This is a genomic window from Prauserella rugosa (assembly GCF_000719975.1).
Taxonomy (GTDB): Bacteria; Actinomycetota; Actinomycetes; order Mycobacteriales; family Pseudonocardiaceae; genus Prauserella; species Prauserella rugosa.
Map to the genome: position 1 here is coordinate 170,383 of NZ_JOIJ01000007.1, position 56,152 is coordinate 226,534.

Below are 56,152 nucleotides of genomic sequence, written 5' to 3' on the forward strand. Positions count from 1 at the left end.
GCTGGCTCGCCGAACCGCTCAAGGAGTTCACCCGCCACACGGTGCGGGACCGCGCGACTCTCGAATCGCAGCTCGACGAGATTCGCGAGGAGGGATACACGGTCAGCGACGAGGACTATCTCAACGGAGTCGGAGCCGTCGCCGCCCCCGTTTTCGGGCGGACGGGCACGCTCGAGGCGACCGTGAGCCTCGGCGGGCCCGCGGGCCATTTCCGCGGCAGCCGGTTGGTCAGCATCATCAGCGCCGTCCGGGAGGCGGCGGCCACGGTCTCGGCCCGATTGGGTTCCCCGGACGAAGCGGCGTGATGGCACGTTCCGGTGTGGCGCATGTCTAGTCCTCGGCTCAGCGGTGCCGACTACGGTGTGCCCATGCCGATGTTCGCGTTCGAAGGTAAGCGTCCGTCCGTGCACCCCGAGGCGTGGATCGCGCCGACGGCCACGTTGATCGGCGACGTCGTCGTCGAGAAGGGCGCGTCGATCTGGTACGGCGTCGTGGTCCGCGCGGACTTCGGGCGCATCGTCATCCGCGAAGGCGCCAACGTGCAGGACAACTCGGTGCTGCACGTCAACGACGGGGTGTGCGAGGTCGGCCGCAACGCCACCGTCGGGCACTCCTGCATCGTCCACGACTGCACCGTCGGCGAGCAGGCCCTCATCGGCAACGCCGCGACCGTCCTCGACCAGTCGACGATCGGCGCGCGCACCCTCGTCGCCGCGGGCGCCACCGTCACGCCCGGTACCGAGGTGCCGTCCGAGGTGGTCGCGATGGGCAGCCCGGCGAAGAAGTTCGTCCCGCTCACCGATTCGGCGCGCGCGTGGGTCGACCACAACGCCGCGATCTACCAGGAGCTCGCGCGCAGGCACGCCGACGCGATCGAGCCGATCGACGAGCCCGACCGGCCGGAGTAGCCCGCCGCCGTTCCCGCACTGTTCACCCGGCGCGGGAACACTCGGCTCCGTGCACCCGACCGCCACGGACTGGACCGCCTACGTCGACGGCTACTGCGAACGGCTCGCTCCCGGACTGTTCGGCGAGCCGCTCAACACCGTCAGCAACCTGGGATTCCTGATCGCCGCCGTCGCGATCTGGCGGCAGGCCCGCGGTGAGACCGGGCCCCGGCTGCTCGCCGTGGGACTCGCGCTCATCTTCGCCGCGAGCACCGCCTTCCACATGCTCGCCACCCGCTGGGCCGGCTCGGCCGACTCGGCGGCGATCGCACTGTTCGTCCTCGCCTACGCCGTCGTGTTCGCCCACGTCTTCCTGCGTGCGCCGTGGCGGTGGGCATGGCTCGCGGTGCCCGCGTTCGCCGCGCTCGCCGTCCCCGTCGTCGCGGGCGCGAGTGCACTGGGCGTTCCCGGCGGCGCCTACGCCGCCCCGCTCGTGGCGTTGTTCGTCCTCGCCGTGCTGACCGCACGCGACGGCGCGTGGCCCCTCTTCGTCGTCGCGGGCGGGCTGTTCGGCGTCTCGCTCACGTTCCGGTCCGTCGACCACACCGTCTGCGGTTCGTTTCCGCCCGGCACGCACTTCCTGTGGCATCTGCTGAACGCCACCGTGCTGTACCTGGTGTCGCGAACGGCCGTGCGCCGCTGGGTACGCTCACCCGAACAGGCGACCGCGGCGCCGTAGGAGCCGCGAGCCCGGCAGGCGCAGTACGACCGAAACGAGCACACCAGCGTGAGCACCACCGCATGACCGCCGCGACGAACCCGGTCCGCAGGGCTTTTCCGCCGTCGGCGGTCGCCGCGGGACTGATCTCGGTGCTCGTCGCGGTGACGAGCACCGCCGCCATCGTGTTCTCGGCCGCCACGGCCGCAGGCGCCACGCCCGCCGAGGTGACGTCGTGGATGCTCGCCGTATGCGTCGGCATGGGCGTCACGTCGATCGGCCTGTCGCTGCGCTACCGCGCGCCGATCGTCACCGCATGGTCGACCCCGGGTGCCGCGTTGTTGGCCGCGAGCCTCAACGGCGTGTCGATGGCGCAGGCCGTCGGAGCCTTCGTCGTCTCGGCGGCACTGATCACGCTGACCGGGCTGACCGGCTGGTTCGAACGTCTCATGGACCGCATCCCGGTGCCGCTCGCCTCGGGCCTGCTCGCCGGCGTGCTCGTGCACTTCGGCATCGACCTGTTCGGCGAGCTCGAAACCAGCTTCGCCGTCGTTTTCCCGATGCTGCTGGCCTATCTGCTCGCACGGCGGTGGCTGGCGCGCTACGCGGTGCTGGTCGCACTCGCCGCCGGGGTCCTCGCGACGGCCGTCACTGGCACGCTGCGCCTCGACCGCGTCGACCTCGCCTTCGGCACCCCCGTGTTCACGATGCCGGAGTTCGACTGGCAGGTGATCATCAGCGTCGCGCTGCCGCTCTACATCGTCACCATGGCATCGCAGAACCTGCCGGGCGTGGCCGTGCTGCGCGGCGACGGCTACACCGACGTGCCGCTCTCGCCCGTCATCGGCACGACCGGGGTGGCGAACCTCGTGCTCGCCCCGTTCGGCTGCTTCGGTCTGAACCTCGCGGCCATCACGGCCGCCATCTGCACCGGTCCGCAGGCGCTCGAGGACCGCAGCAGGCGCTACCTCGCCGCGGTGTGGGCGGGCGTGTTCTACCTCGTCGTCGCCGTCTTCGCCGGCACGGTCGGCTCACTGCTCGGTGCGCTGCCGGAGGCGCTGATCATCGGCATCAGCGGACTCGGCCTGCTCGCCACGATCAGCGGCTCGCTCACCTCAGCGCTCGCCGACGAGCGGTGGCGCGAATCGGCCGTCGTCACGTTCCTGGCGACGGCCTCGGGGGTGTCGCTGCTCGGCATCGGCTCGGCCTTCTGGGGCCTGCTCGCAGGCGTGCTCACCGCGCTGATCACCCGGCGCAGGAAAGCCGCGGCCTGAACCGGTCCGCACGGAAAGCTGTCCGCAGGAAAACGGGGACCCCGCCACGCGGCGGAATCCCCGTCCAAGAAAACGCAGAAGAAGCGTCAGTGCTTGCCGGCGTCGGCGGCTTCCTTCTCCAGGCGCTCGCGCTCGCGCTCCAGCGAACGCTCGATCTCGGCCTCGGCCTCCATGCGGCCGACCCAGGACGAGCCCTCGACGCTCTTGGCGGGCTCGAGGTCCTTGTAGACCTGGAAGAAGTGCTCGATCTCGAGCTTGTGGAACTCGTTCAGGTGGTGGATGTCGCGCAGGTGCTCGTTGCGCGGGTCGCCGGACGGGACGGCCAGCACCTTGTCGTCCGGGCCCTTCTCGTCGCGCATCCGGAACATGCCGACGGCGCGGCACTTGATCAGACAGCCGGGGAACGTCGGCTCCTGGACGAGGACGAGCACGTCGAGCGGGTCGCCGTCCTGGCCGAGGGTGTGGTCGATGAAGCCGTAGTCGGCCGGGTACTGGGTTGCCGTGAACAGCGTCCGGTCGAGCTTGATCCGGCCCGTCTCGTGGTCCACCTCGTACTTGTTGCGCTCCCCGCGGGGGATCTCGATCGTGACGTCGAACTCCACGGCGTCCTCGCTCGCTCTCGTCGGCGCCGCCTCTCACGCGGCTTTCATTGATGTCCTGACTAGCCCAGTGTGACCCACGGCTCGGTCAAACAGCAGTCAGGAGGGCACTAGTGTGATGTCTGCCCCGTTCGAGGAGCGGACAGCACGAGCACGCAGTGGGGACCTGGTGGAGGGGTACGTGGCACAGGGCGGCACCGGCGGCGAGGGCACCGACGGCGAGGGCACCGGCGGCGAGCACGCGGGCGGCGAACCGGCGTGGCCGTCGGCCGACGCCGACGCAGGCGCCCCCGACCGGGCCCCTGCCGACGGGGCAGGCACCTCGCAGTCCCCGTCGGAGCAGCCCTCGTCGGAGCAGTCCCCGTCGGACGGGCAGCCGGCGCAGCAGCCGAGCTCGGAGCAGACGACGCGGCCCACGCGGCTGCCGCAACCGCAGGCGTCCGGTGAGTCGCAGCCGGGACAGCGGCAGAACCCGGCGGAACGGACGTCGGCCGCGTCGGCACCGCATGGCCGGACCGACCGGTTCCAGCAGGGACAGGCGGGCCGGCAGTCGTACGAGGCGCAGGCATCCCGCCCCGGACCACCGCAGCAGCACCAGCCGCGGCCCCAGCAACAGCAACAGCAACAGCAACCCCAGCAACAGCAACCCCAGCGCCGGCCACAGACCGGGCCCCAGCCCGGTGCCGGAGTCCAGCCCCGGCCTGGCTCTGTGCCGCCCGCGGGGATGCAGGCACGTCCCGTGCGGATCGAACCGCAGGCCGCGGGCTCGGACGCTTCGCCCGAATCGGATGATGCGGGTGAATCCGGCGAGACGGCCTACCTCGCGGCACCGGCAGGCGCCGCGGCTCCCGAGGCGGCACAGGGACCCGGCGGACCACCGGACGGTCCCGGCAACTCGGACGCGCCGCCGCAACCGGAACCCGAACCGGAAGGCGAGGCGAAGCCCCGGCGCGGGCGCACCAAGGCGCTTCTGCTCGGTGCGACGGCGTTGGTGCTGGTCGTCGCCGTCGGGATCGTGCTGGCGCTGCCGGCGGTGTCGAACCGGCTCGGCCTGCCGTGGGCGCCGAACGCACCGCTGACCGATCCGCCCCAGCCCATTGCGGTGGCCAGCCACCTGCAAGGGGTGGGCGAGCACGGACAGGCACCGACCGCGGCCGGCGTGCAGCAGGCGCTGTCCGGCCCCGCTCGGGACGGCGCGCTGGGCACGCTCAGCGGCATGGTCGTTGATCCGCTGAGCGGCGAGACGCTGTGGTCGCAGTCGGCGGACCGGCCGGTCGCGCCCGCGTCCGCGACGAAGATCCTCACCGCCGCGGCCGCACTGCTGGAGCTCGGCCCCGACGCGCGGCTGACGACGAAGGCGGTCGAGGTCGCCCCGGGGCAGGTCGTCGTCGAGGCGGGTGGCGACGTCACGCTCTCGTCGCTGCCCGAGGGCGAGGAGTCGCTGTACCGCGGCGCCGCGCGCCTCGACGACCTCGCGGCGAAGATCGACAAGGCGACCGGCGGCGAGGTGTCGTCGATCGCGGTGGACAACAGCCTGTTCACCGGCGACAAGACGGGCAAGGGCTGGGCAGGCGAGGACGCCCCGTCGACCTACGCCGCGCCCGTGGAACCGGTGATGCTCGACGGCGGCCGCTCCGACCCGCTCGACGACGGTTCCAAGCGCACCGGCACGCCGTCGGCCGATTTCGCCAAGCGACTGGCCGCGAAGTTCCCCGGGGCGAGCGTCGACGCGCAGGGCGGGGACGCCTCCGGCGGCCGGGTGATCGCCGAGGTCGAGTCGGCGCCCGTGGAACGCCTCGTCGAGCAGATGCTGGAACTGTCGGACAACACCCTCGCCGAGGCGATCCAGCACCAGGTGGCGATCTCGACCGGCAACGAGGCCACATTCCCCGGCGGCGCCAAGGCGACGCTGGAGGTGCTGAGCAGGCACGGATTCGACGTCGAAGGCGTGACGCTCAACGACGGCAGCGGACTGTCGGTGGACAACCGCATCCCGGCACAGCTGCTCACCGAGATCATCGCCGTCGCGGCCGGTTCCGACGACGCCGGCGGCTCGCCCGGGGAACAGCCGAGCTCGCCTGCGGAGTCGTCCGAGCCGGATGCCGGGTCGGGCGCGTCCCGCACGGAGACGTTGCGGCCGATCCTGTCCGGACTTCCCGTCGCGGGCGGCACCGGCACGTTGTCTGCGCGCTACGACGACGGCGTGCCCGCCCAGGGACGTGGCTGGGTGCGGGCGAAGACGGGCACGATCCCTTCGATCGGCACCAACGCGCTCACCGGCTACGTCGTGACCGTCGAAGGGCGGGTTCTGGCGTTCTCGCTCATCACCTCGGGCGCGCGCAACACCGACGCCGCCCGCGAGGCGCTCGACACCATGACGGCGACCCTCCGCGAATGCGGCTGCCGTTAGGTCGTGTCTGACGATCCTCCGCCGTCGCGCCGTCCATCCCGCTGGGTCGTGTGGGCGATCCCGGGGACATCGCGGACGCCGCGGACTTCCTCGCCTCCCGTCAAGCCCGATGGATCACCGGGCAGGTCATCCAGGTCGCGGGCGGTCACTGGCTCTGAGCCTTCGCCCCCGGAGGGCGGGCCCGTGACGGAGCCACACGGGAGGGCGCCCGGCAGGTAGCGTCGACGGCGTGAACGCCGAGACCACCGAAACGCCGCGCACCGCGACCGCGAATCCGCTGGTCGACTGGTCGGTGGCCGCGTCGACGGGCGCCATGCTCGCGCGCGGTGGACCGTCGGTTCCGCGGCACGAGGCCGAGCTGGCCGTCGCCGAGCTGCGGGACCTGTCGGTCGACGCCGAACGCTACGTGCGCGAGCTCACCGGGCTCGGGCGGGACCTGCCCGTCAAGCAGGGCGAGGTCGTCGACCGGCCGGGGTGGGTGCGTTCGGCTGCAGCCGGCCTCGACGAGCTCACCAGCAGGGCTGTTCCGCCGGAACGCACGTCGCGGCTGGCCTCGCTCGTCGCGGGCGGGGCGGGCGTGCAGACCGGCGTCGTGCTGGCGTTCCTCGGCTCGCGTGTGCTGGGCCAGTACGACCCGTTCGGCGGCCCCGGCGCCGAGGGAAGCCTCGTGCTCGTCGCGCCCAACGTGGTGACCGCCCAGCGCGCGATGAAGGTCTCCGGCAGGGACTTCCGCATGTGGGTGTGCCTGCACGAGTGCACCCACCGGTTGCAGTTCACCGCCGTCGACTGGCTGCGCGACTACTTCGCGGGCCAGGTCGGCGAGCTCGTCGGTGGTCTGTCCGGTTCGGAGGAGACGCTGTCGGCCGCGCTGTCGCGGTTGCCCGAGAGCCTGCGTGCGCTGCGCGGATCCGACTCCCAGGACGTCATGGGGCTGGCGGAGATCCTCCAGTCGCCCGCCCAGCGGGCCGTGTTCGACCGGCTGATCGCCTTGTCGACATTGCTGGAGGGGCACGCGGACTACGTCATGGACGCCGTCGGGCCGGACGTCGTCCCGAGCGTGGCGACCATCCGCAGGCGCTTCACCGAACGGCGCAAGGGTGGCGGCGTCCTCGACCGGCTGTTGCGCACCCTGCTGGGGATCGACGCCAAGGTGCGGCAGTACGAACAGGGCGCCGCGTTCACCCGCCACGTCGTCGGCGCCGTGGGCATGGACGGGTTCAACGCGGTGTGGACCTCGCCGGAGACCCTGCCCACCCGCGCGGAGATCAAGGATCCGCAGGCATGGGTGCGGCGCGTCCACTGAGTGGATTCGCCGCGGTCGCGGCCGTGCGCGCGGCGGTGCGGGACTTCCTGCGGGCGTATCCGTCGCCGGACGGGGTGTACGTCGCCGTCTCCGGCGGAGCCGACTCCCTCGCCCTCGCCGAGGCCGCCGCTTACGCCACGAGGGACGCGGTGGAGGTGACCGCACTCGTCGTCGATCACGGTCTGCAACCCGGATCCGGAGCCGTCGCCGAGACGGCCGCCGCGACCGCACGGAAGTTGGGTGCCGCCGAGGCGAGGGTGCTGCCGGTGTCGGTCTCCGGTCCCGGCGGTCCCGAGGCGGCCGCGCGCAGGGCCCGCTACCGCGCGTTGCGCGAGGCCCTGCCCGCGGGCGCGGAGGCCACCGTCCTGCTGGGGCACACGCTCGACGACCAGGCCGAGACGGTGCTGCTCGGGCTGGGGCGAGGCTCTGGCCCGCGGTCCATCGCGGGGATGCGTCCGTTCGACCCACCGTGGGGCAGACCACTGCTCGGAATTTCGCGGGCCGTCACCCGGGCGGCCTGTGACGAACTCGGCATCGAACCGTGGCAGGACCCCCACAACTCCGACCCCCGCTACCGCAGGGTGCGCGTGCGCGACGAGGCGCTGCCGTTGCTCGACGACGTGCTCGGCGGAGGGGTCGCGGCCGCGCTCGCACGCACCGCGGCACAGCTGCGCGAGGACGTCGACACCCTCGATGACCTGGCGCAGGAGCTGCTCGACCACGCTCACGACGCCGAATCGGGCACCGTGTCGGTCGCCGTGCTCGAATCGGCCCGGCCCGCGCTGCGGAGGCGGGCGCTGCGCAGTTGGCTGCTCGCCGCGGGAGTGCGCGAGCTCACGGACGCACACCTGCGCGCCGTCGACGCACTCGTGGGTGCGTGGCGCGGTCAGGGCGGGGTCTGGCTGCCGGGCAATTTTGAGGCGAGCAGAGCACGTGGAAAGCTCAGGGTCGAACCGGGACCGTCGGGCCCCGCCACGAGTACGGACCACCGCTAGAGGGGACTGCTGCCGTGTACGAAGGCGATATCGCCTCCGTGCTCATCACCGAGCAAGAGATCAAGGACAAGATCGGCGAACTCGCCGAGAAGATCGCGGCGGACTACACCGCAGAGGGGGAGTCGGCCACCACCGACCTGGTGCTGGTCGGCGTGCTCAAGGGAGCGGTCATGTTCATGACCGACTTCGCCCGCGCGCTGCCGCTGCCCGCCCAACTGGAGTTCATGGCGGTCTCGTCCTACGGGTCGGCGACCACGTCGTCGGGTGTCGTGCGGATCCTCAAGGACCTCGACCGTGACATCGCGGGCCGCGACGTGCTGATCGTCGAGGACATCGTCGACTCGGGCCTGACGTTGTCGTGGCTGCTGAAGAACCTCGCCGCGCGCCAGCCGAAGTCGCTGAACGTGGTGTCACTGCTGCGTAAACACGAGGCGGTGCAGGTCGACGTGCCGGTGAAGTACATCGGTTTCGATATTCCGAACGAGTTCGTCGTCGGATATGGTCTGGACTACGCAGAGCGCTATCGTGACCTGCCCTACATCGGGACGCTTGACCCCAAGGTGTACTCGTCGTAGGAACCCGGTCACGAACGGTGAGCGTGCCATGGACGGGGAGTGGCCACGCGAGTGAAGGCGGAACTGAGTCTCCTTCGATCGCGTCATAGTGGCCGCAGTGGTGCGTTAACCTAAGCGAAGATCGCAGGTCGGCTGCCATAAAGCCTGCCGCCGGCTCTGAGGGGACGTAGGGAGAGTCTGGAACATGGGGAACAGCAGTCACGCGGACGCCGCGGCGTTCCGCCAGGCCGCGGTGAACGGTCAGGTCGGGATCGACCCGGACGCCGCCGAGACGGTGCTGAACAAGCTCCGCACCGGCAAGGACGCCGTCGAGGCACTGATCCGGCAGACCGAGGAGCTGGCCACCCCGCCGCAGATCGGCGCGAACCCGGTCGGCAACGCCATGGCCGCGAAGTTTTCCGACCGCGCCGGTGGCGGAGGCGAGTCCTACGCCGACGCGCTGCGCAACCTCTACACCCAGTACGACGAGGCCGAGCAGGCGATCACCACGGCGATGCGGCAGTACCGCGACATCGACGCGGACAACGCCCGCCCGTTCACGGGGCAGCTGTAGAAACAGGGGGATGTGACCAGTGAATATCGATGACTCCGGTGTGCTCGGCTCCGACCTCGGCGACTTCGGCGACCTCGGCGAGGGTCAGTTCGACGCCGCCCCGGCCACGCCCGAACCTCAGATGCAGGCGGGACCCGCTCCCGCCATGCCGTCCTACGCCCCCGGCGGCGGTGGCGGCAACGCGGTGCACATCGGCGACGACGGGGGTGTCGCCGACCTCGTGAACCGCGCGCGCGGACGTTCCGACGGCTTCCTGCTCGACGACCTGCGGGCCATCACCGACCGCCCGAACTGGCAGGCGCACGAGAGCAAGCAGCTCTACCAGTTCGCCACGGTCAACAACGTGCCCGGCAGTGCCGAGGAGCTCGGCCAGGGCTGGGGCAAGCACGGCACCCAGCTGCAGCAGATCTCCGAGGACCTCTACTCGGCCATCAGCGAGCTGAGCAACGCGTGGATCGGCCAGGCCGCCGGTGCCGCACAGGGCGCGCTCGTCGGGATCGCCAACTCCAGCTCGCAGGCCGCCGAAGCGGCCCGGGCGATGGGATCGCGGCTCTCGCAGCAGGCCTCCGCGGCCGCCGAGCTGAAGAAGATGCCGCAGCCCGAGGAGTTCGACCCGGCCCAGGAGACCGCCAACATGCTGGCCATGGGCCCTGCGGCCATGGTCAAGGACATGAAGGAGAAGTTCGACCAGGCCCGCGCGGTGAAGGCTCAGCAGGTGCAGTACCTGGAGACCTACACCGCCGCGATGTCCGAGGTCGACGGCTCCACCCCGAGCTTCGGCCCCGCCTCGCTCGGCCTGAAGCAGGTCACCAACTCGGGCGGGACGAACCTCTCGTCGGTCGGCGGCGTGGGTGGTCCCGGCGTCGCGGGCGGCGCGCAGGGACACGGCGTGGACGCGTTGGCCGGTGGCCACGGAGCGCCCGCGCACGGTGGTGCCGCACAGCACCAGCCGCAGCAGCAGGCTCCGCAGACGCCTCAGCAGCCCGCCGCGCAGGCACCCGCCGGTGGCGGAGCCTCGTCGGCCGGTGCTGCCATGCCGCAGGCTCCCGCCGCTTCCTCGAGCGGCTTCGGCGCCGGTGCGGCCGCCCTGGGCGGCGCGCTCGCGGGCGGTGGCGCCGCGGTGGCCGGTGCGCGCGCCCTGTCGAAGGGCAGCAAGACCAAGGCCACCGAGGCATCCGACGGCAACTCCACCGAGGCCGCGGCGCAGCAGACGGCGCAGCCCGCCTCCTCGGTGCAGCAGCCGCAGTCGGCCGGTATCGCCGGTGCGAACGGCGTGATCGGTGGTCGCGAGGCCGCGGGCATGGCGCCGGCAGCCACACCTATGGGTGGTGGCATGGGTGCCGCGGGTGCCGCAGCGGGTACTGGTCAGGAAGAAGAGGAACACAAGCACGCGTCGTTTCTCATCGAGGCCGACCCGGACGACGTGTTCGGCGCGAACCAGGCGACGGCGCCTCCGGTGCTCGGCGCCTGGGGCCCGGACGACGAGGAGTGATGACCCTTGGCGGAGCGGCTCACCCCACTGGAGTTCGATTTCCTGTGGGAGTCGTTCGGCGCCGGTGAGGTGCCCTATCCGCTCGAGGTGTGCTCGCACGGGGAAACGCTCGAACAACGCGCCGCTCTGCGGGCCCGGACACTTCCGCAGCTCGCCGAACGCGGCCTCGTCGACGACGACGGCAGGCCCGCACCGCTGATCGAGGACTGGCTCGGCTGTCTGGCGACGGCCGAGGTCAGCCTCGACTCCGTGCAGGTCGACGCGCCGGAGGTGGAACCGCGACTCGCGGTCGCCGCCGCGCTCGGCGCGCAGGGCGTACTCGTCATCTCCGATGCCGACGGTTTCGTGCTGGACCGGGTGCCCGCCGACGGCCTGGCCAGCACGATCGTGGGCCTGCTTCCCGCCGAACGCCGCGGCGAGGAGAAGTCGATCACGGTTCCGCTCGAACAGCTGCTGTCGGGGCCGGGCGTCGACTTCCTCCAGCGTCGTGGGCAGGCCCCCGACGGCAGCTACGGCCCCGACGACGACCGCAAGGCCCTCGCCAGGCTCAACGCGCAGCCGAGGCTGCGTGGCGGTCAGATCGGCGCCAACGCGCGGAACCGCGCCGGCGGACGCACCCGGATGCCGGTGCTGAGCTGGTTCGACACCGAGTCGGGTCGCTACTTCACCCAGGCGAGTCAGGGCCGCGACGGCCGCGACTGGATCACGATCGCCCCCGCGGACGCGCCGACGCTCCGGCATCGACTGTCCGAGATGCTCGCGGGCGCGGCAGGCGCCACCGCGGCACCGCTGTGAGACACAGCCGGTTGTCCCGCAACGAGGTCCACTAATGTTCACGCACCAAAGCAGCACCATCGCCAGTTCCGAACTGATCGGGAGGATCGTGCCCACGCAGGAGTTCTTCACGCCGGTCGCGTTCGACTTCCTGTGGGAGCAGCTGGGCGCGGGCGAGCCGCCGTACCCGTTGAAGGTCGTCTCCCACGGCAGGACCGAGAGCGAACGCAGGGCGTTGCGGCAGCGGGCCGAGGACGAGTTCGCCGCCCGTGGCATCGAGGGCTCGCCCGTCGAGGGCTGGCTCGACGTGCTCGGCAGGGCGAGCACGAGCGTCGACGCGCTGTTCATCCCCGAGTTCCAGCACCCGCCGGTCGGGGCCATCGCGGCCTCCGACGGCAAGCAGGCGGTGCTGGCCGTGCAGGACAGCCAGGGGGTGCGGCTCCAGCCGATCTACCCGGACGGACTGGCCTCGGCGATCGTCGACCTGCTGCCGCAGGCACAGCGGGGCATCGCCGCCTCCATCACCCTCCCGCTGAACGACGCGCTGCACGCACGCCCCGACCGCACCGGCGCGTTGGCCGGCCGGACCGGCGGGGACGCGGGCGGCCGTAAGCGCGGCAGCCTCACCGAGCGGCCCTCCGACCCGCGCGAGGCGTATTCGCAGCTCATCGCACAGCCGCGGCTGCGAGGTGGGCAGCTCGCGGCCAACAGCAGGGACGAGCTGGGTTACAAGAAGCGGTCCGTGGTGCTGGCGTGGTTCGACACCGCCACCGGCCGCTACCTGAGCACGTCCGGCTCGGGCGGCGACGGCAGCGACTGGGTGACGGTCGCCCCCGCCGACACCAAGACCCTGCGCGGCAGGCTTTCCGAACTCGTCGCGAACGTCGCGGGCTGAGGCGGCTCGGTGACCTCGGGCACGCGCCGGGAACACGACGATGCCGGGAGTCGTTGACGTGACGGTGTGCTCCTCCGGTCGGTGCTCATCCGAGGGGCTCGGGTATTCGTCTCAGGCGCCCCGGATGTGCCTTGTGACCGGGCGGTACCCTGATAGAACGCCCATGGGCCGCGGGCACCTGCCTGCACGCGGCCGTTGACAAGACCGTGACGGCGGAAGTCACCACGAACCGCCTAGCCAGGGAGGGTCGAGGCCACACCGGCCGGATCTCATGGACCGCAAGCGCCTGCTCAAGAACCCACTGCTGTGGATAGTCGCGGTTCTGCTGCTCTATTTCGCCTTCAGCATGATTTTCGACGGCGACCGTGGCTACACTCCGGTGCCCACGTCGCAGGCCGTGCAGCAGATCGAATCCGGCAACGTCACGGAAGCGAATCTGGAGGACAAGGAACAGCAGCTCAAGCTGACCCTGTCCGAAGGCATCAACGTCGACGGCGAAAACGCCAAGCAGATCATCACGAAGTTCCCCGCCGGTGCTTCCGGGCAGCTCTACAACGTGCTGCTCGACGCGCGCACGGGCGACGGGGACGGTGCCAAGGGCGTCGAATTCGACACCACCGTCACCCAGGACTCGTTCTTCACCCAGATGCTCATCTACATGATTCCGCTCGGAATCCTGTTGTTGCTGCTGATGTGGATGATGAACAACGCCCAGGGCGGCGGGAACAAGGTCCTCAACTTCGGCAAGTCCAAGGCCAAGCAGCTGAACAAGGACATGCCGACCACGACGTTCACCGACGTCGCAGGCGCCGACGAGGCCGTCGAGGAACTGCACGAGATCAAGGACTTCCTGCAGGCCCCCGGTCGCTACCAGCAGCTGGGCGCGAAGATCCCGAAGGGCGTGTTGCTCTACGGCCCGCCCGGTACCGGTAAGACGCTGCTCGCTCGGGCGGTGGCAGGCGAGGCGGGCGTGCCGTTCTACACGATCTCCGGTTCGGACTTCGTCGAGATGTTCGTCGGTGTCGGTGCCTCGCGGGTGCGCGACCTGTTCGAGCAGGCGAAGCAGAACGCGCCGTGCATCATCTTCGTCGACGAGATCGACGCCGTGGGCCGCCAGCGAGGCGCCGGTCTCGGCGGTGGGCACGACGAGCGGGAGCAGACGCTGAACCAGCTGCTCGTCGAGATGGACGGGTTCGACTCGCGCGGAGGGATCATCCTCATCGCCGCGACGAACCGTCCGGACATCCTCGACCCGGCGCTGCTGCGCCCCGGCCGGTTCGACCGCCAGATCCCCGTCGCGGCGCCCGACCTGCGCGGCCGCGAGGCGATCCTCAAGGTGCACTCCGCGGGCAAGCCGCTCGCCGACAACGTCGACATGGACGGCCTGGCCAAGCGCACGGTCGGGATGTCCGGTGCGGACCTGGCCAACGTCATCAACGAGGCGGCACTGCTGACCGCCCGCCAGCACGGCACGGTGATCACCGACGCCGCGCTGGAGGAGTCCGTCGACCGCGTGGTGGGCGGACCGGCGCGCAAGAGCCGGATCATCTCCGAGCGCGAACGCAAGATCACGGCCTACCACGAGGGCGGGCACGCGCTCGCGGCGTGGGCGATGCCGGACATCGAGCCGGTGTACAAGCTGACGATCCTGCCGCGCGGGCGTACCGGCGGGCACGCACTGATCGTGCCCGAGGACGACAAGGACTTGATGACCCGTTCGGAGATGATCGGCAGGCTGGTGTTCGCCATGGGCGGACGTACGGCCGAGGAGCTGGTCTTCCACGAGCCCACCACGGGCGCGTCCTCCGACATCGAGCAGGCCACGAAGATCGCCCGCGCGATGGTGACCGAGTACGGCATGAGCCCGCGTCTCGGCGCCGTCAAGTACGGCCAGGAGCAGGGCGACCCGTTCGTCGGCCGTGCCGCCGGCCAGCAGGCGAACTACTCCCTCGAGGTTGCACACGAGATCGACGAGGAAGTCCGCAAGCTGATCGAGACCGCGCACACCGAGGCGTGGGAGGTGCTGAACACCTACCGCGACGTGCTCGACGACCTCGTGTCCGAGGTGCTCGAGAAGGAGACCCTGCAGCGGCGCGACCTCGAGCGCATCTTCGCCACGGTGGAGAAGCGGCCGCGGATCACGGTGTTCAACGAGTTCGGCGAACGCCTGCCCTCGGACAAGCCGCCGATCAAGACGCCGCGTGAGCTGGCCGCCGAGCGCGGCGAGCCGTGGCCTCCCGAGGACCAGCGTCGCGAGCCCGAACCGGTGGCCGCGCCGACGCCGTCCGGTCCGGTGGCGGGCGAGGAGCCGCAGAGCGGGCAGCTGCCCCAGGGCGGCATGCCGCAGGGTTCCCCGCAGCCTCAGGGTGGGCAGCCCCAGGGTGGAGCGCCGCAGGGCGGGGCTCCCGAACAGCAGCCCAACCCGCAGTCGTACAACCCGTACGCACCGCCGTCCGGGTCGAACGGCTCCTACCGCAACGGTGGGCAGAACGGTGGTGGCCAGAACGGCGGCGGTCAGCAGTGGCCGCAGCAACCGTACGGCCAGCAGGGTTCGCGTCCGGCAGGGCCGCCGAACTACGGCGCGCCTCCCGGGTGGACTCCGGCGACGTCGCCCAACCCCCGGCCCACGCGGCCGTGGGCACAGCCGAATCCGAACCCGCAACCGCAGCAGCAACCACGCCCGCAGGACGAGGGCGGATCCGACGAGCAGGACGGTCACTATCGCTAGCGAGGTCTCCGGCAACGGGCACGTGGTGGTCGACGAGGACAGCGTCGACGCACCGCATGCCACGGGCCGGGTGTTCGACCAGGCTCGCGCCGAGAACGCGGTGCGCGAGCTGTTGCTGGCCTGCGGTGAGGATCCCGACCGGGACGGTCTGAAGGAGACGCCGGCGCGCGTCGCGCGGGCGTACCGCGAGATGTTCGCCGGCCTGTACAACGACCCGGACCACGTGCTGGACCGCACGTTCGACGAGAGCCACGAGGAACTCGTGCTGGTCACCGACATCCCGGTGTACAGCCAGTGCGAACACCATCTGGTGCCGTTCCACGGGGTCGCCCACGTCGGCTACATCCCGAACGCGCAGGGCAAGGTCACCGGACTGTCCAAACTGGCCAGGCTCGTCGACCTGTACGCGAAACGCCCGCAGGTGCAGGAACGGCTGACGACGCAGGTCGCCGACGCGCTGGAGCGGAGGCTGAACCCGCGCGGCGTCATCGTCGTGATCGAGGCCGAGCACCTGTGCATGGCGATGCGCGGCATCCGCAAACCCGGCGCACGCACCACCACGTCGGCCGTGCGCGGAATCATGGAACGGTCGGCGACCTCGCGCGCCGAGGCGCTGCAGTTGATCAAGGGGCGCCGGTGAGTCAGCCCGTCCCGACGTCCGACCGTTGCGTGGTGATGGGCGTCCTGAACGTCACGCCGAACTCGTTCTCGGACGGCGGCAAGCACCTGAGCAGGGAGGACGCCCTCGCGCATGCGCACGCGATGTGGCGGCGCGGAGCCGACGTCATCGACGTCGGCGGCGAGTCCACCCGGCCGGGTTCGGAGCGGGTCGACGCCGAGACGGAGCTGGCACGCGTCGTGCCGGTCGTGCGGCAGCTCGCGGCGGACGGCCTGCGGCTGTCGGTCGACACCACCCGTGCCGCGGTCGCCGAGGCGGCCGTCGAGGCCGGCGCGCACATCATCAACGACGTGTCCGGGGGACTGGCCGATCCGGACATGGCGAAGGTCGCCGCGGGCACGCGCGCACCGTTCGTGATCATGCACTGGCGCGGGCACAGCAGGGACATGAACGCGCTCGCCGAGTACACCGACGTGGTCACCGAGGTGCGGGACGAACTGCGCGCCCGCATCGACGAGGCGCTCGCGGCCGGTGTCGCCGAGGACGCGATCATCCTCGACCCGGGTCTGGGCTTCGCCAAGCGCGCCGAGCACGACTGGGCTCTGCTGCACCGGCTCGACGAGTTCATCGGCATGGGCTTTCCCGTGCTGGTCGGGGCCTCCCGCAAACGTTTCCTCGGCGCGTTGCTGGCCGACGCCGACGGCGAACCGAGGCCCGCTTCCGGTCGTGAGGTCGCGACGGCCTCGGTGTCGGCACTGTCCGCGGCCGCGGGCGCATGGGGCGTGCGGGTGCACGACGTGGGTGCCTCGCTGGATGCGGTGAAGGTGGCGGCGGCCTGGGGCAAGGGCGGACTCTGAGCCGTGAGCGCTCCGCAGGTGCACGACCGGATCACACTGACCGGCCTGAGGGTCTTCGGCAGGCACGGCGTGTTCGAGCACGAGAAACGCGACGGGCAGGAGTTCGTCGTCGACATCACGGTGTGGCTCGACCTCGCGCGCGCCGCAGAGTCCGACGACCTGACGCAGACGCTGCACTACGGCGAACTGGCGCAGGCGGCTGCGGACATCGTGGCGGGCGAGCCGTACGACCTGATCGAGAGCGTCGCCGGCCGGATCGCCGACGAGGTGATGCGCGACGACCGCGTTTCGGCCGTCGAGGCGACCGTGCACAAGCCGTCGGCGCCGATCCCGTTGACGTTCGCCGACGTCGCGGTCACCGTGAGCCGCACCCGATGAGGCGCGCGCGATGAGGTGCAGGCGATGAGCAGGGCGGTGCTGTCGCTCGGGTCGAACCTGGGCGACCGGTTGGCGTACCTGCGCGTCGCGGTCGACGGGCTGCGTGACGTGCTGGTGTCGGTGTCGAGCGTGTACGAGACCGCGCCGTGGGGCGTGACCGATCAGCCGGACTTCCTCAACGCGGTGTGCATCGTGGACGATCCGGCGCGCGACCACTGGGCGTGGCTGCGCGCCGGACAGGCCCTCGAACGCGAGGCCGAGAGGGTGCGCGAGCAACGCTGGGGCCCGCGCACCCTCGACGTCGACGTGGTGACGGTCGACGACGTGCGCTCGGCCGACCCCGAGTTGCTGTTGCCGCACCCGGGAACGGCCGAGCGGGCGACGGTGCTGATCCCGTGGCTGGAGATCGACCCGGACGCCGAGGTGCCGGGTGCAGGCCGCGCCGACGCCCTGTTGGCGGCCCTGCCCGCGGCGGACAAGAACGACGTCCGCCGCAGACCGGACCTCCCCCTGTAACCGGAGCCGTGTTGCGCCCTCAGGACCCCGTGTTGCGCCCTCGGGTCCGCGTGTTGCGCTCCCAGGGACGCGTGTTGCATCCCCAGGGACGCGTGTTGCATCCCCAGGGCCCCGTGTTGCGCTCTCGGGGTCCCGTGTTGCGCTCTCGGGGTCCCGTGTTGCGTCCTCGGGGCGCGTGACTACGCCGACGCGCGGACCGCGGCGACGATCCACTTCGTCGCATCGATCCGGCTGGGGACGGGCGGCCAGCCGTTGATGATCGCCAACAGCTGCCAGTAGCGCTCCGCACGAGCGTCGCCGCCCGCGTCGATCTGTCCCGCCAGCCACGTGCGGTACTCGGCACCGTCCACCGGCTCGCCGGGAAACCACGCGGACGTGCCGTCCCCGCCGAGCGAGGCCCGCACGATCTCGTCGGCCAGTGCCTTGCCTTTGGCCGACTCGGCCGGCAGCCCGGCGTCGACGAACCCCTGAGCCCGCGCGTGCCAGTCCTCCCAACGCTCCTTCTGCGCCCACGCGAATGCGTCGACGTCCTGACCGGCCTCACGTCGCTGGGCCTGCTGCTCGCCCATACCCCGGATCAGAGCCCGGAACTCGGCGTCGGACACGAGCTCGGCGAACTCGATCCACGCCTCCAGCTGTTCCGCGGACGGATCGTCCGGCAGCTCGGGCTTGGCCGACCGCATCCACGCGTAGAACTCCGTGTCGACGTCCAGGCCGTCGGTGACCTCGTCCCAGAACTCGTCGACGAGACGCTTGCGCTGCTCGTCCGACATCGATGCCAGCTTGCTCATCAGTTCCACCTCTTCCAACTCGGATTCACGGTTCGCGACCGCCCGCAGCACGGCCCTGCGGTGCTGCAGTTCGCGCAGCCGGTCGTCGAGCGCCGCCACGTGCGCCTTCGCCAGCTCCGCGACAGTCGACGCCCCGGCCAGCACCCGTTCGATGTCGGCGAGTCCGAGCCCGAGCTCGCGCAGTGTGCGCACGAGTTCGAGCCGGGCCATCGCGGTGACGTCGTAGAGCCGGTAGCCGGCCGCGGTGCGGTCGCTGGGAGGCACGAGACCTTCGTCGGAGTAGAACCGGATCGTCTTCACCGGCAGGCCGGTTCGCCGTGCCAGTTCGCCGATCGTGAACTTGCCCGATGGGGTCATCTCCGCCTCCACGAATCCGAGCCTCGGGGCTCCAGTCGCTGGAGAGTCAACAACAGTTCCCGCGCCGGTGCCGGGAGGACGCGTGTCACGGGAGGCGGCGGAGGGCCCAGTACGGTTGTGGCATGCACTTCACGCGACCTCGCGAGCTGATCGTCGCCGGCCTGGTGGGGCTCGTCGTGGTCTACCTCCTCTTCGAGGTCGCGTACGCGCAATTGCCGAGCCTGCCGACGTTCGCAGGCATCACCCTGGCCGTGCTCGCGGGCATCGAGGTCGTGCTGGGTTTCGTGGTGCGGAGCCGCATTCGTGAAGGCCGGGTCGTCACGGGCCTCGGCATCGCCAGGGCGGTCGCGCTCGCGAAGGCCTCGTCGTTGCTGGGCGCGCTCATGGTGGGGGCGTGGCTGGCCGGTGTGGTGTTTCTCGCGCCGCAGGCGAGCAGGCTCACCGCCGCCGCGTCCGATCTGCCTGCGGCGATCGTCGGAGCCGCGTGTGCAGGGGTTCTCGTGGCGGCCGCGTTGTGGCTCGAACACTGTTGTCGCGCACCGGATACCGGCGACCGCGACGAGTGATCACCCGCCGACCGGTTAACGATCCGAACCGGCCGCTCGAAGTACCGATGAGGTCACGATCGAGCGACTGGAAGGTACGGTAATTCGCATGACAGGCGAGACCGATGACGAGCCCGGCCATCGATCCGGCCGGGTGTGGCTGGCTGTGGGCGGGCTGCTCGCGGTCGGTGCGACCGTCGTCCTGGTTCTCGCCGAAGACCTGCGTTTCCTGCGGCTCGGCATCCTCGCCGCGCTGTGGGCGGCACTGATCGGCACGTTCGTCGCCACGCGTTACCGCAAGAAGGCCGCCGAGACCGAGGCTTCCGCCGCGAAGGCGCAGGAGATCTACGAACTCGAACTGGAACGCGAGATCGCCGCCCGGCACGAGTTCGAACTCGAGGTCGAGGCCGAGACCCGGCAGCGCGTCGAAGAGGAGTCGCGCGCCGAGCTCGAGGAGCTTCGCGCCGAGATCTCCTCGCTGAGGGAGAACCTGCAGGCGCTGTTCGGTGGCGAGGTGATGTGGGAACGCATCGCGCTCACCGCACAGTCGACGCGGATGCGGTCGTTCGCCGACGACCGCCCGATCGTCACCGCGGGAGAGGCGGCCGACAAGCCACGGCTCACCGCGGGCAGGGCCGAGAATCCCACCGAGTTCATCGGCCGGGTCGTCGACGCGGATGCGGGCGATGCCGGCGCGATCGCGAAGGCCATCGGCGGTGTCTCCCAGGAAACCCGCGCCGACGACGGAACAGGCGCCCGGGACGACGCCGACCACGGTTCGGCCAACGTGAGCCACAACGGCAGCCGCAACGGCAGTCAGAACGGCAGTCAGAACGGCGGTGCGAACGGCACCCGGAACGGGGCCGGGAGCGGCTTCGCCGTCGGCCCATCGCAACACCCCGCGCGACGACAGCCGCCCGCGCGCCAGCAGTCCGCCCGACGGCCCGCGGCGCCCCAGCCGGCCCAGTCCGCCCAGTCACAGTCGTCGAGAAGGGATGACGCGGCCGTCCAGTCGACCGCGTGGTTCCAGGCTGCCGCACCGCAGTCCGCCACGAACGGCACGAACGGCACGAACGGTGCCAACGGTTCCAACGGTTCCCGCAACGGTGCCGAGACCGGACCGGATCACGACGTCGACGATGCCGACGGGGTCGTCGAGGCCGCGCCACCCCGGCGACCGCAGCAATCCCAGCAATCCCAGCAATCCCAGCAATCGCAGTCCAGGCAGCCGCAGCAGCCACCCCGTCGCCCGCAGCAGCCGTCCGGCGCACGCCCGCTCCCCGCGCGTACCGACGACGGCCCGGCGACCCAGGTCGTGCCGCGCCCCTCCAAGGCACTCGACGACGAAAGCGACGAACCCGCCCAAGCAGCCCAAGTCGCCGAAGCCGCCCAAGGTGCGGATGCCGAAGCCGATGCCGCGGACGCCGGGCACGGCACCTCCGCGCAGACCGCCGAAGGGGAGTCCGACCCGAACGAGGACCCGACCAGGCGGGTGCGTGCCCGCGAGTCGGCCGCGAGCTCGGCGGCGAAGGAGCGCTATCGACCGGCGCAGCGGGCGGGGGCCGCGCCCCACCCGCCCGCAGGAGGCCGGGTTCCGCCGAGAGCGAACGGGTCCCGCCCAGCGCAACAGCCTGCCCAGCCCGCAGTCCAACCGTCTGCCCAAGCCCCTGATCAACCGTCTGCACAACCGCCTGCACAACCGCCGTCGCAACCCCGATTCGCCCAGGGTGGACCGGGGGTGACACGCGGGGCTCCGGCGACTGCGCAGGCCCGCGGCGGCCGTGACGTTCCCCTCACCCAGGAGGGGGAGCGTGGGTCGCGCGGCGGTTCTTCCTCGGGTGTTGTGGCGTCCTCAGGTCAGGGTACGGCGAAGTCCGGATCACAGACCGCTTACGCTCGAACACCGGAACAAGGCCCCGGAGGGTCGCGTGCCACGCGCGCCGGCGCTCCTGAGCCACCCGCTGAGCCGGCACCCGAGGCGGCTCCGGCGGCACAACCGATCGCGAAGGGACCCCTTCCACCCATGTCTTACCCCGAGCAGCCAGCCGGCGGTGCCGATCCGGCCGAGGAGGCCGGCGCCGAGGAACCCGTCGTCAATCCGACCCTGCCGCCCGAGGTGCGCGACCTGGCTCGCAGGCCGGGCGGGCGCAGGCGCCGCGCGGACGACGACGAGGCCGCCGAGCAGTCGCAGGAGTCCACCGGCAGGCGCTACCGCCCCGAGGGCGAGCCGTGGCAGGTGCCGGGCGGTGCCCAGGAGTCGACCGGTGGTCGTCGCCGCGCCCCGGACCCCGAGGACGACGAGCCGAGCGGTTCGCACTCGTCCGGCCGTTCGGTGAGCGAGCTGCTGGCCGCCTACGGCGCAGGCGACGCGACCCCGCGACGTCGTCGCCGCGCCGAGGACTGAGCCACACAACCCGTTCGCGTGCCCCAGGGCCGCCCGGTGGAGCGTTCGGCGTCTCCACAGGGCGGCCCTGCGCGTCTGCAGGCCACCCACGCGATCGGGTGGCGGCGCGCGACGTGCGGGCGTAGATCACCCTCGGCTCGGCGGGCACGACGACTACCCTGCCCGGCGTGAGCGGACCCGCGACCGTCGTGCGGCATGCGCGTAGGAACATGACTCGCCTGGTCACCGTCCTGTTGCCGGTGACGGGCATGGTCGCCGTCGCGTTGTGCGGCCTGTTGGTGTTCGGCCTGGTGACTGCGCAGGCCGGGGCGGCGGCCGTCGTCGTCGGCGTGTTCGCCGCGGTCGTGCCGGTCTCCGTCGTCACCGCGGCGCTGTTGTGGGTCGACCGCTGGGAACCCGAACCCGCCAAGTACCTGCTGTTGACGTTCCTGTGGGGTGCCTGCGTCGCGACGCTGTTGGCGCTGCTGGTCAACGACACGGCGCGCAGCGTCGGCGACTTCCTCCTGGGCTTCGAAGGCGGCAGCCGCGTCGCCACGATCATCTCCGCGCCGTTGGTGGAGGAGCTGATCAAGGCGGTGCCGATCGTCGTGGTGCTGCTGCGCAGGGCCACCGAGTTCGACGGCGTCGTCGACGGGATCGTCTACGCGGGCTTCAGCGCGGCAGGCTTCGCGTTCACCGAGAACGTCTACTACTTCGCCGACGCCTTCAACGACGCCGGGTTCGGCGACGGGATGTCGTCCGGTGTGCTCGCCGCGTTCACCCTGCGGGGCGTGCTGTCGCCGTTCGCGCACCCGCTGTTCTCGGTGATCATCGGTATCGGCCTGGCCCTGACCGTGCAGAAGCGGCACTACGGGGCGGGCCGCTACGTCCTACCCGTGGCCGCCTACGTGGGCGCGGTGTGCCTGCACGCGCTGTGGAACGCGGCCGCCACCCTCGGCGGTGCCCAGACGTTCCTCAACGTCTACTTCCTGATCATGGTCCCGCTGTTCATGGGCGTCGGCCTCATCGTGGTGTGGCAGCGCCGCCGCGAGCAGCGCATCGTCGCGGGCGCGCTGCCCGCCATGGCGCGGCACGGCTGGATCGCCCGCTCCGAGATCGAGCTCCTGTCCGATCTCGCCGCCCGCCGCGGGTGGCGCAGGCAGGCTCGCCGCGAATCCGGACGCGAAGCGGCCAGGGCCGTCGGCGACTACCAGTCGGCGGTCACGGAGCTGGCGTTCCTGCGCCGCCGGGGCGTCACGACCGCGGACGACCGGAAGCGGCACGACGACCTGCTGGCGGAGGCTCAGGAGGCGCGGGCCGACGCCGTGCGCCTCGCACACGCCGGGTGAAGCTGGTCACCTCGGCGCGTGGGCCCGTGGCGGCGGAAGCTACGCTCGCCGGGTCGTCTGGTACCCGCGACGAGGTCGGGACTGGAACGAGTTTGGAGTTCGAGCGGCAATGAGCGTCCACAGGGGCACGCGATGACACGCCCCGCCCGCCTCGCGGTGGGTGTCGTGTCGGCGGGAAGGGTCGGCAGCGTTCTCGGTGCTGCGCTCGCCCGCGCAGGCCACACCGTCGCCGCCACCAGTGCCGTGTCCGACGCGTCCGTGCGCCGTGCCGAACGGCTGCTTCCCGACGTGCCCGTCCTTCCTCCCGACGAGGTCGCGTCCCGCTCCGATCTGGTGCTGCTCGCCCTGCCCGACGACGTCCTGGGCCCCATGACCTCCGGTCTGGCCCGCGCGGGTGCGCTGCGCAGCGGGCAGATCGTCGTCCACACCTCCGGCGCGCACGGCGTGGACGTGCTCGCCGCGGCAGCCGAAGCAGGCGCGTTGCCGCTCGCACTGCATCCGGTCATGACGTTCACCGGACGCGAGGAGGACCTCGAACGGCTCACCACCGCGAGCGTCGGCGTCACCGCAGGCTCCGGGGACGAGGCGGCCTGGCACGTCGGCGAGGCGCTGACCGTCGAGATGGGAGCCGAACCCGTCCGGGTCCCCGAAGCCGCCCGGCCGCTGTACCACGCGGCGCTGGCGCACGGTGCGAATCACCTGGCCACGATCGTCGCCGACTGTGTCGATCTCCTGCGGGACGCCGGTATCGAACGCCCCGACCGGGTCGTCGCCCCGCTGCTGTCGGCCTCGCTCGACAACTCGCTGCGCCACGAGGGCCGCGCGCTCACCGGGCCGGTCGCCCGCGGGGACAGCGGCACCGTCACCGCCCACCTGCGCGTGCTGGCCGAACAGGCGCCCGACGTGCAACCGACCTACGCCGCGCTGGCCCGCCGCACCGTCGCGCGCGCGAAACTCGCCGGGTTGCTCGGCGAGGACGCGGCCCACGAACTGGAAACCCTTCTCGACAACGGACGTGACCCGCAGTGAGCATTCCGACCAACACCCCGAAGTTCACTCGCAACGAGCTGAACGTGTTCCGCCTGCCCTCCGACGTCTCGAAGGTGACCGGGGCGCTGCGGGGCGTGGGGCGCAACATCGCGCTCGTGCCCACGATGGGCGCGCTGCACGCAGGCCACAAGGAGCTCATCCGCCGCGCCAAGCGACTGCCGAACACGATCGTCGCGGTGTCGATCTTCGTGAACCCGCTGCAGTTCGGCGAGGGCGAGGACTTCGAGGCCTACCCGCGCACGCTCGACCACGATCTCGCCACCCTGCAGGAGCTGGGTGTCGAGCTGGCGTTCACGCCCGAAACCGTCGACCTGTACGGCGAATCGGGCGTTGCGGTCACCCTCGACCCCGGCCCGCTCGGTGCCGAACTCGAGGGCGAGATGCGGCCGGGCCACTTCGGCGGCATGCTCACCGTCGTGGCCAAGCTGCTGAACATCGTGCGTCCGCACTACGCCTTCTTCGGCGAGAAGGACTACCAGCAGCTCGTCCTCGTCAAGCGCATGGTCGAGGACCTGAACATGGACACGCGCATCATCGGTGTGCCGACGGTGCGCTGCGACGACGGTCTGGCCCTTTCGTCGCGGAACGCCTACCTGTCCGAAGAGGACCGCGAGCGCGCGGCCGTGCTGTCGACCGCGCTGGGCATGGGTGCGAACGCGGGTGCCCACGGTGCGGACGCCGTCCTCGAGGCAGCGCGGGCCGAACTCGCGGCCCATCCGGAGATCAAGATCGAATATTTGGAGTTGAGGGGAACCGATCTGGGGCCGGCACCCGTCGATGGGGAGGCGAGGCTGTTGATCGCAGCCCGGCTCGGCAGCACGCGGCTGATCGACAACACCCCGGTGTTGTTCGGTGCCGCGGCGCTCGGGTCGGACGGCGACGACGGCGGCGACGCAGGCCACGAGACCCACGACGACGCGACCGGCGACGGTCCGCACGCCGCCCCGACGGGTACAACTCCGTCCCAGCAGGGGTACCAGAGGGAGTCCTAGATGTACCGCACCATGCTGAAGTCGAAGATCCACAGAGCCACGGTCACGCAGGCCGACCTGCACTACGTGGGCTCGGTGACCGTCGACGAGACGTTGATGGAGGCCGCGGACCTGCTGCCCGGCGAGCTGGTGGCCATTGTGGACGTCACCAACGGTGCCCGCCTCGAGACGTACGTGATCCCGGGCGAACGTGACAGCGGAGTGCTGGGCATCAACGGTGCGGCCGCCCACCTCGTGCACCCCGGCGACATCGTCATCCTCATCGCCTACGGGCAGATGGACGACGCCGAGGCGCGCACCTATCGCCCGCGCGTGGTCTTCACCGACGCCGACAACCGGATCGTCGAACGCGGTGCCGACCCCGGACGTGCGCCGGAGGGGTCCGGCCTTGTGTCCGGTGCACTTCCCATCGACGACAGCGGCCACGAGTACATCGAGGGACAACTGCCTGCGTTCCCGGTCGCCGAGACCGCCGACGCGGCCCGCCTCGACGCGCTGCTCTACGCGGAGAGCTGACCCGGCGTGCTGCTCACCATCGACGTCGGGAACACCAACATCTCGCTCGGCCTGTATCCGGCCGACGGTTCCCGGGTCGAACTGGTGCGGGACTGGCGCATGCGCACCGACGCGCAGATGACGGCCGACGAACTGGCCTTGACCATGCGCGGGCTGCTCGGACCGTACGCCGACCGCATCACCGCGATCAGCGCCCTGTCCACCGTTCCCGCGGTGCTTCGGGAACTGCGGGTGCTGCTCGGCCGCTACTACGCCGACGTGCCGACGATCGTCGTCGAACCCGGCGTGCGTACCGGCGTGCCGCTGCACGTCGACAATCCCAAGGAGGTCGGCGCCGACCGCCTGGTCAACACGCTCGCCGCCTACCACCTGTGCGGCACCGCATGCGTGGTCGTCGACTTCGGCACGTCCACGAACGTCGACGCCATCTCGGACAAGGGGGAGTTCCTCGGCGGGGCGTTCGCGCCGGGCATCGAGATCTCCGTGGACGCGCTCGCCTCCCGCGCCGCCGCGCTGCGGAAGGTCGAGCTCACCCCGCCGCGGTCGGTGATCGGCAAGACGACGGTCGAATGCCTGCAGTCCGGCATCCTGTTCGGCTTCGCGGGCCAGGTGGACGGCCTGGTGCGGCGCATCACGAAGGAGCTCGGCGGCGGCCCGGTCGAGGTGTTCGCCACGGGCGGGCTGGCCCCGCTCGTGCTCGGCGAGTCCGAATTGATCACGCAGCACCGTCCGGACCTGACACTGCTCGGCCTGAAGCTGGTGTACGACCGCAACATCGACGCCCGGGACAGGCGGAAATAGCACGTCGCCGCGCCTGCGGCGCACCGGCAGGCCGGTTCACGTCTCGCCGCGGTCCATTCGTACGCTGGTGCGCATGAGCGATATCCCGGAACACTCCAAGAGCGACGACGACCTGCCGGAGCAGATGCGGGTGCGCCGGGACAAGCGTGACCGGCTGCTCGAGGCCGGTACCGAGCCGTACCCCGTGGAGGTGCCCCGCACGCACACGCTCGCCGAGGTGCGCGCGGCCCACCCGGACCTGCCCGTCGACACCCAGACCGGCGATGTCGTGGGCGTCACCGGCCGGGTCATGTTCATGCGGAACACGGGCAAGCTGTGCTTCGCGACCCTGCGCGAGGGGGACGGCACCGAACTGCAGGCCATGCTCAGCCTCGCCAACGTCGGCGAGGAGTCGCTGAGCGCCTGGAAGACCGACGTCGACCTCGGCGACCACGTGTTCGTGCACGGCGAGGTGATCACCTCGAAGCGGGGCGAACTGTCGGTGATGGCCGATTCGTGGCAGCTCACGGCCAAGGCCATGCGCCCGCTGCCGGTCGCGCACAAGGAAATGTCCGAGGAATCGCGGGTTCGGCAGCGCTACGTCGACCTCATCGTGCGGCCGAAGGCGCGCGAAGTGGTGCGTACTCGGGCGAACGTGCTGCGCGCTCTGCGCGACTCGTTTCACGGCCGTGGATTCACCGAGGTCGAGACGCCGATGCTGCAGACCTTGCACGGTGGTGCGTCCGCTCGGCCATTCACCACGCATTCGAACGCGTTCGACATGGAGCTCTACCTGCGCATCGCTCCTGAGCTGTACCTGAAGCGCTGTGTGGTCGGCGGCATCGAGAAGGTCTTCGAGATCAACCGCAACTTCCGGAATGAGGGCAGTGACTCCTCGCATTCCCCCGAGTTCGCGATGCTCGAATACTACGAGGCGTATGCGACGTACGACACAATCGCGGACCTGACGAAACAGCTCATCCAGGAAGCGGCCCAGGCTGCATTCGGTTCACAGATCGTCACGCTGCACGACGGAACGGAGTACGACCTCTCCGGCGAGTGGGCGGCAATCACAATGTACGAGTCGCTGTCCGAGGCGCTCGGTGAGGAAGTCACTCCCGAAACGACGGCCGAGAAACTGCACGCCGTGGCCGAGGCCCGTGGTATCGAGGTCGACCCCAAGCTCACCCACGGCAAGCTCGTCGAAGAACTGTGGGAGCAGCTCGTCGGCGACCATCTGTATGCGCCGACTTTCGTGCGGGACTTCCCCGAGGAAACCTCGCCGCTCACGCGTGCGCACCGCACCAAGCCGGGCATCGCGGAGAAGTGGGACCTCTACGTGCGCGGATTCGAGCTGGCCACCGGCTACTCCGAACTCGTGGACCCAGTGGTGGAACGCCAGCGCCTGACGGCCCAGTCCAAGTTGGCCGCGGGCGGCGACGACGAAGCCATGCAGCTCGACGAGGATTTCCTGAGGGCGCTCGAGTACGGAATGCCCCCCACGGGTGGTGCCGGAATGGGAGTGGATCGGCTGCTGATGGCGCTGACCGGTCTCGGTATCCGGGAAACCATCCTGTTTCCGCTGGTCCGGCCCGAATAGTTTCACGTCGCCGTTGTCGTTCGGTGCCGAACGGCCTCGACAACGTTGCCGGTCCGGCGTGGAAACCCGACAAAACACGAAGCGCTTGATTTGCTTTTGTCGGGGTGTGCGAGTATTACTGTGAGCAGTTAGAGACTTAGCCTGAAGCGAAGGTCGCCGGCCGTATGGCCGCGGGGTTCGATCAGGCCCGGAACACTGATACCGGCATCGATAGAGCTCGGCAGCGCGATCGGTCTATCGCAGGTTTCACAGGAGGAAAACAAGGATGGCGCAGAAGGTTCTCGTCTCCCTCGTCGACGACCTTGATGGTTCGGAGGCGGAGGAGACCGTCGAGTTCGGTCTCGATGGCGTGACCTACGAGATCGACCTGTCGGCGGAAAACGCCGAGGAATTGCGGGACGCGCTCGCCCAGTACGTCGAGCACGCCCGTCGCGCCGGTGGCCGGAAGCGCACGACCCGTGCGTCGGCCGCGAAGCCTGCAGGCCGTACCGCGGCGGTCGACCGTGAGCAGAACCAGGCCATTCGTGCCTGGGCGCGGAAGAACGGTTTCGACGTTTCCGACCGTGGTCGTATCCCGTCGGAAGTTGTCGACGCCTACCACCGCAAGAACTGACGCGGTGCCCGCAAGCGCGGGTCGAACGCATCTTCGAACGGCCTCCCGGTGTCCACGCCGGGAGGCCGTTCTCTGTTCGGTGGGACGTTCGTGCTGGAAACGAGCGTGCCCGCGGTGTTGGATCGGGGCATGACCGATAACGCTGTCGTCGCCGCGGCCGTTCCGACCGCCGCCGGTGAACTCGTCGACGTGCTCGGCCGCGTCACCGCCGCCGACCGGCCACGACCGACGCCGTGCACGGACTTCTCCGTCGCGGACCTCCTCGAGCACCTGCACATCTGGACCCCCCGGCTGGTGGACGCCTCGGGCACGCGCACTTCGGGTGCCGCCGACCTGGCCGCCGAGGTCGCCGTCCTGGGCCAGGCGTGGAGCGATCCGGCCACGTGGGAGGGCTCCGGGTCGGTCGCCGGTTCCGAGCTGCCGAGGTCCGTGGTCGGCCGGATGGTCCTGGTGGAGCTGGTCATGCACGGGTGGGACCTGTCGGCCGCCCTGTCCGGCGACGGCACGACGTGGACGTCGTCGGTCGCCGACGTCGCCGCGGACGTGCTCGCCGGGATGGCCGAGCAGGGCAGGCGCATGGGGGCGTTCGGGCCCGAGGTCGAGGTGTCGCCGTCGGCGCCGATCATGCACCGGGCCCTCGCGCTCGCGGGCCGCGATCCGGCGTGGCGCCCCTGACCGGTTCCATGCCGATGGCCAAATCTATGCGGTTCGCATAGATTGGCGCCCATGGACAGACTTCACGAGGTCGTCGCGGACTGGCACGACCGCGTCAACGGCGGTGATCGCACGCGTGCGGCCGCCGTGGTCGGCGACCGGGTGGTGGTGCTGGGGCCGAAGGGATCGGGTGCCATCACGCAGGAACAGTTCGCCGACTGGGTCCGCCGTTCGGGCATCACGCTGATCCCACGGGGATGGCACCCGGTGGACGACTCGTTGGTCGTGGTCGAACAGGACGCGACCTGGCCCGGCAGTGCCGAGCCGCAGCGGGTCGCGACGGTGTTCCGGGTGGCGAACGGAAAGGTCACCGCCGTCCTCCGGCGCCCCGATCTGCCTTCGGCCATGGAACTGGCCACGATCTGCCGGGACATGGCGGCAACGGCGTGAGCGAGCGGGAAGGCGACCGGGCGAGTGGCCGGGAACCCGACGACCGCGGACCCGGCGAGACCCTGTTCGCCTTCGTCCGGCACTGGGCGCGCGTGTCGTGGGCGAGCGGGCCGGAAGCGTCCGCACGCGGGCGGATGGTGCTGGTCACCGAGGCCGTTCACGCGTTGGAGGCGCGGGGGATCGATCCGACCGTCAACGCCGTGGCGGCGGAGATCGGCGTCGATCAGAGCGGAGCGTCCCGCATGGTGAAGACGGCCGTCGACGCCGGCTACCTCGTCATGCGGCCGGCGGAGTCGGATCGTCGCAGAAGGCAGGCGTCGATCACCCGCGCCGGCCGCGTGCTGCTCGACCAGGCCCACGACTGGCAGGAGCGGGTGTTCGACCGGCTCGCCGACGGTTGGAGCGAGGGGCGGCGCCAGGAGTTCCGGCTCGCGATGTCGGAGCTGATGCAGCGGTCCGACGAGGTGGACGTGCGCCGCGCCTGAGACGTCAGCCGGCGCGGCGCCTGCGCGGACAGCCCGCGCACTCCTCGCGTTCCGGCAACAGATACGTGAAGCAGCAACTCTGCCGATCCCGCTGCCACCCCTCGTCGGTGGCGTGCACGGTCGACGGCGAGGTCAGCGGCGCGAAGGCCGATTCGAGTACGAGCGTCGCATCGGCGACGCCGGCTCCTTCGTCCCCGCAGTCGCGACCTGCCCACCAGAGGCAGTCGTCGAGTGCGTCGGTGGCAGCCGCCCACAACGTGCGTGTGCCGAGCGGGCCGATCGACCGGTAGGCACGGACGAACCGGGCGGCGTGCGCGGTGTAGCGCGCCCGCAACACGCCTGCCAACGCGCGTTCGTCGTCGGCCACCGTGGCCTGCGGTTGGGTACGCAGCGGGTCGAGCGGCAGGCAGGCGATGTCGTCCCCGAGAACGGCGATCGCCTGCGGGTTCGGCCTGCCTTGGGAGGGCAGGCGGACGGCGAGGTCCTCGGGGTGCAGCGACGGCACTCGGCGTTCGTGGAACAGCATCGCCGCGCCCACGTACGCCGGGATCCGCAGGTACCACGACATGACGTAGGCGATCGCGGTCCGCCGGGGCGCCTCGCCGTAGGTGCCGGCCAACCACTCCGCCGCCGACGTCCACCAGCTCGCAAACGTATGCGGCCTCGTGAGTAGCTCGGAGCATCGGATCCATCCCGTGGCGTCCGGCTCGGTCGTGAGGTGCACCCGGCCCTGGGCGGCGTCGACCCGGGCGACGGACGCGGCGAGTGAGGACGCTGACGACGCCGGCGAGCCCGTCCCGGCAGCCGTCGGCGCACCGTTGTGTCCAGTGTCACGGACGAATCGGTCGACGGTCACGGCGTGCTCCAACGGTGTGACGCGGAAGGTTCGTAGCCCACACCTGCGGTTGTAAGGCGTGCCTAACCTAAACTGTCGGTGCACGATTGCGCCAACCGGGGGACACGATGGTGGGAACTGGGCGTCCCGACGTCTGGGAAACGGCCGATGAACGGGGTCGCGGCGCGTGTTCGCCCGCAGCGGACACGCCCGGTGACACGGAATCCCGTCCCCGCCCGTGTCGTTGGACCAAGCGCCGTAGCCAGCAACAATGCGAAAAAGTCGCCGATCGACTCCGTTGGCGGCGGACCCGCCGGTTTCACGTGAGTGGTAGGCCACCGGACACGCATGGCTACTAGAGTGGTCTCACGGTGCCGAACTCATCACGAGGAACCGATGGGTCGGGCCGCCGGCGCAGCAGTCGAGGGAGTGGGAATGTTCGAGAGGTTCACCGACCGCGCGAGGCGGGTGGTCGTCCTGGCCCAGGAAGAGGCCCGGATGCTCAACCACAACTACATCGGCACCGAGCACATCCTCCTGGGTCTGATCCACGAGGGTGAAGGTGTCGCCGCCAAGGCGCTCGAGTCGTTGGGTATCGCGCTGGAGGGCGTCCGCCAGCAGGTCGAGGAGATCATCGGCCAGGGGCAGCAGGCCCCGAGCGGGCACATCCCCTTCACGCCGCGTGCCAAGAAGGTGCTGGAGCTGTCGCTGCGCGAAGCGCTGCAGCTCGGCCACAACTACATCGGTACGGAGCACATCCTGCTCGGCCTCATCCGCGAGGGTGAGGGCGTCGCGGCCCAGGTGCTGGTCAAGCTCGGCGCGGACCTGAACCGCGTCCGCCAGCAGGTGCTGCAGCTCCTGTCCGGCTACCAGGGCAAGGAGCCGCAGGAGGCAGGCGGTGGCCGTGGTGAGGGCACGCCGTCCTCGTCGCTCGTGCTCGACCAGTTCGGCCGCAACCTGACGCAGGCCGCACGCGACGGCGGTCTCGACCCGGTCATCGGCCGGAACCAGGAGATCGAGCGCGTCATGCAGGTGCTGTCGCGCCGCACCAAGAACAACCCGGTCCTGATCGGCGAGCCCGGTGTCGGTAAGACGGCCGTCGTCGAGGGACTGGCGCAGAACATCGTCAAGGGCGAGGTGCCCGAGACGCTCAAGGAGAAGCAGCTCTACACGCTGGACCTCGGCTCGCTGGTCGCGGGCTCGCGGTACCGCGGTGACTTCGAAGAGCGGCTGAAGAAGGTCCTCAAGGAGATCAAGACCCGCGGCGACATCATCCTGTTCATCGACGAGCTCCACACGCTCGTCGGCGCGGGTGCCGCCGAGGGTGCGATCGACGCGGCTAGCATCCTCAAGCCGATGCTGGCCCGTGGTGAGCTGCAGACGATCGGTGCGACCACGCTCGAGGAGTACCGCAAGTACATCGAGAAGGACGCCGCGCTGGAGCGCCGCTTCCAGCCGATCCAGGTGGGCGAGCCGTCGCTCGAGCACACCATCGAGATCCTCAAGGGTCTGCGGGACCGCTACGAGGCGCACCACCGGGTGTCGATCACCGACTCGGCACTGGTCGCCTCCGCGACCCTGGCCGACCGGTACATCAACGACCGGTACCTGCCGGACAAGGCGATCGACCTGATCGACGAGGCAGGCGCGCGCATGCGCATCCGCCGGATGACCGCTCCGCCGGACCTGCGCGAGTTCGACGAGAAGATCGCCGACGTCCGCAGGGACAAGGAGTCGGCCATCGACGGCCAGGACTTCGAGCGGGCCGCGGCCCTGCGCGACGAGGAGAAACAGCTCCTGTCGCAGAAGTCCGAGCGCGAGAAGCAGTGGAAGGACGGCGACCTGGACGTCGTCGCCGAGGTCGACGACGAGCAGATCGCCGAGGTCCTCGCCAACTGGACCGGTATCCCGGTGTTCAAGCTCACCGAGGAGGAGACGACGCGTCTGCTCCGCATGGAGGACGAGCTGCACAAGCGGATCATCGGCCAGGAGGACGCGGTCAAGGCCGTGTCGCAGGCGATCCGCCGTACCCGCGCCGGCCTGAAGGACCCGAAGCGCCCGTCCGGTTCGTTCATCTTCGCCGGTCCGTCCGGTGTCGGTAAGACCGAGCTGTCCAAGGCGCTGGCGAACTTCCTGTTCGGTGAGGACGACGCGCTCATCCAGATCGACATGGGCGAGTTCCACGACCGCTACACCGCCTCGCGGCTGTTCGGTGCCCCTCCGGGCTACGTCGGCTACGAGGAGGGCGGTCAGCTCACCGAGAAGGTCCGCCGCAAGCCGTTCTCAGTGGTCCTGTTCGACGAGATCGAGAAGGCCCACCAGGAGATCTACAACACGCTGCTGCAGGTTCTCGAGGACGGCCGCCTGACCGACGGTCAGGGCCGCACGGTCGACTTCAAGAACACGGTGCTGATCTTCACCTCGAACCTGGGCACGTCGGACATCTCGAAGTCCGTCAGCCTCGGCTTCTCGTCGGGCAACGACGAGGTGACGCGCTACGAGAAGATGAAGCAGCGCGTCAACGAGGAGATGAAGAAGCACTTCCGGCCCGAGTTCCTCAACCGGATCGACGACATCATCGTCTTCCACCAGCTCACGCAGGACCAGATCATCGAGATGGTCGACTTCATGGTCCGGCGTGTGGAGGAGGCCCTGAAGGGCAAGGACATGGCCATCGAGCTGACCGACCGTGCGAAGGCGCTGCTCGCCAAGCGCGGCTTCGACCCGGTGCTCGGTGCCCGTCCGCTCCGCAGGACGATCCAGCGCGAGGTCGAGGACCAGCTGTCCGAGAAGATCCTGTTCGGCGAGGTCGAGCCGGGCCAGATCATCATCGTGGACGTCGAGGGCTGGGAAGTCGGCGACGAGAAGGACGACCAGGCCAAGTTCACCTTCCGCGGTGAGCCCAAGCCGGTCGACGTGCCGGACGCCCCGCCGGTGAGCATGGCCGCCGGCGAGGAGTCCTCGGGCTCGGGCGAGTCGGAGGAGTGATCCCGGCCGAGTAGGCAGAACCGCACGAACGGCGGGCACCGCACAGCGGTGCCCGCCGTTCGTCGTAAGCAACCGTGTCGCGGTTCTAGGGGCCCGTGTTGCGTCTTCGGGTGCCCGTGTTGCGGATGTAGGGGCGTGTGTGGCGCTTTCGGGGGCGCGTGTTGCGCTCTGGGGAGCCCGGGCTGGGCGGATCTGTCGGGGGCAGCGGGTCAGCGGAAGGCGTCGGCGTTGGCGTGGGCCCACGTGGCGAACGTTGTGGCTGGTTCGCCCGTGATCTCCTCGACGGCGCCGTTGGCCTCCATGGGGTCGGTGGCGAACAGGCCGAGCACGTTGTCGACGAACCAGTCGGCGTTCTCGCCCATGGTGGGCCGCAGCCGTTCGATGGTGTCGGCAGGCGACGCCGTGACGAACCGCAGGTCACGGTCGAGCGCGGCGGAAAGGTGGGCGAGCTGGTCGGCACGCGTCAGGGTTTCGGGCCCGGTGAGCAGATGCGCACGTCCGGGTGCCGGGTCGAGGAGCGTGGTCGCCGCGACGGCGGCGATGTCGTCCATCGCGATCGGTGAGCTCGCCGCGTCGGGGTACGGCTCGTGGACTTCGCCGGTGCGGCGGATCTGGTCGCTCCAGATGAGCGAGTTCTCCATGAAATCGCCCGGCCACAGGTGTGTCCACGGGATCCCCGAGTCCTCGACGGCGCGCGTGACGGTGCCCCACCACGAGTCGTGTTCGCCGGACAGGTCGACGACGTATTCGACTCCTGCCTCGCGGGCGATACGCAGCACGTCGGTGATCGTGTCCGGCGTCGGTGCGAGGTACATGCGCGTGACGCCTCGGAACGCGTCCGGCAGTGATTCGAGCCTGCGCAGGTAACCCTCGACGACCTCGACGTCGGCGGGCAGCGCCGCCTTGGCGGGGTCGTTGGTGAGTGCGCGGACGCCGGTGGCTCCGCGGCGCAACAGCTGGTCGACGGTCTTGCGGCCGATGTTGCCGGTGGCGCCGGTGACCAAAATGGTCATCGCGGTCTCCTCACGTCGCCGAGGGGTGGCTGCCCAAGCGTGCCCGGATGGCGGTCAGCGCGTCCAGCGCACCTCGGGCGATGGAGATGCCGCGGCCGTGGCGTACGTACGGCTCACGGGGGTTGATGCGGATGAGCGCGCCGGTCGCGGCGCTCACGAGTTCGGCCTGCCTGCGGACGGTGGGGACGGCCAGCCCTGCGCCGAGTTCGACGACGACGATGTTGCCGGCGCGCCGCCGCCATTCCTTGAGCGCGTCGAGTTGCCGTTGGGTGCGTTCACCCAGCCAGTCGAAGTCGCCGAACATGAGGATGTTGGGGCGGGCGGGTCCGCCGCATTCGTGGCATTCCGGCAGTGGTGGCAGTGCGCGCATGGTGGCTTCGTCGACGGTCACCGTGACGTCGTCGGCAGGCCAGATTCCGGCGCCGCAACCGGCGAGACACTGCAGATGGTGTATGGAGCCGTGGACCTCGGCGACGTCGCGGAAACCGGCGCGCTGGAACTGCCCGTCGACGTTGGAGGTGAACACGTGCACGCCGCCGGGTTTCGCCGAACCCCAGTCGCGCAGGATGGCGAAGCCGGCGTGGGGTGTCGTCCTGCGGTACAGCTCGAGGCGATGTCCGTAGAATCCCCAAGCCAGTTCGGGGTCCCCGGCGAAGTGCACGGGGTCGGCGACCTCGACGAAGCTCAACCCCAACCGGGCGTAGGGCGGGTAGGCGCGCCAGAAGCCCTCGTCCCCGCGGAAATCGGGCAGGCCGGAGTCGACGCCCATGCCGGCGCCCGCGCACACGAGGAGCGCATCCGCGCCGGCGATCAGGTCGGCCGCGGCGTCGAGTGCGGCAGCGTCGCGTTCGGTGCCGTCGGGTTCGGCGGCACCGCCGGCCTGCGTGCTCACTCGGACTTGTCGGGCACCGAGCTCTGCACGACCTCGAACTCCAGCAGGCTCGCGCCGCTGGAAACGGGCTTGGCGCGTTCACCCGAGTGGGCGTCCTTCGCCGGACCCTGCGCCCACGCCTGGAAGTCCTCTTCGGTCTCCCACTTCGTGTAGACGAAGTAGCGGTTGTCGCCGGAGACCGGGCGGAGCAGTTCGAAGCCGAGGAAGCCGGGCTGGTCGTCGACGGCGTGCAGTCGGGCGGCGAACCGCTTCTCGAGCTCGGGGCCGGCGCCTTCGGGGACCTCGATCGCGTTGATCTTCACAACAGCCATGCCCCGAGAGTACTGACCCTCACCGACTGTGTCGTGACGGATCGACGTCGGTGCGAGACGCCGAGCGGGTCTCCTTGTGGAGCTTGGTGAGCTGTTTGAGGATCTTCTCGTGGGGGCCGATGTCCCGACCCCTCCGGACGTTTCTGGTCCAAATCTCGTAGGCGATGAGCGCGACGGCGATCGCGGTGAGGCCGCTGCCGACCGAGAACGTGATCACCTCGGCGCTATCGCGGGCGAGGTCCGACATGCTGAGGGCGAGGATCAGCGGGCCGAAGACGAGGCAGACCAGGCAGACCAGGAGCCCTAGGCAGCCGATGGACTTCCGTGCCCAGTACCTCTTTCGGGCACGCAGATGCAGGATCCGCTCGGGATCGAGCGGGCTGTAACCGTGCTTGTTGTAGTAATCGTTGACAAGCGGAGCCAATGCGGGATTCCGGGGCATTTCGGTGAGCTCGAGGTCGCGTTCGACGGACATCCCGTCGACGATGCGCACGTAGTCGGTACGCCAGCCCGCTTCCTGGATGACGCGCCGAAACTCGTCGATACCGAGCGCTCCGTAGCGGACCGCGTTCATCTTGTAGGCGTCACCGTCGATAGCTGACAGTTCGCGAGTGAGGCGTTCGGCCGGGCCCGTGTACGGAGTGTGGGGTGAGTAGGTGAACACGAGCCACCATGCCCCGTTGCCGACGTCCTCGTGCGAATAGCGCCAGCCAGCCGGCGCGAGGACATCCTGGATGTGCTGCTTAGGGAGGTCCGCGAAGCGCATCCAGTCGATGGGTAGGGCGCTGCCCGAGTGTTTCCGCAGTAGCTCCTCGAGGGCGGCTGCCTGTTGCGGCCGCCGACGCCTCGGCCCCGAGTATCCGTTCCGGAGGCCGAGAAGGCCCGGAAATGCGCCGATGAAGATGAACATGAGTGCCAGCGGCCCGAGAATCGGGACAAGGGCTGGAGTACGTCAGCCATGGGTTCCGTCCTCGTTGGTGCGCCTGAACTGCATGAAGGTGGAACTCGTGCCACCGCCGGCATTCGGCTTCTCGAGGGTGAATCCGCGGTTCTCGGCCATGTCCTTGATCTGTTCCTCGCTCAACGGGTGGGAAGCGGGAATCGAGATCGACGCGTGAAACCCCGACTTCGTCTCGTCGAGCTCCTTGGCCACGCGGTCTCTGGCCTGCTCGAGGCTCTGGAACCGTTGCCTCACCCGGGACAGCAGCATGAGCACCGACGTCACGACCAGCACCAGAAACGCGATGTATTCCATGAGATGTCTCCTGGCAGCACACTGCCGATGTCAGTCAGAGGTGGTCGACCGTCGGTAGGCCCGGCGCATCCGTTGGAATTCCTTCATGCGGGGGCCGATCTCGCGTCGTTTGAGGATGCTGACGAAGGCGGTGCCGTCGCCAGGGTGCTGCTGGAGTGTCCTCAGACATGGGGGTTGTCCTTTGCGAAATCCAACGCGGTGTAGCCGGCGCCCTCGCCGCCTTCTCCCCGGTACGAGTAGCCCTCGCTGCGTGCCACTTCGATGATCTGAACGTCGGTCAGAGGCCATGACTCAAAGAGCCGGATCTTCGGCGTAGATCCGCCGTCGTGGAGCTTCTTACGGACGTACTCGATTCCCTGCTCGACATTCTGTAGCCGCGCCTTCACTCGACTGGAGACGATCCAGATCATGAGCAGGAGCATGGTTGCCGCGCCAATGAAGCCGATCACGACAGCACTACCCGCGTCGTCACGGCGTTCCGGTGGAGCCAGGCCGAGTTTCCTTGTGGAGCTTGGTGAGTTCCTTGAGGATCGCTCGGTGGTCGCCGATGTCCTTGCGCTCCTGCACGGTGAACCACCGTTCGTAGCCCAAGAAGGCGAGGGCGATGGCCGTCACCCCGCCACCGACGCACAACGTGATCACTTGGGCGCTGTCGCGCGCGAGGTCGGAGATGCCGAGCGCGATGATCAGCGGGCCGACGACGAGACAGACGACGACGAGCAGCGTGCCCCAGCAGCCGACGTTCTTCGTCCGCCAGTGGGCCTCACGGTCTCGCAGGCGCATCAGTCGTTCGGGGTCGAGCGGGTTGTAACCGTGCTCGTTCGCGAATTGCTGCGCTCGAGCCGTCACCGCGGGGTTGTGCGGCATTTCGGTGAGTTCGACAGCGCGCGTGATGGGCAGGGCGTCACGAAGCCACAGCCGGTTGGGGTGCCACCCGGCGTCGCTGAGGACCCGGTTGAACCCGTCTTTGCCGAGTGCGGCGTAGCGGAGTGCATTGATCGTGTACGTGTCGCCCTCTGCAGTTGCCAGTTCCCGAGTGAGCCGTTCGGCGGGGCCCTCGTACGGAGTGTTGGGCGCACGGTTGAACAACAGCCACCATTCCTTGGCCGTGAAGTCCTCGCCGGCGTAGCGCCAACCTGACTCGGCTGCGATGTCCTCGATGTGGTGCTTGTGCAGGTCCGGAAACTGCATCCAGTCGATCGGGAGCGTCGCGCCGGAGTGGCCACGCACCATCTCCCGCAGCGCCGCGTCCTGCGCCGGTCTCCTGTGGCGGGGCCCGGCATACCCGTTGCGTAGTCCGAGGAAGGCGGGAAACCCGGCGAACATGAAGACGACGAATGCCGAGATTGCCGCGACAAGTGTGGCGGTGTGCAGCGGATCACTCATTCGTCCGGTTCTCCTCGTCGGCGACGAATCGAAGGGTCAGGGAGTTCCTCGTGCCTCGGGCATCGACCCCCACGTACCGGAACCCTCGGCTCTCGGCGAGGTGCTTGATGTGCTCCTCGCTGAGTGGGTGTGCCCGCCAGATCACGACGGCCGCGCGGTCCTGGCCCAGCTGCTTCTCGAGCAGTCCCGTTGTGCGTTCGAGCGCCTTCGGCAGCCCCTGGAACCGGGCCATCAACTTCGGCACCAGCCCGATGATGGCGACCAGAAGAACGAGGAACGGGACGAGGATCGGCGACACTAGAGCCCTCCTGGCAGCACACTGCCGATGTCAGTTGGACGTCGTCGATCGTCGGTAGACCCGGCGCATCCGTTGGAGTTCCTTCATGTGGGCGCCGATCTCGCGTCGTTTGCGACTGTTGATCCAGGCGGCGAGGACGGCGCACGCGGCTCCGGCCAGCATCATCCAGGCTCCGACCTGGAAGACCTTTGAGTCGACACCGTCCTCCAGGCCGATGAGCAAGGGGAACACGCCGACGGTCCACAGGAGTCCGCACAATGCGGCGGCTGGGAGGAACCGCTTCAACCAGTAGTTCTCGCGCACCCGCATGTGCTCGAGGCGATATGGGTCGAGCGGGTCGAACCCGTGCGTCGTCTCGAAGGCCTTCGCTCGAGCGAGCATGTCGGGGTTCTGCCGGAGCTCCGCGGTGGACACTCCGCCGAGGTTGATGCTGCCCAATCCGCTCGCGACCGAGGTCCCCACCCGAGTCAGGGCGAGCATGCCGACAACGGGGCGAGGGGAGCGTTGCCACCCTGCGACCGCGATGACGCGGTCCCGTTCCTCATCGGACAGTGCCGCATACAGGGTGGGGTCGACGACGTACATACCGTCGGCGTTCAGATCGGCGTCGGCGAGCTCGGACGCCAGCCGCGCAGCCGGACCTTCGTAGGGCGTGTCGGGCTCGTAGTTGAAGTGCAGGAGCCATTGGCGCGCGGACGGTTCGTCCGATCGGAATCGCCATCCCCACACGGCGGCGAGGTCCCGGAGTGCGGGTTGGGACAGGTATTCGTAGTCCATCCAGTCGACGGTCAGCGTCGACCGCCCGGTGTGGTTGCGGAGGTGCTTCTCGAACGCCGCGGCCTGGCGCGGTGCAGCCCTGTCCCGCTTCCGGGAACTGTTGCGCAGTCCGAGCAGGCTGGGGAACAGCCCGAACGGGAGGAGGACCAGTGCGGCAACGACAAGTGCGTAGCCGATGCTGCCGGCGAGGTCGTCAGTCATGGCGGCCGGTCCCCTTCACGAAATCGAGCGCGGCGTAACCGGCACCTTCCGCTCCCACCCCCCGGTACGCGAAGCCTTCGCTCCGGGCGACCTCGATGATCTGAACATCACTCAACGGGTGCGACTCGAAGATGCGGATCTTGGCCGTCTCGCCACCGTCGAGCAGCTCCTTGCGCACCCGATCACGCGCCTTGTCGACGTCCTGTAGGCGAGCTTTCACGCGAGCGGCGGCCATCAAGACAACGAGGACGAAGATGAGCGTCCCCATGACAAGCTCAACCATCAGAGTCCTCCGTTGAGGGCGTCGCCAATATTCGGCTCCTTGGTGGACGGTCGTGTAAATGATACCGTTTGTGCAATATTATGAATAATTTGGGCAAAATCTTGCCAGTCTTCGAGGTCTGATGTTGAGAGGCCCAGAATCGCCAATTGTTCCTCGTTTGGCATCTTGAACATCACCTGTGCGCTCCGCACGGCTTTGGTGGTGCCGCGCCAGCTCGCCATGGCGTGCTGGCCGTGGACGATGGCCTGCCCCGCCGGGTAATCCCACAAGATCACCTCCGACGGGTCACCTGGCTCCCGAAGTCCTCGGGCTATCTCCGCCATAGACCGCCCGGCAAGGTTCGGGATATCACGCAGTATGACTGTGAACAGCGCTGTGACGAGCCGCGATCCGTGCTCTGAGTGGGCGACGCAGTGCGCCGCATAGATCGCTCCTGCTTTGTCGAGATCTCTGCGCAGTGCTTCCTGGCTGTAAACGAGATTGATTTGCTGCTGTGCGTCCATCCCCGGAAGCTCGCTCGTGTCGGCAAGCATTCGCTGGATTCGTGTCTCGAGCGGTTCGTCCGGGTCGATGCGGACAAATTCAGGTGGGACCGAAAGCCACAGGGGCGGGCTGGCAGAGTCCGGCGACAGGACATCGAGGATGCTCACCGGTCACCACGCCGTCAAGATCGATACTGCCGACGCGCCTGCGCCACCAACGTCGTGCGCAGTCTTCTTCTCCTCGCTGGTCACCTTGTCCAGTGTCGGGGCGGTTGTGAGAGTCGTGGCCGTGCCCTCGAAGACCTTGGCCGCTGCGCTGGCTGACTCGGTTGACAGCCCCGGCAGTGGGGACACCATCTTCGTTAGAACCTTGCTGGCTTCGCCCATGTCATCTCCCATGCCCCCGAAGAAGGCGCGAGTTTTTGAAAGGGCCCCGCTCGCGTCGCTGAAGGCGTCAACGCCCTTTGCTATAGCTTTGACACCTGGAATGACGCCCGCTACGTCTCCCGCAAATCCTGCAAGGCCGCCGAATTCATCCCATTTACCGTTGATCGTGTTGTCTGCGACCCGGGTACCGAGGGCGATGGCGCCGGATATCAACGCCACCGGTGCGGCGATCGCGTTCAAGCCTGGCACGAAGGAGAGGACTCCAGCGATCGCGGATACGATCCCGGCGATATCGTTGATCGTCTCCAACGCACCGGCGATGAAGTCGCCGATGCCTTCCCAGAAGCCGGTGCCCGGGGCGTACTCGGCAGCCGATTCGAGTTTCCTGGCGCATTGTCCGGAGAGGAGTTCCCACTCGTCTCGGAGGTTTTCGGCGGCGCGGCGCAGTTCCTCGACCGCGGCGGTGGCGTTGTTGGCCGCGTTGGTGGCCTGGTCCGCGGCTTGGCCCGAGCCTCCGCCGTCGCCGAAGTTGCTGGCTGCCTGCATCGCAGCTTGATTCGCTTGCTGGGCGGCCGCCACGGCCCGCCGCTCCTCGTCCAGCGCCTCGCGAAGGTTGCGCTCGATCTCGGCGGCGCGGTCCTTGAGCCGGCCCAGGTCTTCGGACCACTGTTCCAGCGCCTTACCGGCCTTGCGCATCGACGAGTCCGCGTCGCCGAGGTAGCCGGGAAGATCTTCGATGTTCTCGGCGAACTTGTCCGACGCTCCGCCGGTCCAGATGTCCTTGTTCTGCTTGATCGAGACGAGTGTCTCGCGTGCTTCGCCGGCATACTCGGCGGTGGCGGTCAGCTCCTTGGCGAGCTGTTCGAGCGTCGAGACGTTGCCGCGTGCCGGGTCGAAGCCGATGCACGGATACTGCTCAGCGGCCACCGCTCATCTCCTCGAGGTTGAGGCCGTCCACCCGGTCGCGCATGTCCTTGAGCGCGTCGCGGATGCCCTCTTCGGTCTTGCGGTAGCCCTTGGTTGCCTGGTTGAGGCCGTCGTCGACCATCTTCGATGGCCTCCTCGATCTTCTCGAGCCCCTCCTTCCAGGCGTCCCGGAAGTCCCCGCAGGCTTCGTCGAGCTCGTCCGATCCGATCGAGTCCGGCCGCAGCGCGTCGAGGCGTTTCGTTGCTCCGTCGACGTTCTCCTGAACCCTGGTCAGGTTCTTCTGCAGCGCTTCGAGGCCGCCGATGTCGACCGTGAAATCAGGCATTCCCTTCCCCCTCGCCCCAGTGGGTTCCACCCAACGGGCCGGGACCATAACAGGTGAACAACTCACCGAGGCCGCAACCCGCACAGATCACTAAACCGGAAGCGCAGGCCCTCGAGTGCTGGTGCGGAACTCGCGAAGGTGGGCACGGTTCTAGGCTTGGGCCCGGCGGGAGCGGGCAAAAGGGATAGGGCGCAGCGGGAACGGCCCAGCGGGGAGAGAGGACGGACGTATGCGACACGGGGACGGGGTCGTCGACTTCGGCGGCCAGGGGCCGCTGATCGTGTTGCTGCACGGACTCATGGGGCGGGCGACGACGTGGTGGCGCGTCGCGCGGCACCTGACGGCCTACGGTCACGTCGTCGGCCTCGACGCTCGCGCTCACGGCCGCTCCCCGCGACCGTCCCCGCGCGAGGTTCCCGCCCGGGTCGAGGACTTCGCAGGCGACGTCGCCGAACTCATCGAGCGACTCGACGAGGGTCCGGCCGTCGTGATCGGACACTCGATGGGCGGACTGCACGCGATCGTGCTGGCCGCCACCCGTCCCGAACTCGTCCGCGGCGTCGTCACCGAGGACATCGCGCCCGACCAGCGCGGCCGGACCGTCGACGACTGGCGCGCGCACTTCGAATCCTGGCCCGACGCGTTCACCTCACTCGCCCATGTGCGCGAGTTCTTCGGCGACACGGGCGACTACTTCGTCGAATGCGTCACCGAACACGACGACGGATACCGCCTGATCGCCGACCTCGAGGACCTGTACGTCATCGCGGCGGAGTGGGGACGTCGCGACTACTGGTCCTATGTGGACAAGCTCGCCTGTCCACTGCTTGTCATCGAGGCAGGCGACACCGCCATGCCCGAAGGCGGGCAGGCCGAACTCGCGCGGCGCGCGGGCGGAAGGCACCTCGTCGTCGAAGGTGCGGGCCACGTGGTGCACGACAGCGCCCCGGAGCAGTACCGGGGCGCTGTCGAGGCGTTCCTGTCCGAATTGTTCTCTCGCTGATCCGACCCGGTCAGCGCATGCGGGCGAGCCGGCCCTTGAGATCCGCGCGCTCGGAGCCGTCCACCAGCAGCGGCCACACGTCGGAACCGAGGTAACCGCTCTCGTCGGCGTGCCGGTGCACGGCGGCGCCGCAGGCGATCTGCCGAACACCGTTGGCGCGCTTGAACTTCGCGACCTCGCGGGCCATCGCCGCGGTGAACACGCCGTCCGTGGCGACGTCGACGCCGCGCTCCCGCAGCAACGTCTGTGCGGTGCGCACCTGCTTGCCTGCGTCGCCGGGGGTGAGCAGCGGCCACGCCGTGGGCTGGGCGGCACGGACGCCGAGTGCGCCGCCGACCGCCTCCCGCAGCTCGGGCAGGCGTCCGTAAAGGACCTCGCCGGGGCATTCGGTGGAATTGAAGTCGCGGTGACCCATGATCGCGTCGGTGCCGAGGCCGTACTGACCCGCGATCCACGCGACGAGGCTCACCAGCGAGTTCCACAGCTCCTCGGTGACGTCGACGTCGACGTAGATGCCCTCGTTCTCGATGCCGATGCACGTGGAGTTGTTGTCGGCCACGTGCGCGCCCTGCACGTGCTGCGTGCCGCCCTGGACGACCTCGAGCGAGTGGTGCCGGCCTTCGGTGATGTGGCCACCACGGCTGTTGGTGAACTGCTGCCCCGAATCGCCCCAGCCGTTGTTCATGTGGAGCGCCTGGATGTCGCGGGAGATCTGGTACGCGTGCTCGAGCGAGTAGTCGGTGCTGTTCGAGCCTGCCGTGTGGTGGACGACGATGTACGTCGGAGCGTGGTCCAGGATGACCGGATCCTGGGTCGGCGCCTGTGCGCCCCAGTCGGCGGTGCCGTGGATCGTCGGCTGCTCGGCGCGTGCTCCGACACCGCCCGCGCCGACGGTGCGGGCGGCGGCCGGGGCTGCGGACGCCGTCGTACCCGCGAGGGTCGTCAGCGCTCCGGCGGCGGTCACGGCGAGCCCGCCTTTGAAGAACGTGCGGCGGTGGAAAGCGGGTTGGTCGGACATCTCGTTCGAGCTCCCTCCACTGGGCTTCATTCAGGGTGCGGGCTCACCTCGGTGCCTGCGTGGGATATCGGAGCACGAAACATAGCTGTAAGCGAATAATTGCCGACGAACTTCGGGTCCTTGTCGTGAAAGTTTTTCGATCTGTTTGACGAGCGTGACCAGCGCATTCATGCCTTCGAGCACGGTTCAAGGGCCATCCGGTTGTCCCTCGAACGGAGCAAGGCCGGGGTGGACGAACCGGGCCTGTTCGCGGTACACGTCGACGCTTGTCCGCGCTCGGCAAGCCGTCCTCGCCAAATGCCCTCGCGGCAAGCACCCTCTCGGCCAGCCGTGTCTCGCGCGCCGTTACGGGAGCTGTTCTCCCGGAAGTGCGAATCGGCCGTCCTCGGTCTGTTCGACGAGACCGTCGGTCAGCAGCGAGTCCAGACAGCGGTCGCGTTGCCCCGCGCGGTCCCACACGACGTCCAGCCGGGTCTTCGGGACCGGGCCGTCGGTGCCGCGCAGCACGTCGAGCAGCAGCCCACGCACCTGCCGGTCGGTGCCCGCGAACTTCTGCACCGGCTTGGCGGGGCCGTCGTAGGCGGGTTTGCCCGCGCGCACCCACGCGCAGTCGCGGGCGATCGGGCAGTCGGCGCAGCGGGGCGAACGTGCCGTGCACACGAGCGCGCCAAGCTCCATGAGAGCGGCCGACAACGTCGCCGCCCTGCGCTCGTCGTGCGGCAGTAGGGCCTCGACGTCGGCCATGTCCCTGGTGTTCGACGCCGGCCCCGCATCGCCCGCCCCGTGCACGGCGCGGGCCACGACCCTGCGGACGTTCGTGTCCACCACGGGAACGCGCCTGCCGTACGCGAAAGCCGCCACGGCGCGCGCCGTGTACGCCCCGATGCCCGGCAGGGACAGCAACGTGTCGACGTCGTCGGGGACGACGTCCCCGTGGTCCCGCGCGATCGCGTCCGCGGCCGCGTGCAGGCGCAGTGCCCTGCGCGGATAACCGAGCTTGCCCCATGCGCGGAGCACGTCGGCCTGGGGAGCCGCCGCGAGCGCCGACGGTTTCGGCCAGCGCTCCATCCACTCGTGCCAGATCGGTTCCACTCGCGACACGGGCGTCTGCTGCAGCATGATCTCGCTGACGAGCACGCCCCACGCGTCGCAGTCGGCGGCCCGCCACGGCAGGTCGCGCGCGGTCGAGGAGAACCAGTCGAGCAGGGTTTCGGATGCGATGTCGGCCGTCAGAACCACGCGGGCATTAAAACACCGGGTTCGTCACTCGACCTCGGTGAGTGCGCCGGTGTGCACGTCGTAGACGAAGCCGCGCACGACGTCGCGGTGCAGCAGGAACGGGCTCTGCTTGGCGCGCTGCACCGACGTGCGCACGCTCGCCTGCACGTCGCGGAACGCCTCGACCGCCCACGTGGGCCGCAGTCCGGTGGCCTCCTCGAGTTCGTCCTTGAACCCGTCGTCGGTCACGGCGTTCAGGCCGCAGTCGGTGTGCTGGACGATCATCAGCTCGCGGGTGCCGAGCTTGCGCTGGCTGAGCGAGAGCGACCGGATCGCGTCGTCGGTGACGATGCCGCCCGCGTTGCGCAGGATGTGCGATTCGCCTTCCAGCAGGCCGAAGAGCTGGAACACGCGGATGCGCGCGTCCATGCACGTCAGGATCGCCACGTGCTGGGAGGGGCGCGGCGACGAGCGGTCGCCACCGGCAACCTGTCCGAGTTCGGCATTGCGCTTGAGGAGCAGGTCGATCGCGGTCATGGGTCTATCTGACCTCCTGCGGAGTCGGGACACAACACGGGTTGACGCTCGTCACGGACGAGCCGGCGATTCATGGCAGAGCTGGGGATTCATGGCAGAGCTGGGATTCACGGCAGAGCTGGGATTCACGGCAGAGCCGGGGATCCGGGCCTGCGAGTCACGGGCCGAACCAGTGCTGTTCGGCGGTGCGCGGTGGGCCCGAGGTGGTGCCCACGCGCAGTTCCGTGGGCAGGGTGATCACCTTCGAGGCGACCCGGTCGCTCGCGCCGAGCAGCAGCTTGCCGGCGGCCTTGCCCTTCTCGAGCACCGGCTGGTGGACGGTCGTCAGCCCGGCTCGGGTGGCTTCGCCGATGCCGTCGAAGCCGGTGATCGTGAGGTCGGCGGGGACCCGGAGCCCGCGCCTGCCCGCTTCGGCGAGTGCGCCGAGGGCGAGGATGTCGGAGGTGCAGATCAACGCCGTCACGCGCGGATGCTTGTCCAGCAGCTGGCGTGCGGCCGACGCGCCGTCGTCCACGTGGTGGTCGAAGCGTTCGACGACGGGCACCGAGTCCCACGGCACGCCGGCGGCCTCGAACGTGCGCTGCAACGCGGCCAGACGTGCGCGCTGCACGTGGTAGTGCGCGTCCTGCTGGCGATACTGCGAGGCGAAGTCGTCGTTGCGGTCGCTGGACAGGCGCATGCACAGCACGCCGATCTGCCGGTGGCCGAGGCCGACGACGTGGTTGGCGAGGTCGACGGTCGCGGACTCGTCATCCGGACCGACCCGGTCGAGCCCGTCGAGCTGTGGCTGGTCGATGATCACCGTCGGCACGGGGCGCTGGAGCGCCGCCTGCAGGTGCGGGTCGTCGTCGGGTACGGAGTAGACGACGAAACCGTCGACGCCCGCCCGGTGCACTGCGGCGACGTCCTCGTTGCCGGGACTGCCCGGAACGAGCGTGAGCCCGACGCCTGCGTCCTCGCACGCGAGCGCGAGCCCCTCCAGCACGCCGACGGCGGCCGGGTCGCGGAAGGCGTAGGACAGGTTCTCGGTGAGCAGCAGACCGACGGCACCCGCCTTGCGGGTGCGCAGCGACCGCGCGACCGGGTCGGGACCCGGGTAGCCGAGGCGTTTCGCCGTTTCGAGCACGCGCTTGCGCAGCTCGGGTGACAGTTGGTCCGGCCGGTTGTAGGCATTGGACACGGTCGTACGCGAGACGCCCAGTTCGGCGGCGAGGGACGCCAACGTGGCCTGCCGCCGCGATCGCATCGGCCGGTTCATGAACAAACCGTAACGGTTCAGAACACCGTGCAGAACCGGAACCCCGTCTGGGTCACATCCCGGCGCCGCTGTACGGGTGTCGGCGCGGGTGACTCTGCGTGGGTTTCGCGATCTTTTTCCCGATTTCCGTCACCGTTCCCGGTGGTCGTGATTGGCAACGATTTCCATTACCTACACTGGCTGTGAGGGTCGTGCGGCTCGAGCGGACGGGGGCGCCCGCGGTGCACGGCCCGCGACGGACGACGTCCCGGCTGTACCGGGCTCAGGCAGGGTGGTGGCAGATGAACAAGGCCCGCGTTCTCACGGCGGTGCCCATGGCATTCGTACTGGCGGCGGCGACCGCGTGCGGCTCCGGCGACGACGCCCAGGGCGGGGACGGCGACACGATCACCGTCGTCGCCTCGACCAACGTGTGGGGATCGGTTGCGAAGGCGGTCGGCGGTGACCGCGTCGAGGTCAAGTCGCTCGTCGACGATCCGTCCGCCGACCCGCACTCCTACGAGGCGACCGCCGAGGACGCGGCCGACGTCCAGGACGGCGACGTGCTGCTCTACAACGGCGGCGGCTACGACTCCTACTTCGAGCGCCTCGCCGAGCAGGCCGAGAGCCAGCACGTCGTAGTGGCCTACGAGGGCGAGGGCCACAGCCACGACCACGGCGACCACGATCACGGCGACGAGCACGGTGACGGGGGCGGTCCCGAAGGCGTGCGCTCACAGCAGGGCGGCGACGACCACGACCACGGTGACCACGAGGGCCACGATCATGGCGACGACGAGCACGGCGACGAGGGTGGCCACGAAGGGCACAGCTACGCCGACGGCGAGAACGAGCACGTCTGGTACGACCTCGACGTCGTGAGCGAGGTCGCCGACAAGGTCGCCACCGAGCTCGGCGAGCTGCAGCCGAACCAGAAGGGCACCTTCGACGAGAATGCCGAGAAGTTCACGCAGCGCCTCGAGGAACTCGAGGGCAAGGTCGACGAGATCCCGGACGGCCGCGTGTTGGCCACCGAGCCCGTCGCGCACTACCTGCTGGAGCAGGCGGGCCTCGAGGACGTCACGCCCAAGGACTACACGCGCGCCGTCGAGGGGGAGACCGACGTTCCGGTCGCCGCGCAGCAGCAGGTCACGCAGATGGTCTCCGGTGGGGACGTCGACGTGGTGGTGAACAACCCGCAGACGGTCACGTCGGTCACCGAGCAGCTCGTCACGCAGGCCGGGCAGAACAACGTCCCCGTCGTGGAGATGACCGAGACGCTGCCGCAGGGGCAGGACGACTACGTTGCATGGATGAGCGGACAGATCGACGAGCTCGTCGGAGCATTGGACAAGTGAGCGACAGGTGAGCGGGACCGGAGCGGTCGAGATCGAGGGGGCCGCGCTCGCGTTCGGTGAGCGCACCCTCTGGTCCGGCCTCGACCTGACCATCGAGCCCGGCGAGTTCGTAGCGGTTCTCGGACCCAACGGTTCCGGCAAAACGACCCTGCTGAAGGTGCTGCTCGGGCTCCAGTCCCTGAGCGCGGGCAGCGTGCGGGTCGCGGGCGCGGCGCCGGGCAAGGGCAATCGCCGGGTGGGCTACGTGCCGCAGCAGCGCGCGCTCGACCAGGGCCTCACGCTGCGCGGACGGGACCTGGTCGGACTGGGTCTCGACGGCGATCGCTGGGGTACGGGCCTGCGTGGCCTGCGTACCCGGCGGAGGAAGGTCGCCGAGGCCGTCGAGTCGGTCGGCGCGACGCCGTACGCCTCGTCGCCGGTCGGCCTGCTCTCCGGCGGCGAGCAGCAGCGGTTGCGGGTCGCGCAGGCGCTGATCGGGGAGCCGGACGTGCTCCTGTGCGACGAACCGCTCGCCTCGCTCGACCTGACCCACCAGCGCACCGTCACCGAACTCATCGAGGAACGCAGGCGGCAGACCGGCACCGCGGTGCTGTTCGTGACGCACGAGATCAACCCCGTGCTGCCGTACGTGGACCGGGTGCTCTACCTCGTCGGCGGGCGGTTCCGGGTGGGCACCCCCGCGGAGGTGATGACGTCGGCGACGTTGTCGGAGCTCTACGGTGCCCAGGTCGAGGTCGTGCGCGTGGGCGGGCAGATCCACGTCGCGGGAGCGCAGAGCGCCCTGTGCGAGGACACCGTGCACCACGACCACGACCACGCCCACGACGACGAGCCGGTCCGGACCGGCCGCACGTGACGATTCCCAGGTTGAAGGCCCGCTGATGGAGAAGCTGTTCGACTTCGAGCTGACCGGCCGTCTGCTCCAGCTCGACTTCGTGCTGATGGCACTCGCCGCTGCCGCGGTGCTCGGACTCGTGGCGGGCACGCTCGGTCCGCTGATCGTGATGCGGCGGATGTCGTTCGCGGTGCACGGCACGGCCGAGTTGGCGTTCACCGGTGCCGCCGCGGCGCTGCTCCTCGGCATCGGCGTGAGCTACGGCGCGCTCGCCGGTGCCGTGATCGCCGCGCTGCTGCTCGGACTGCTCGGCGGGCGGGAGTCCGAACGCGACTCGGTGATCGGCGTGATCCTCTCGTTCGGACTGGGTCTCGGCGTGCTGCTGTTGTGGTTCTACGACGGCAGGTCCAACAACAAGTTCGGCATCCTCGTCGGCCAGATCGTCGCGATCCAGCAGCAGGACCTCGAACTGCTCATCGGTTGCGCCGTGGCGGTGCTGGCGGTGCTGGCGATCATCTACCGGCCGCTGCTGTTCTCGACGGTCGATCCGAGCGTGGCGGTCGCGAGGGGAGTGCCCGTGCAGTGGCTCTCGCCCCTGTTCGCGGTTCTCGTGGGCGTGGCGACCGCGCTGGGGGTGCAGATCGTCGGCGCGCTGCTCGTCGTGGCGTTGATGGTGACCCCGGCCGCGGCGGCCGGCCGGGTGACGGCGAGTCCGTGGAAGGCCACCGTGCTGGCCGTGGTGTTCGCCGAGACCGCAGCGCTCGGCGGGATCGTGCTGTCCCTCGCGCCCGGGGCGCCGGTGAGCTTCTTCGTCACGGCCATCTCGTTCACGATCTACCTCGTGTGCCGGGCGATCGCCTACGTGCGCAGCAGGCAGCGGCGGATCAGCGAATCGGGTTCCGCTGCATCGCCTGTTCCAGTTCCTTGACGAAACCTTCGTCGATCAGCGGTAGATCGCCCTCGGCCACCGACCGCTCGACGGTCTGCACCACGACCACCTCGGAGCGGACGAACACGTCGAGCGTGTCCTTTTTGTGCTTGCCCAGCTGCGGATAGCTCAGCAACGTCAGGTCGTTGAACGCCGCGGGCAGATAGCGCGACGAGGCGAACGTGAACGAGTCGCCGATCAGTGCCGTGGGCGCACCGATCACGCCTTCGATGTCGACACCGGCGTCCGCGTCATAGCGTTCGGGGCCGTCGAAGCGGGTCAGCGGGTCGTGCGTGCGGTCGGTGCGGCCGTCGGGTTTGAGCTCGTAGCGGATCGACGCCTTCGGTTCGGTGCGCCCCAGCATCGAGGCGAGATCGCCCTGCGTGGTGGACCAGCCGACGCCGTCGCTGCGCCAGGAATCGGTGACGCCGGGCTGGATGGCCTCGGCGACGTCGCGGGTGAGCATCACCGCGCCGTCGTCGGTCCAGTGGGTGTCGTTGGCGTAGTACGGCGGTTCGCCGAGCTGGTCGGCCGCGTCCCGTAGGGACGGCCGCAGGTCCTGGAAGCTCCGCTGCTGTTCGGCCAGGCGCCAGAACTTCTTCGTCGCCTCGGGCGCGCAGTCCTTGCCCGCGTAGCTGTCGGGCAGGTGCTGCGGCACCATCGTGGTCTTGTCGGGCGCGATCGTCAGCACGAACCTGCGGCCCGAGGCCTCGACGGCGTGCCGGATGCGGTCGAGACGCTGGAGTGTCTCCTCGACGGGACGCTGCGGGAAGCACTTGGCCTTGACGTCGTCGCCGTAGTAGAGCCAGCCGTCCTTGCCCTCGATGACCTCGACGTAACCCGCGCTGCCGCCCTGGTCGTCTTCGCTGCGGTCGCCGTTGCCCGAGTCCCCGCCGTCCCCGTCGCCTGCCTGCGGACCGTCGGGAACACCCGGGATGGGGCCGCCGTCGCCGTGCTGGCCCATCGGCGCCGGTTCGCCGAACAGTCCGTGGCTGATGCCGTCGGCCGCATCGATCGCGCCCGCACGGAACACCAGCTGATCGGTGGCCCACTGGGGAAAGCCGGTGAAGAAACCCCACCCGTCGCTGATCGAGGGGAAGCCGGCGAGTGCCCGGTTCTCGATCTCGCCGGGCCGCCCGCCGAACACCCACATCAGAGCGGGTGCGGAGAAGAACACGACCGCGCACAGCAGAGCCGTCAGCTGCCGCCTGCCGTGGCGCGGGCGGTACAACGCGTGCTCGCGGGGCAGCCACGCCTCGTGCACGGGAGGCAGCTTCTGAGGGGCGTCGGTCACGCGAACACGGTATCGGCCCACGTTGACGCCCGTCCCCGATACCGCGGGAGCCGTACGGTTGACCCAGCGGTGGATGACCAGTGGGTCCGGCTTGTGTGGAAATGCGTGTCGCGGAGCGTGCGTCCACAAGCCGCGCTGCGCCCCGGGCCGACCTAGTGCAGCATCACGAGGACCTGCAGCTCACCGACGACACCGCCGATGAGGCCGCCGACCACGACGAGTTTCCATTCGTCCTGGCGGAAGGCGGGGCGCAGGAGCCCTTCGTACTCGACGGGCGTCAGCTTGCTCATCCGCTCCTCGACGAGCCTCGCCACGTCCATGGCCTCGGTCAGGTAGCCCTCGGCGTGCCGGACGGTCTCGGGCAGGCGGGCGATCGACTTGTCGGCCGCCGCGCGCTTCATCTCCTCGAGCCGCTTGCCGCCGATCGTCGCGTTGACGAGTGGCCGGGCGCTGCTGGTCTGTTCGTCGATCGCCTCGGCGACGGTGCGCGAGATCATCGCCATCAGCCGGTCGGAGCGTGGGCCGCTGAGGATCGACTCCATCAGGTTCGGCACGGTCAGCACGTCGCGGGCGATGATCTCGCCGTACTGCTGTGCGACCTCGGCCTTCCTGCGCTGGAACTTGCCCTGGAAGTACAGCTTGCGCGTGATGTACACCGGCTCGCGCGGCACGAAGATCAGCTTGATCGCCAGCCAGTCGGTGAACAGGCCGACCGCGGCGCCGAAGATCGGCATGACCAGCGGGTTCTTCGTGACGGCCCATACGACGGCCTGCACGATGCCGAGGACGAACCCGAAGTAGATGCCCGACCGCGCGATGAACGCCATCTCGGGGCGGGAGGTCTCGCGGATCAGTTTCACCAGCAGCTTCTTGTCGCTGGTGAGCCGCCGGACCGTCATCTCCTTGACGTCGAGGAAGTCGTCGACGTTCTCGCGCATCTCCAGCATCAGCTGGCGCACCATGTGCGGTGTCTGGGCCTGGATCTGCTTGATCACCAGGTCCTGCGCGACCGAGGGCAGGCGTTCCCACACGCGCGGATGGGTCTGTTCGAGGACCTCACGTGCGACGTCGTCGACGGCCCGCAGGAGCGGCTGCTCGATCTCCTTCGTGATGCGGTCCGGGTCGATACGCGCGAAGACGTCCTTGATGTCCAGCAGATTCTGGGTGAGCAGATCCGTGGCGATCGCGGCCATGCGGCCACCGTGCTGCGGTACGACACCCTGCCAGCCGAGGAACGTCCCCTTGATGCCCTTGAACTCGAGCGGCCGGAACATCATCTCGATCGCCACGCGTTTGGTGACGTATCCGATCAGCGCGGCGACGAAGGGGATGGCCGTGTACAGCGGCCAGTGCTGAGCGAGATCGGCGAGGATCGCGTCCACGTCGCGGGCTCCTTCCCCCTGATTGTCACGCGCCAGAACAGTATCGCGACCGCTTGTGAAGACGAGTATGGGCATCTCGCTGCGAACTCATTAAAGTTGCCGAATGGCTGAAGCCGAGGCATCCCCCAATCCCACCAAGTCAGGCGCCTTCACCACCGTTTTCCGCGGTTACGACCAGGTGCAGGTTGATGAACATCTGAAGAAGCTGAGCGCGAAACTGGAACAGACGTCGCGCAGCCGCGACGACGCGACGGCGTCGGTCGCCGAGCTGACGAAGGCGCTGGGCCACGCACAGCAGGAACTCGTCGAGACCAAGGCGGCGCTCACTCGAATGGCCGAGGAACCCACGGGTCCCGCCGCCATGAGCGAACGTGTGAAGACGATGATGAAGCTCGCCGAGGAGGAGATCGACGAGCTCCGCAAGAAGGCCGAGGAGGAGGCCGACGCGACCCGCTCGGCGGCCGACTCGTACTCGGAGAAGACCCGCGAGGACGCTCGCGCCGAGGCGAAACGACTCGCCGAGGAGGCCGAACGGGAGCGCACGCGGCTCGACGAGGAAGCGGCCAAACAGCGGGCCGACGCCGAGAAGGCGTCGCAGGACAAGATCGCCGCCGCCGAGAAGAAGTCGTCCGAGGAGATCGCCGCGGCCAAGGCCGAGGCGGAGAAGTCGGCGAAGCAGCTGACCGACGACGCGACGAAGCGCGCCGACGCGATGCTCGCCGAGGCCGAGGCGAAACTCGCCGACGCCAAGGCCAAGCACTCCCAGGCGCTCGAACTGCGGGAGAAGGTCGCCCAGCAGCTCGCCGCCAGCAGTGCCGCGTTCACCGACGCGCTCGACAAGCTCGGTTCCGCCCCGGAGCCGCTCGCGTGGGCGACGTCCGCATCGGACGGTGGCAACGGACCGGCGAAGCAGGCGGGGTCGGGCAGCTCGACGAGCTCGGCGGCGCAGACCACCGCGAAGGGCGAGGCCGCACCGGCCGAGAAGGGGTCCACCGAGAAGACGGCCACGAATATGCCGTCCGACCAGGGCAAGCCGTCGCCGGGCAAGTCGGGCACGGCCGGCAAAGAGGCTGCCTCGGCGTGATCGTGGGAGACTCGAGGTGACCGGGTGCGTGTCGCCCGCGGACCGGATCGGCGGCCGCCACGCACCCGCGAAGATCACATCAGGGCTGCAGAACAGGACCGAACAGGTGCAAGATCCTCGCCGTGAGTACGAAACCGCCTGACACGTTGCCCGCCGCCGACGCGCCCGGACCCGATCCGGACGCGCCGGCGGAGGTGACGGCCGAGACGACGCCGGCGCCCGAACCGCCCGTGGCGCGGTCGGTGCCGGTCGACTTCACCGTGTACGGCCTGCACCGGGACATTCCCGGACCGCGCTGGGTCGACTTCTTCGAAGGTGGCGACGAACTCTCCGGCGGTGCGCCGTGGGCGCTGTGGCTAGGACAGCGGCTCGCGGACACCGAACGTGGTCTGCGCATCGGCAGCATGCCGAGGCATCGGTACGAACAGGCGATGTGTCCCGGTGGCGGCGATCCGCTCGCCGAGGTCGCGTTCAGTGGCGCGTTCGGTCTGGTCAACCTCACGCTGCCCGACGGTGAGGTCGCGCGCCCCGATGGTCTCATCGAGACACTTCTCGCGCACGCTGAACAGAACGCGCGCAGGTACGAGACCTGGAAGCGGGTGATGTGGCGGGTCGACGGCATGTCCGTGCGCGCTCGCATCTGGGAGTTCGCGGACGGTTGGACCGGTTTCACCGGCGACCTCGACGACAGCTACGTCTCCGTGATCGGCATCGGTGTCTCGCCCGAAGGTCTGAGCCTTGCGCGCGTCGAGAAGCCGGCCGCCTACGGCGTCGACTTCTCCCAGCCCATCAGCATCGCCGACCTCGGCAGGCACCGCGCGACCCGACCCGAGGCGTGGTTGCCGCCACCGCGCAGGGACGCCTTCCACCCGGAACAACTCGCCCTCCTGCCCGAGGCGTCGGAGAAGTAACCCCACGCGATTTCCACTGTGGACTTTTTTCGAGCTGCGGTGGAACGGGTCTACCGTGGGACTGTGGGGAAGACCTGGTACTGCGCACTGCTGCGGGGCATCGGACCCGGAAATCCGAACATGCGCAACGACAAGTTGCGGGCGGTTCTCGACGGCCTGGGGTTCGACGGTGTCGCGTCGGTGTTGTCGAGTGGGAACCTCGTGTTCGCGACCGACGACGACGCTTCGGCGTTGGAGGACCGGATCCAAGGGGCGCTGCAACAGGAGCTCGGGATCGGTGGTGGCACCATCGTCCGCAGCCGGTCCGAGCTCCAGGCGCTGGTCGACACCGATCCGTTCTCCGGAAGGAAGCACGGTCGGGACACATATCTGACGGCAACCTTCCTGAAATATCACCAGGAATCGCCGGAGTCGCTGGCCGAATTGGACGGTGCGAACGTCAGTCTCGTCGGCTACGACGCTGCCGCACGGGCGGTGCTTGCGGTGTCCGACCACACGAGGTCGTCCGGTCCGGAGTTCATGACCATGCTGGAACGCCGCTTCGGTAAGGACATCACAACCCGAACCTGGTTGACCGTGCATCGCATTGTGAACCGATTCCCGGATTGACGCGTCAGCGGATGCCGACGACCTCGACCGTGAGATCCCGGCGTCTCATTCGAACCCCAACCAGACGTGCCAGCAGGCGTGGCAGTCGAACAGCGCCGGTCGCCGGTGTCGCCTCCGCTGCCGTCGCGGAACGGTGATCGGACGGCCGCACAGCGCCTCGACCGTCGTTCCGCCCGTCGGCACCTCCGGTGTGCCGCCGATGTGGCGGACACCGGACACGACCGGCAGCCAACCGGGAA

At 69.4% G+C, this 56,152-nt stretch carries 61 protein-coding genes (2 of these 61 running past the window's edge); 38 read left to right on the top strand and 23 right to left on the bottom strand.

What is annotated here, in order from left to right; genetic code table 11:
• The 4 genes from IF64_RS0112250 to IF64_RS0112265 all read left to right on the top strand — a co-directional run.
• Positions 1 to 305: the 3' end of an IclR family transcriptional regulator gene (locus tag IF64_RS0112250; protein ID WP_084705817.1), read on the top strand. The gene continues 541 nt to the left of window position 1, outside the view; the window shows 305 of its 846 coding nt (coding positions 542-846); its start codon lies beyond the left edge, outside the window; it ends in the stop codon at positions 303 to 305.
• A 63-nt stretch (positions 306 to 368) separates the two neighbouring features.
• On the top strand, positions 369 to 908 hold the full coding sequence (locus IF64_RS0112255; RefSeq protein WP_030532202.1) for a gamma carbonic anhydrase family protein: 540 nt from the start codon (positions 369 to 371) through the stop codon (positions 906 to 908).
• Positions 909 to 957: 49 nt separating this feature from the next.
• Positions 958 to 1,626, top strand: coding sequence for a hypothetical protein (locus tag IF64_RS0112260; RefSeq protein ID WP_030532203.1), 669 nt, complete (start codon positions 958 to 960; stop codon positions 1,624 to 1,626).
• Positions 1,627 to 1,688: 62 nt separating this feature from the next.
• Entirely contained in the window at positions 1,689 to 2,879 is a 1,191-nt protein-coding gene (locus tag IF64_RS0112265) for a benzoate/H(+) symporter BenE family transporter (RefSeq protein WP_030532204.1), read from the top strand.
• An 86-nt stretch (positions 2,880 to 2,965) separates the two neighbouring features.
• Here IF64_RS0112265 and IF64_RS0112270 read toward each other — a convergent pair whose 3' ends face one another.
• Positions 2,966 to 3,481: an inorganic diphosphatase gene (locus IF64_RS0112270; protein ID WP_030532205.1), complete on the bottom strand. Its 516-nt coding sequence runs from the start codon at positions 3,479 to 3,481 to the stop codon at positions 2,966 to 2,968.
• Between the two features lie 115 nt (positions 3,482 to 3,596).
• Here IF64_RS0112270 and IF64_RS0112275 point away from each other — a divergent pair, with 115 nt between their 5' ends.
• From IF64_RS0112275 to folK, 14 genes are all read left to right on the top strand, one after another.
• Complete coding sequence (locus IF64_RS0112275) at positions 3,597 to 5,888, top strand: D-alanyl-D-alanine carboxypeptidase (RefSeq protein WP_084705818.1); 2,292 nt, start codon at positions 3,597 to 3,599, stop codon at positions 5,886 to 5,888.
• A gap of 35 nt (positions 5,889 to 5,923) precedes the next feature.
• Positions 5,924 to 6,046: an SDR family oxidoreductase gene (locus tag IF64_RS26565; RefSeq protein ID WP_281292287.1), complete on the top strand. Its 123-nt coding sequence runs from the start codon at positions 5,924 to 5,926 to the stop codon at positions 6,044 to 6,046.
• A 155-nt stretch (positions 6,047 to 6,201) separates the two neighbouring features.
• Entirely contained in the window at positions 6,202 to 7,191 is a 990-nt protein-coding gene (locus IF64_RS0112285) for a zinc-dependent metalloprotease (protein ID WP_246134910.1), read from the top strand.
• A complete protein-coding gene (gene tilS, locus IF64_RS0112290; RefSeq protein ID WP_145600489.1) occupies positions 7,170 to 8,186 on the top strand; it encodes a tRNA lysidine(34) synthetase TilS in 1,017 nt (338 codons plus the stop codon). Before IF64_RS0112285 ends, tilS begins: the two co-directional genes overlap by 22 nt.
• 14 nt (positions 8,187 to 8,200) lie before the next feature.
• On the top strand, positions 8,201 to 8,761 hold the full coding sequence (gene hpt, locus IF64_RS0112295) for a hypoxanthine phosphoribosyltransferase (protein WP_030532209.1): 561 nt from the start codon (positions 8,201 to 8,203) through the stop codon (positions 8,759 to 8,761).
• Between the two features lie 184 nt (positions 8,762 to 8,945).
• A complete protein-coding gene (locus IF64_RS0112300; protein WP_030532210.1) occupies positions 8,946 to 9,314 on the top strand; it encodes a hypothetical protein in 369 nt (122 codons plus the stop codon).
• A gap of 19 nt (positions 9,315 to 9,333) precedes the next feature.
• On the top strand, positions 9,334 to 10,806 hold the full coding sequence (locus tag IF64_RS0112305) for a hypothetical protein (RefSeq protein ID WP_246134790.1): 1,473 nt from the start codon (positions 9,334 to 9,336) through the stop codon (positions 10,804 to 10,806).
• Positions 10,807 to 10,812: 6 nt separating this feature from the next.
• Positions 10,813 to 11,601, top strand: a complete 789-nt coding sequence (locus IF64_RS0112310; protein WP_030532212.1) for an ESX secretion-associated protein EspG — start codon at positions 10,813 to 10,815, stop codon at positions 11,599 to 11,601.
• Positions 11,602 to 11,689: 88 nt separating this feature from the next.
• Positions 11,690 to 12,475 carry an ESX secretion-associated protein EspG gene (locus IF64_RS0112315; RefSeq protein WP_030532213.1) on the top strand — a complete coding sequence of 262 codons (786 nt, stop codon included), beginning with the start codon at positions 11,690 to 11,692 and terminating at the stop codon, positions 12,473 to 12,475.
• Between the two features lie 271 nt (positions 12,476 to 12,746).
• Positions 12,747 to 15,203 carry an ATP-dependent zinc metalloprotease FtsH gene (gene ftsH, locus IF64_RS0112320; RefSeq protein ID WP_030532214.1) on the top strand — a complete coding sequence of 819 codons (2,457 nt, stop codon included), beginning with the start codon at positions 12,747 to 12,749 and terminating at the stop codon, positions 15,201 to 15,203.
• Positions 15,204 to 15,228: 25 nt separating this feature from the next.
• On the top strand, positions 15,229 to 15,843 hold the full coding sequence (gene folE, locus IF64_RS0112325) for a GTP cyclohydrolase I FolE (protein ID WP_051757820.1): 615 nt from the start codon (positions 15,229 to 15,231) through the stop codon (positions 15,841 to 15,843).
• 35 nt (positions 15,844 to 15,878) lie between these two features.
• On the top strand, positions 15,879 to 16,679 hold the full coding sequence (gene folP / locus IF64_RS0112330) for a dihydropteroate synthase (RefSeq protein WP_030532216.1): 801 nt from the start codon (positions 15,879 to 15,881) through the stop codon (positions 16,677 to 16,679).
• A gap of 18 nt (positions 16,680 to 16,697) precedes the next feature.
• A complete protein-coding gene (gene folB / locus IF64_RS0112335; protein WP_030532217.1) occupies positions 16,698 to 17,057 on the top strand; it encodes a dihydroneopterin aldolase in 360 nt (119 codons plus the stop codon).
• A gap of 24 nt (positions 17,058 to 17,081) precedes the next feature.
• Positions 17,082 to 17,573: a 2-amino-4-hydroxy-6-hydroxymethyldihydropteridine diphosphokinase gene (gene folK / locus IF64_RS0112340; RefSeq protein ID WP_030532218.1), complete on the top strand. Its 492-nt coding sequence runs from the start codon at positions 17,082 to 17,084 to the stop codon at positions 17,571 to 17,573.
• Between the two features lie 179 nt (positions 17,574 to 17,752).
• On the opposite strand, the gene IF64_RS0112345 is transcribed toward folK, so the two are convergent.
• A complete protein-coding gene (locus tag IF64_RS0112345) occupies positions 17,753 to 18,721 on the bottom strand; it encodes a MerR family transcriptional regulator (RefSeq protein WP_030532219.1) in 969 nt (322 codons plus the stop codon).
• A gap of 122 nt (positions 18,722 to 18,843) precedes the next feature.
• On the opposite strand from IF64_RS0112345, the gene IF64_RS0112350 reads away from it, so the two are divergent.
• The 12 genes from IF64_RS0112350 (at position 18,844) to IF64_RS0112405 (ending at position 30,138) form a co-directional block, all read left to right on the top strand.
• On the top strand, positions 18,844 to 19,287 hold the full coding sequence (locus IF64_RS0112350; RefSeq protein WP_030532220.1) for a DUF3180 domain-containing protein: 444 nt from the start codon (positions 18,844 to 18,846) through the stop codon (positions 19,285 to 19,287).
• Between the two features lie 88 nt (positions 19,288 to 19,375).
• Positions 19,376 to 21,670 (top strand): DUF6779 domain-containing protein, encoded by a 2,295-nt coding sequence (locus IF64_RS26045; protein ID WP_030532221.1) that lies wholly within the window; start codon positions 19,376 to 19,378, stop codon positions 21,668 to 21,670.
• Positions 21,671 to 21,879: 209 nt separating this feature from the next.
• Positions 21,880 to 22,998 (top strand): PrsW family intramembrane metalloprotease, encoded by a 1,119-nt coding sequence (locus IF64_RS0112360; protein WP_084705820.1) that lies wholly within the window; start codon positions 21,880 to 21,882, stop codon positions 22,996 to 22,998.
• 81 nt (positions 22,999 to 23,079) lie between these two features.
• Positions 23,080 to 24,027, top strand: a complete 948-nt coding sequence (locus tag IF64_RS0112365; RefSeq protein WP_425468481.1) for a Rossmann-like and DUF2520 domain-containing protein — start codon at positions 23,080 to 23,082, stop codon at positions 24,025 to 24,027.
• Positions 24,024 to 25,040: a pantoate--beta-alanine ligase gene (gene panC, locus IF64_RS0112370; protein WP_030532224.1), complete on the top strand. Its 1,017-nt coding sequence runs from the start codon at positions 24,024 to 24,026 to the stop codon at positions 25,038 to 25,040. Before IF64_RS0112365 ends, panC begins: the two co-directional genes overlap by 4 nt.
• Entirely contained in the window at positions 25,041 to 25,556 is a 516-nt protein-coding gene (gene panD, locus IF64_RS0112375; RefSeq protein ID WP_030532225.1) for an aspartate 1-decarboxylase, read from the top strand.
• 6 nt (positions 25,557 to 25,562) lie between these two features.
• Positions 25,563 to 26,357, top strand: a complete 795-nt coding sequence (locus IF64_RS0112380) for a type III pantothenate kinase (protein WP_030532226.1) — start codon at positions 25,563 to 25,565, stop codon at positions 26,355 to 26,357.
• Between the two features lie 73 nt (positions 26,358 to 26,430).
• Entirely contained in the window at positions 26,431 to 27,936 is a 1,506-nt protein-coding gene (lysS, locus tag IF64_RS0112385; RefSeq protein ID WP_030532227.1) for a lysine--tRNA ligase, read from the top strand.
• A 265-nt stretch (positions 27,937 to 28,201) separates the two neighbouring features.
• On the top strand, positions 28,202 to 28,549 hold the full coding sequence (locus IF64_RS0112390) for a histone-like nucleoid-structuring protein Lsr2 (protein WP_030532228.1): 348 nt from the start codon (positions 28,202 to 28,204) through the stop codon (positions 28,547 to 28,549).
• Positions 28,550 to 28,678: 129 nt separating this feature from the next.
• Positions 28,679 to 29,224 (top strand): TIGR03086 family metal-binding protein, encoded by a 546-nt coding sequence (locus tag IF64_RS26050; protein WP_145600488.1) that lies wholly within the window; start codon positions 28,679 to 28,681, stop codon positions 29,222 to 29,224.
• Positions 29,225 to 29,275: 51 nt separating this feature from the next.
• Entirely contained in the window at positions 29,276 to 29,653 is a 378-nt protein-coding gene (locus IF64_RS0112400; protein WP_030532230.1) for a nuclear transport factor 2-like protein, read from the top strand.
• On the top strand, positions 29,650 to 30,138 hold the full coding sequence (locus tag IF64_RS0112405) for a MarR family winged helix-turn-helix transcriptional regulator (protein ID WP_030532231.1): 489 nt from the start codon (positions 29,650 to 29,652) through the stop codon (positions 30,136 to 30,138). Before IF64_RS0112400 ends, IF64_RS0112405 begins: the two co-directional genes overlap by 4 nt.
• A 4-nt stretch (positions 30,139 to 30,142) precedes the next feature.
• Here IF64_RS0112405 and IF64_RS0112410 read toward each other — a convergent pair whose 3' ends face one another.
• Complete coding sequence (locus IF64_RS0112410) at positions 30,143 to 30,757, bottom strand: (2Fe-2S)-binding protein (RefSeq protein WP_342779934.1); 615 nt, start codon at positions 30,755 to 30,757, stop codon at positions 30,143 to 30,145.
• Positions 30,758 to 31,408: 651 nt separating this feature from the next.
• Between IF64_RS0112410 and IF64_RS0112415 the strand changes: the two genes are divergently transcribed.
• Positions 31,409 to 33,961 (top strand): ATP-dependent Clp protease ATP-binding subunit, encoded by a 2,553-nt coding sequence (locus IF64_RS0112415; RefSeq protein WP_030532233.1) that lies wholly within the window; start codon positions 31,409 to 31,411, stop codon positions 33,959 to 33,961.
• Positions 33,962 to 34,170: 209 nt separating this feature from the next.
• Here the strand turns inward: IF64_RS0112415 and IF64_RS0112420 are convergent, their stop codons facing one another.
• The 13 genes from IF64_RS0112420 to IF64_RS28060 form a co-directional block, all read right to left on the bottom strand.
• A complete protein-coding gene (locus IF64_RS0112420) occupies positions 34,171 to 34,974 on the bottom strand; it encodes an NAD(P)H-binding protein (RefSeq protein ID WP_030532234.1) in 804 nt (267 codons plus the stop codon).
• 10 nt (positions 34,975 to 34,984) lie between these two features.
• Positions 34,985 to 35,788 carry an SIR2 family NAD-dependent protein deacylase gene (locus IF64_RS0112425; protein ID WP_030532235.1) on the bottom strand — a complete coding sequence of 268 codons (804 nt, stop codon included), beginning with the start codon at positions 35,786 to 35,788 and terminating at the stop codon, positions 34,985 to 34,987.
• Positions 35,789 to 35,862: 74 nt separating this feature from the next.
• Positions 35,863 to 36,177 carry an antibiotic biosynthesis monooxygenase family protein gene (locus IF64_RS0112430; RefSeq protein ID WP_030532236.1) on the bottom strand — a complete coding sequence of 105 codons (315 nt, stop codon included), beginning with the start codon at positions 36,175 to 36,177 and terminating at the stop codon, positions 35,863 to 35,865.
• A gap of 19 nt (positions 36,178 to 36,196) precedes the next feature.
• Positions 36,197 to 37,087, bottom strand: a complete 891-nt coding sequence (locus IF64_RS0112435; RefSeq protein WP_030532237.1) for a hypothetical protein — start codon at positions 37,085 to 37,087, stop codon at positions 36,197 to 36,199.
• A gap of 42 nt (positions 37,088 to 37,129) precedes the next feature.
• Positions 37,130 to 37,432 carry a hypothetical protein gene (locus tag IF64_RS0112440; RefSeq protein WP_030532238.1) on the bottom strand — a complete coding sequence of 101 codons (303 nt, stop codon included), beginning with the start codon at positions 37,430 to 37,432 and terminating at the stop codon, positions 37,130 to 37,132.
• Positions 37,433 to 37,593: 161 nt separating this feature from the next.
• On the bottom strand, positions 37,594 to 37,881 hold the full coding sequence (locus tag IF64_RS0112445) for a hypothetical protein (RefSeq protein WP_030532239.1): 288 nt from the start codon (positions 37,879 to 37,881) through the stop codon (positions 37,594 to 37,596).
• A 19-nt stretch (positions 37,882 to 37,900) separates the two neighbouring features.
• Complete coding sequence (locus IF64_RS0112450) at positions 37,901 to 38,818, bottom strand: hypothetical protein (RefSeq protein ID WP_030532240.1); 918 nt, start codon at positions 38,816 to 38,818, stop codon at positions 37,901 to 37,903.
• A complete protein-coding gene (locus IF64_RS0112455; protein ID WP_030532241.1) occupies positions 38,811 to 39,116 on the bottom strand; it encodes a hypothetical protein in 306 nt (101 codons plus the stop codon). The genes IF64_RS0112450 and IF64_RS0112455 overlap by 8 nt, the downstream gene beginning before the upstream one ends.
• A gap of 30 nt (positions 39,117 to 39,146) precedes the next feature.
• On the bottom strand, positions 39,147 to 40,094 hold the full coding sequence (locus IF64_RS0112460) for a hypothetical protein (RefSeq protein ID WP_030532242.1): 948 nt from the start codon (positions 40,092 to 40,094) through the stop codon (positions 39,147 to 39,149).
• Positions 40,087 to 40,377 (bottom strand): hypothetical protein, encoded by a 291-nt coding sequence (locus IF64_RS0112465; RefSeq protein ID WP_030532243.1) that lies wholly within the window; start codon positions 40,375 to 40,377, stop codon positions 40,087 to 40,089. Before IF64_RS0112465 ends, IF64_RS0112460 begins: the two co-directional genes overlap by 8 nt.
• Complete coding sequence (locus IF64_RS27130) at positions 40,377 to 41,027, bottom strand: hypothetical protein (protein ID WP_145600484.1); 651 nt, start codon at positions 41,025 to 41,027, stop codon at positions 40,377 to 40,379. The genes IF64_RS0112465 and IF64_RS27130 overlap by 1 nt, the downstream gene beginning before the upstream one ends.
• Positions 41,028 to 41,030: 3 nt before the next feature.
• Positions 41,031 to 42,173 (bottom strand): putative T7SS-secreted protein, encoded by a 1,143-nt coding sequence (locus IF64_RS0112470; RefSeq protein ID WP_030532244.1) that lies wholly within the window; start codon positions 42,171 to 42,173, stop codon positions 41,031 to 41,033.
• Positions 42,163 to 42,294, bottom strand: coding sequence for a hypothetical protein (locus tag IF64_RS28060; protein ID WP_281292254.1), 132 nt, complete (start codon positions 42,292 to 42,294; stop codon positions 42,163 to 42,165). The genes IF64_RS0112470 and IF64_RS28060 overlap by 11 nt, the downstream gene beginning before the upstream one ends.
• A gap of 434 nt (positions 42,295 to 42,728) precedes the next feature.
• Between IF64_RS28060 and IF64_RS0112480 the strand changes: the two genes are divergently transcribed.
• On the top strand, positions 42,729 to 43,502 hold the full coding sequence (locus IF64_RS0112480) for an alpha/beta fold hydrolase (RefSeq protein WP_030532245.1): 774 nt from the start codon (positions 42,729 to 42,731) through the stop codon (positions 43,500 to 43,502).
• A 10-nt stretch (positions 43,503 to 43,512) separates the two neighbouring features.
• Here IF64_RS0112480 and IF64_RS0112485 read toward each other — a convergent pair whose 3' ends face one another.
• The 4 genes from IF64_RS0112485 to IF64_RS0112500 form a co-directional block, all read right to left on the bottom strand.
• On the bottom strand, positions 43,513 to 44,520 hold the full coding sequence (locus tag IF64_RS0112485) for a peptidoglycan recognition protein family protein (protein ID WP_036876441.1): 1,008 nt from the start codon (positions 44,518 to 44,520) through the stop codon (positions 43,513 to 43,515).
• A gap of 345 nt (positions 44,521 to 44,865) precedes the next feature.
• The gene (locus tag IF64_RS0112490) at positions 44,866 to 45,759 is read right to left on the bottom strand and encodes an HhH-GPD family protein (protein ID WP_425468443.1); all 894 of its coding nucleotides are present in this window, start codon (positions 45,757 to 45,759) and stop codon (positions 44,866 to 44,868) included.
• Between the two features lie 24 nt (positions 45,760 to 45,783).
• Positions 45,784 to 46,275, bottom strand: a complete 492-nt coding sequence (locus IF64_RS0112495) for a beta-class carbonic anhydrase (RefSeq protein WP_030532248.1) — start codon at positions 46,273 to 46,275, stop codon at positions 45,784 to 45,786.
• Positions 46,276 to 46,432: 157 nt separating this feature from the next.
• Positions 46,433 to 47,533 carry a LacI family DNA-binding transcriptional regulator gene (locus IF64_RS0112500; protein ID WP_030532249.1) on the bottom strand — a complete coding sequence of 367 codons (1,101 nt, stop codon included), beginning with the start codon at positions 47,531 to 47,533 and terminating at the stop codon, positions 46,433 to 46,435.
• Positions 47,534 to 47,715: 182 nt separating this feature from the next.
• On the opposite strand from IF64_RS0112500, the gene IF64_RS0112505 reads away from it, so the two are divergent.
• From IF64_RS0112505 to IF64_RS0112515, 3 genes are read left to right on the top strand one after another with little or no spacing between them, the layout of a single operon-like run.
• Positions 47,716 to 48,870, top strand: coding sequence for a metal ABC transporter solute-binding protein, Zn/Mn family (locus tag IF64_RS0112505; RefSeq protein ID WP_246134789.1), 1,155 nt, complete (start codon positions 47,716 to 47,718; stop codon positions 48,868 to 48,870).
• Positions 48,871 to 48,877: 7 nt separating this feature from the next.
• A complete protein-coding gene (locus tag IF64_RS0112510) occupies positions 48,878 to 49,726 on the top strand; it encodes a metal ABC transporter ATP-binding protein (protein ID WP_036876444.1) in 849 nt (282 codons plus the stop codon).
• A 25-nt stretch (positions 49,727 to 49,751) separates the two neighbouring features.
• The gene (locus tag IF64_RS0112515; RefSeq protein WP_030532252.1) at positions 49,752 to 50,633 is read left to right on the top strand and encodes a metal ABC transporter permease; all 882 of its coding nucleotides are present in this window, start codon (positions 49,752 to 49,754) and stop codon (positions 50,631 to 50,633) included.
• Here IF64_RS0112515 and IF64_RS0112520 read toward each other — a convergent pair.
• Positions 50,590 to 51,927 carry an alginate O-acetyltransferase AlgX-related protein gene (locus IF64_RS0112520; RefSeq protein WP_030532253.1) on the bottom strand — a complete coding sequence of 446 codons (1,338 nt, stop codon included), beginning with the start codon at positions 51,925 to 51,927 and terminating at the stop codon, positions 50,590 to 50,592. The genes IF64_RS0112515 and IF64_RS0112520 overlap by 44 nt on opposite strands.
• Positions 51,928 to 52,079: 152 nt before the next feature.
• Positions 52,080 to 53,309, bottom strand: coding sequence for a DUF445 domain-containing protein (locus IF64_RS0112525; RefSeq protein ID WP_030532254.1), 1,230 nt, complete (start codon positions 53,307 to 53,309; stop codon positions 52,080 to 52,082).
• Positions 53,310 to 53,412: 103 nt separating this feature from the next.
• Between IF64_RS0112525 and IF64_RS0112530 the strand changes: the two genes are divergently transcribed.
• The 3 genes from IF64_RS0112530 to IF64_RS0112540 all read left to right on the top strand — a co-directional run bounded on the left by IF64_RS0112530 (position 53,413) and on the right by IF64_RS0112540 (position 55,913).
• Positions 53,413 to 54,393 (top strand): DivIVA domain-containing protein, encoded by a 981-nt coding sequence (locus IF64_RS0112530; protein WP_048808455.1) that lies wholly within the window; start codon positions 53,413 to 53,415, stop codon positions 54,391 to 54,393.
• 122 nt (positions 54,394 to 54,515) lie between these two features.
• On the top strand, positions 54,516 to 55,304 hold the full coding sequence (locus IF64_RS0112535) for a hypothetical protein (RefSeq protein WP_246134788.1): 789 nt from the start codon (positions 54,516 to 54,518) through the stop codon (positions 55,302 to 55,304).
• A gap of 63 nt (positions 55,305 to 55,367) precedes the next feature.
• Positions 55,368 to 55,913, top strand: coding sequence for a DUF1697 domain-containing protein (locus tag IF64_RS0112540; RefSeq protein ID WP_030532257.1), 546 nt, complete (start codon positions 55,368 to 55,370; stop codon positions 55,911 to 55,913).
• A gap of 45 nt (positions 55,914 to 55,958) precedes the next feature.
• Here the strand turns inward: IF64_RS0112540 and IF64_RS0112545 are convergent, their stop codons facing one another.
• On the bottom strand, positions 55,959 to 56,152 hold the 3' portion of the coding sequence (locus tag IF64_RS0112545) for a hypothetical protein (protein ID WP_030532258.1). Its footprint extends 106 nt past the window's final position; the window shows 194 of its 300 coding nt (coding positions 107-300); the start codon falls outside the window, past its right edge; its stop codon occupies positions 55,959 to 55,961.

Bases quoted from the DNA above. Each gene is read 5' to 3' on its own strand.
- IF64_RS0112255 (WP_030532202.1), top strand. From the start codon at position 369: ATGCCGATGTTCGCGTTCGAAGGTAAGCGTCCGTCCGTGCACCCCGAG.
- IF64_RS0112265 (WP_030532204.1), top strand. From the start codon at position 1,689: ATGACCGCCGCGACGAACCCGGTCCGCAGGGCTTTTCCGCCGTCGGCG.
- IF64_RS0112275 (WP_084705818.1), top strand. From the start codon at position 3,597: ATGTCTGCCCCGTTCGAGGAGCGGACAGCACGAGCACGCAGTGGGGAC.
- IF64_RS0112285 (WP_246134910.1), top strand. From the start codon at position 6,202: ATGCTCGCGCGCGGTGGACCGTCGGTTCCGCGGCACGAGGCCGAGCTG.
- tilS (WP_145600489.1), top strand. From the start codon at position 7,170: ATGGGTGCGGCGCGTCCACTGAGTGGATTCGCCGCGGTCGCGGCCGTG.
- IF64_RS0112300 (WP_030532210.1), top strand. From the start codon at position 8,946: ATGGGGAACAGCAGTCACGCGGACGCCGCGGCGTTCCGCCAGGCCGCG.
- ftsH (WP_030532214.1), top strand. From the start codon at position 12,747: ATGGACCGCAAGCGCCTGCTCAAGAACCCACTGCTGTGGATAGTCGCG.
- folP (WP_030532216.1), top strand. From the start codon at position 15,879: ATGGGCGTCCTGAACGTCACGCCGAACTCGTTCTCGGACGGCGGCAAG.
- folK (WP_030532218.1), top strand. From the start codon at position 17,082: ATGAGCAGGGCGGTGCTGTCGCTCGGGTCGAACCTGGGCGACCGGTTG.
- IF64_RS0112345 (WP_030532219.1), bottom strand. From the start codon at position 18,721: ATGACCCCATCGGGCAAGTTCACGATCGGCGAACTGGCACGGCGAACC.
- IF64_RS0112350 (WP_030532220.1), top strand. From the start codon at position 18,844: ATGCACTTCACGCGACCTCGCGAGCTGATCGTCGCCGGCCTGGTGGGG.
- IF64_RS26045 (WP_030532221.1), top strand. From the start codon at position 19,376: ATGACAGGCGAGACCGATGACGAGCCCGGCCATCGATCCGGCCGGGTG.
- IF64_RS0112360 (WP_084705820.1), top strand. From the start codon at position 21,880: ATGACTCGCCTGGTCACCGTCCTGTTGCCGGTGACGGGCATGGTCGCC.
- panD (WP_030532225.1), top strand. From the start codon at position 25,041: ATGTACCGCACCATGCTGAAGTCGAAGATCCACAGAGCCACGGTCACG.
- lysS (WP_030532227.1), top strand. From the start codon at position 26,431: ATGAGCGATATCCCGGAACACTCCAAGAGCGACGACGACCTGCCGGAG.
- IF64_RS0112390 (WP_030532228.1), top strand. From the start codon at position 28,202: ATGGCGCAGAAGGTTCTCGTCTCCCTCGTCGACGACCTTGATGGTTCG.
- IF64_RS26050 (WP_145600488.1), top strand. From the start codon at position 28,679: ATGACCGATAACGCTGTCGTCGCCGCGGCCGTTCCGACCGCCGCCGGT.
- IF64_RS0112400 (WP_030532230.1), top strand. From the start codon at position 29,276: ATGGACAGACTTCACGAGGTCGTCGCGGACTGGCACGACCGCGTCAAC.
- IF64_RS0112415 (WP_030532233.1), top strand. From the start codon at position 31,409: ATGTTCGAGAGGTTCACCGACCGCGCGAGGCGGGTGGTCGTCCTGGCC.
- IF64_RS0112420 (WP_030532234.1), bottom strand. From the start codon at position 34,974: ATGACCATTTTGGTCACCGGCGCCACCGGCAACATCGGCCGCAAGACC.
- IF64_RS0112430 (WP_030532236.1), bottom strand. From the start codon at position 36,177: ATGGCTGTTGTGAAGATCAACGCGATCGAGGTCCCCGAAGGCGCCGGC.
- IF64_RS0112435 (WP_030532237.1), bottom strand. From the start codon at position 37,087: ATGTTCATCTTCATCGGCGCATTTCCGGGCCTTCTCGGCCTCCGGAAC.
- IF64_RS0112440 (WP_030532238.1), bottom strand. From the start codon at position 37,432: ATGGAATACATCGCGTTTCTGGTGCTGGTCGTGACGTCGGTGCTCATG.
- IF64_RS0112450 (WP_030532240.1), bottom strand. From the start codon at position 38,818: ATGAGTGATCCGCTGCACACCGCCACACTTGTCGCGGCAATCTCGGCA.
- IF64_RS0112460 (WP_030532242.1), bottom strand. From the start codon at position 40,094: ATGACTGACGACCTCGCCGGCAGCATCGGCTACGCACTTGTCGTTGCC.
- IF64_RS0112465 (WP_030532243.1), bottom strand. From the start codon at position 40,377: ATGGTTGAGCTTGTCATGGGGACGCTCATCTTCGTCCTCGTTGTCTTG.
- IF64_RS28060 (WP_281292254.1), bottom strand. From the start codon at position 42,294: ATGGTCGACGACGGCCTCAACCAGGCAACCAAGGGCTACCGCAAGACC.
- IF64_RS0112480 (WP_030532245.1), top strand. From the start codon at position 42,729: ATGCGACACGGGGACGGGGTCGTCGACTTCGGCGGCCAGGGGCCGCTG.
- IF64_RS0112485 (WP_036876441.1), bottom strand. From the start codon at position 44,520: ATGTCCGACCAACCCGCTTTCCACCGCCGCACGTTCTTCAAAGGCGGG.
- IF64_RS0112495 (WP_030532248.1), bottom strand. From the start codon at position 46,275: ATGACCGCGATCGACCTGCTCCTCAAGCGCAATGCCGAACTCGGACAG.
- IF64_RS0112500 (WP_030532249.1), bottom strand. From the start codon at position 47,533: ATGAACCGGCCGATGCGATCGCGGCGGCAGGCCACGTTGGCGTCCCTC.
- IF64_RS0112515 (WP_030532252.1), top strand. From the start codon at position 49,752: ATGGAGAAGCTGTTCGACTTCGAGCTGACCGGCCGTCTGCTCCAGCTC.
- IF64_RS0112530 (WP_048808455.1), top strand. From the start codon at position 53,413: ATGGCTGAAGCCGAGGCATCCCCCAATCCCACCAAGTCAGGCGCCTTC.